Raw genomic sequence first — 57,671 nt, forward strand, 5'->3', positions numbered from 1 at the left:
TATACATCCACTCTAGTTTGTTTGTACAATTGTGTCTATACTTTTAATAATATTAATGTATGTAGTATAATGATATGTATTATATACAAAATTTAAGGGGGTAAGTAAATGAAGGATCTATGGGAACTATTCACTATGTTTTTCCGTATAGGAGCATTTACCTTTGGAGGTGGTTATGCTATGCTTCCGATTATACAAAATGAAGTAGTGGAAAAAAGAAAATGGGCTACCGATGATGAAATTATAGATTATTATGCCATTGGTCAATGTACACCTGGAGTTATTGCTGTAAATACAGCAACCTTTATAGGCTATAAGAAAAAAGGTATTATAGGTGGAATTACTGCGACTCTAGGAGTGGTACTTCCATCTCTAATTCTTATTACTATAATAGCAACGTTTTTTAAACACTTTCAAGACTATAAAGTTGTACAGTATGCTTTTGGAGGCATTAGAGTAGGTGTTGTTGCATTGATTGCAAATACAGTAATTAAAATGTTGAAACAAACAGCAAAAGACAGAATAGGTATAGCAATATTTATAAGTGCATTTTTAATCATTGCCTTTATAGACATTTCTCCAATAGTTGTAATAGTTATGGCAGCATTAATAGGTATTTTTAAAGGTAAAAATGTTGAAGTTAAGGAGGATGATATAGGATGATTTATTTAAAGCTATTTTTAGAGTTTTTTAAAATAGGATTATTCGCTGTAGGCGGAGGTCTTGCCACCCTACCTTTTCTTCAGCAGTTAATAGATAAATATGGATGGATTACCCACGAGCAATTGTTAGATATGATAGCAATTTCTGAGTCTACACCAGGTCCTATAGGGGTAAATACAGCCACATTTGTAGGTAATACAACAGCTGGAGTATTAGGTGGTATAGTAGCAACAATAGGAATTGTAACTCCATCTGTTATAATAATATTATTAATTGCTCATTACTTCGCGAAATTTAGTGAAAAGCCTATTGTAAAATCTAGTTTTTATGGAATAAGACCAGCAGTAACAGGGCTAATTGCAGCGGTAGCCTTTGAAGTGGCGAAAATTGCCTTGTTTGATATTGAAAAATATAAGACTACAAATAAAATTTTATCAATATTAGATTTAAAGGCAATTGTGTTATTTTCAATCATGCTATATTTAATAAACAAATATAAAAAACATCCAATATTATATTTAGTAGGTGCTGCTTTTATAGGCATTATATTTAAATACTAGTTATAATTTTGATATATTTTAAATAATATATAATAATTAGCATAAATTACATAAAAACTATTGACATAGTAATTAATATTTATTAGAATAGCATTAATTTAATATAATACTTATCAAGAGAGGTGGAGGGAAAGGCCCTATGAAGCCCAGCAACCAATATGTTTATATACATATCCGGTGCTAAATCCTACAGCATAAGCTGAAAGATAAGAAGACGATTATTACAACCTCTTTCAGCTAAAGAGGTTTTTTTATTATCTAAGAAAGTCCAATTTTCTTTTATAATGAACTAATTAAAGAAAGCAGGAGGTTAGAAGTATTTTAAGCACTTGAAGTTTTTAGCCATGCTAAAAATTGAGTGCGCCATGGAGCATTGCGGTAGCAATAGCGGAATTTTTTATTTGTAGGAAAGTATAATATTAAAAAACTTAATAACAAAACTCTTATCAAGAGAGGTGGAGGGAAAGGCCCTATGAAACCTCGGCAACCTTCAGACTCATTTGTCTGAAAAGGTGCCAATTCCTACCCTAGGTTAATTAAATCCTAGTGAAAGATGAGAGGGAGCTGTGGAATAGTTACCGCTGCATGTAAAGCCCTCTTTCATCTAGATTATTCAAATTTAGAGAAAGGGGTTTTTTATGTTATTTAATAAAAATATTTTTAAGGAGAGATCAAAATGGAGGAAAAAAAATTAAAATTTGACACATTACAAGTTCATGGAGGACAGGAAGTAGATAGTGCAACAGGTTCTAGGGCAGTTCCAATATACCAGACTACATCCTATGTTTTTAATAGTGTTGAGCATGGAGCAAATTTATTTGCTTTAAAAGAAGAAGGAAATATTTACACTAGAATTATGAATCCAACAACTGATGTTTTTGAAAAAAGAATAGCAGCTTTAGAAGGAGGAGTAGGTGCTCTTGCTGTTGCATCTGGTTCTGCTGCAATTACCTACGCCATAATCAATATAGCAGGAGCAGGAGACGAAATAGTTTCAGCTAGTACCTTGTATGGTGGCACATACAACCTTTTATCTACAACCCTTCCTAAGTTAGGTATTAAAACTATATTCGTAAATCCTGATGATCCACAAAACTTTAGAAATGCTATAAATGATAAAACCAAGGCAATTTTTGTAGAAACCATAGGAAATCCTGGCATAAATCTTATTGATATTGAGGCAGTTGCCAACATTGCCCATAATCACAACATACCATTAATTATAGACAATACATTTGCAACACCATACCTTATAAAACCAATAGAATATGGTGCTGATATTGTAGTTCATTCTGCAACAAAGTTTATAGGTGGTCATGGGACTTCTATAGGAGGAGTAATAGTAGACTCTGGCAATTTTAATTGGTTAGGCAATAGTAAATTTCCAGAGTTTAATAAGCCAGACCCAAGCTATAACGGTATAGCATATGCTAAAGATACAGGAGCAGCGGCTTATATTATAAAAGCAAGAGTACAGCTTTTAAGAGATACAGGAGCAGCCCTAAGTCCATTTAACTCATTTTTATTTTTACAAGGGCTGGAGACCCTTTCATTAAGAGTAGACAGACATGTTTCAAATGCAAAAAAAATTGCAGAATTTTTACAAGTGCACCCACTTGTTTCTTGGGTAAATTATCCTAGCCTAGAAGGTAACAAATATTATGATCTTGCAAAAAAATATTTTCCAAAAGGAGTTGGCTCCATATTTACTTTTGGTATAAAAGGTGGAGTAGAAGAAGGAACAAGATTTATTGAAGCATTAGAAATATTTTCACATCTTGCTAATGTTGCAGATGCTAAGTCCCTTGTAATACACCCAGCAAGCACTACCCATGCTCAATTAAGTGAAGAAGAACAATTAAATGCTGGAGTTACACCAGATATGATAAGACTATCCATAGGAATCGAAGATGTAGAAGATCTTATAGAAGACATAGATCAAGCTCTTAAAACAGCAGTTCTGTCCCATAGCTAAAAGTTATAAGACTCCTTCTCTCAGAGAGGGAGTGATAACTCTACATCTCTTAGAAACACATACTACAAGGAAGGGTATGTCTTAATCTTTAGATGTTGGAAGCCTTTAATTATGAGAGGATGGGGATTAAATGTCTTTAATAATAAACAAGAACCTTTTATCAGTTAATAAACTAATTAGCGAAGGTATAGAAATAAAAGGCAATTTTAACAGTTGTAATTCTGAAGCAATTCGTATTTTAATTGTAAATTTAATGCCTAAAAAAAGTGAAGCAGAATTTCAGTTTCTAAATATACTTGGCCATATGCCTATAGATATAAAGGTAGATTTCTTGCAGATGGAAACCTACACACCTCAAAATACAGACAAAACTTATTTAGAAGAATATTATAAAACCCTTAGGGACATAGAAAATAACAGTTATGAAGGAATGATTATTACTGGAACTCCATTAGAATTTTTAGATTTTGATGATATTGAGTACTGGAATGAACTTAAGGAAGTAATAGATTATTCCAACAAAAAAGTAAAGTCCACCTTATATATATGTTGGGCGGCTATAGCAGGTTTATATTACAATTATGGAACAAATAAATGTGTAACGAAAGAAAAAATATTCGGAGTTTTTCCCCATATAGTAGTAAATAAAAGGTCTGTCCTATTAAAAGGATTTAATGATGGATTTATAGTTCCTCATTCAAGATATGTGAAATTGAGAAAAGAAGATATAGAAGAAATAAAAGAATTAGAAATTTTATCTGAATCAGATGAGGCAGGAATTTATATAGTAAGCTCAAAAGATGGCAAACAAATTTATATTACAGGTCACCCTGAGTATGATAAATATACTTTAAAAGAAGAGTATGAAAGAGATATAAAACGTGGCGTAAATATAAATTTACCTAAAAATTATTTTCCTAATGACGATCATAATAAAAAACCTAATTTAGATTGGAGTAGTTATTCTAAACTTTTATTTACAAATTGGATAAATGAATATCTATTTAATAGTTAAAAAATGAAAGTATAGTATACAACTAAATATATTAAATGAGGAGTGACATTTTTTATGAATATAGGACTATTAGGATTTGGCACTGTAGGTACAGGGGTTTATGAGATTATCAACAAAAGAAAAGATTTTTTTAGGTCATTAATAGGTAAAGATTTAAACATAAATAAAGTCCTCGTTAAAGATACAACTAAAGATAGAAATATAAACATTTCTAAAGATAAATTAATTGATAATCCTTATTTTATATTAGATGATCCTAATATAGATATAGTTATAGAGGCTATAGGAGGCACTGCAGAAGCCTATGCATATATAAAACATGCTTTAACTACAGGTAAACATGTAATAACTGCGAATAAGGCAGTAGTTGCAAAACATATGAAGGAGCTTATGGATTTAGCAAATAAAAATAAAAAGGCATTTTTATATGAAGCTAGTGTAGGTGGAGGAGTTCCGATTATTAAACCCTTAAAGCAGCAAGTGACTTTAAATGATATTGAAGAAATAAAGAGTATATTAAACGGTACCTCTAACTTTATATTAAGCAAAATGATTAGAGAAGATTTAGAGTTTACCGATGCATTACATATTGCCCAAGAGTTAGGTTACGCTGAAGCAGACCCTACAGATGATATTGAAGGATATGATGTTAGAAGAAAATTAGCAATTCTCTCTACTATAGCATTTAAAAGAGAAGTAAAAGAAGAATATATCCACTGTAGAGGTATTAGAACTATTAAGTCGGTAGATACGAAAGTAATAAAGGAGTTAGGATATACTGTAAAGCTATTAGCAAAAGCTTCTTTTAAGAGTAATAAATATTATTTATCTGTGGAACCAAGCCTTTTACCCGATGATTCATTTTATGCAAAGGTAGAAAATGCTAATAATTTAATATCTATTATTGGTAATGACATAGGAGAGCTGAAGTTTTACGGTCAAGGTGCTGGCAAATTTCCTACAGCAAATGCTGTTGTAAGTGATGTACTTGATATACTATATAACAATTATCAAAACTATGGAATAGATGAGGGAACATATAAATTGTGCAACAATACAGATTTAGTTAAAGATAGATATTATGTGAGACTAAGCCCAAAGCATACATTGAGTGATTATGTGCTAAAGGTGGTCAAAGAAGAAAAAATAGCTGATAAAATAATTAAGACTGGAGATCATATTATATTTACTACTGGGAATATAGAACTTAAAAAAATAAATAGTTTTATCAATAATGTTAAAGAGTCCATAAAGGATGAATTTTATGCTGCTATTCAATAAGAATAATTGTAAGAAAAGCAAATCTATTTATCGTTGTACTAAGGGGGATAATGTGGATAATCTATATAATTTTAAAAAAGAGATTTCAAATAAAATTAATAATAATATAGTGGTTCAAAAATATGGTGGTACATCTTTAGCAACAACTGAGAATATTTTACATGTTGCAAACCAGATTATAAAGAAAAAAGATGAAGTAGAACATATAGTAGTTGTAGTTTCTGCTATGGGTAAAACCACAGATAATTTAATTCAGCTAGCTGAAAAAGTGTCATCTAGTCCTTGTACTAGAGAAATGGATGTCTTGCTATCTACAGGAGAGCAACAATCTATAGCTCTGTTATCTATGGCTCTTAAAAATTTAAACTGTAATACTATTTCATTAACTGGTATGCAGGTTGGGATCACCACCAAAGGAGAGCATACTAAGAGTAGTATTTTAAATATAGACGACGATATATTAATTAATCATTTGCTTGATGAAAAAGTAGTAATTATTGCAGGATTTCAAGGAGTAAATGAAGATGGAGAAATTACAACTCTAGGTAGAGGTGGCTCTGATACTACAGCTGTAGCATTGGCAGCAAAGCTTAACTGTTCCTGCGAAATATATACAGACGTAGATGGTATATTTACTGTAGACCCTCGTATATATGCTAAGGCTAAGAAATTAGATGAAATAAGCTATGATACAGCTTTAGAAATGTCTAGCTTAGGCAGTAAGGTAATTGACAAAAGGGCAGTAGCTCTAGCAAAGAAGTTTAACATTCCTATTTATATAGCTAATAGTAATAAAAAAACCTTAGGCACTTTTATTAGGAGGAAGAAAAATATGGAGGAATGGCAAGTAACATCTTTAGTTTTAAATGATAATCTACTAAGTGTTAGTATTGAAAATATCCCAAACAAAATAGAACTTTTATCAAAAGTTTTTAAAATATTAAATAAATACAACCTTGAAATATCTATGGTTGAGAATAGTATCAATGGAAATAAAACAAAAGGCGAAATATCATTTATTTGTTCAAAAGATAATTATTTAAAAATTAATAATATAAGGGATGAACTACTATGTACAATCGGCACTAGAACCGCTATAACTGTAGCGGATGTTACTAGAGTGTCTATAGTAGGTAATGGTAGAATTAATCAAGCTCGGTTAGCCGAACAAGTTTTTAATGCTCTGCAAGGTGCTGAGTTTAACTATAAGAAATTAACCACTTCCGAACTCAGTCTATCTTATATTTTTAATAGTGAAGCCAATATAGAGTTAATTAACAAATTAGCCCAAGAGTTTAGCCTATAGGGGATTAAAAACTATAGCATATGCTGATAGACAAGAATGGGACTAAAAAATCTCTTTAGCTTAAAAGTGTTTTTGTATTATTTAAAAAGGGGGCATGCAAAGTGTATATAAAACAGTTATTTAAGGAAAAAGAAGTAGTTTTTTCATTTGAAATATTTCCGCCTAAACCTACATCGCCGATAGAAGTCATATACGATACCTTAGAAGGTTTAGAGGATTTAAATCCTGACTATATTAGTGTTACCTACGGAGCAGGTGGAAGTGTTAACGACAACAGAACTTGCCAATTATCATCTTTAGTTAAAAATAAATATGGTATAGAAGCTTTAGCCCATTTAACTTGTATAGGCTCTACAAAGAAGGAAACAACTCGAATTTTAGAAAATCTAAAAGCAAATGGTATTAAAAATGTATTAGCTTTAAGGGGAGATATTCCAGAGGAAAATTCTTCAGTAGGTGAGTTTAGCAATTCTCAAGAACTTATAAAACATATAAAGCAAACAAAAGATTTTGGTATAGCAGTAGCCTGTTATCCTGAAGGACATATTGAAAGCAGGAATATAGATAAGGACATTGAAATATTAAAGTTAAAAGAAGATGCAGGAGCAGATTATTTAATTTCTCAGCTTTTCTTTGATAACAATTATTTCTATAATTTTTTAAATAAAGTAGAACAAAAGAGTATAAATCTACCTATACAAGCAGGTATAATGCCTATAACAAACAGGAAGCAAATTGAAAGGATAGTTTCACTTTGTGGTGTAACCCTTCCATCTAAGTTTATAAAAATAATAGATAAATATGAGCATGACAAAGATGCACTAAGAGATGCGGGAATAGCCTATGCATTAGAACAAATAGTAGATTTGGTTTCTACAGGAGTTAAAGGAATACATCTTTATACAATGAATAGTCCTTATATAGCTAAAAGCATAACTAACTGTATTGGCTCAATACTAAATTCTATAAATAAAAAACAAATAGTTTAATTTATAATACGGCCAAGAAGTAGAAGGAAGGTTGTGTTTATCCATGGATAAAAGTCCTAAAAACAAAGATGAGGTTTTAAGATATTTGGGTTATAAAAATCAAAATTTAGATAAAATTACTAATGATTTGATTGAAGAATCAATGGATGAAATGAGAAATTTAATTAAGCCCAGATATATATATAAGTTCTTTAATATTATGAGAAAAGAAGAGAAAATATATTTAAATAGTAGCAATTTTAATTTGGTAGGAAAGGATATTGAAAACCATTTGGATAAATCTGAAATCTGTACTTTAATAGCAGTAACATTAGGAAATGATGTAGATGCAAAAATAAGATACTATGAAAAGATAAATATGACTAAGGCATTAATACTAGATGCCTGTGCTACTGCAGCAATAGAAGAAATTTGTGATAAAATCTGTGAAGAATTAGAGAATATCCTTAATGTAGAGAATAAAACATTAACATCAAGATATAGCCCAGGCTATGGAGACTTACCTATAAACATACAAAAAAGATTTCTATCCATGTTGGATGCAGAAAAAGCTATAGGACTTACTGCATCTTCCCATAGCATTTTAATACCAAGAAAATCCGTTACGGCAATAGTAGGGGTTGTAGATAGAAAGGATAAGATAAAAAAAATCAGCTGTTTAAATTGCAGCAAATATTATACCTGTATGTTTAGGAAAGGAGATGAGAAATTTGGGCATTAAAAATAGATTTAAAAATGGCATTTTAATATTTGATGGGGCAATGGGTACTATGCTACAAAATAAGGGATTAAAGCTAGGTGAGTTACCAGAAACCTTAAGTATTAATTCTCCTGAAACAGTGGTTGAAATCCATAAAAGCTATATTAAGGCTGGTGCAAACATCATTACCACAAACACCTTTGGAGCCAATGAAATTAAGCTTGAAGACAGCAATTTTACTGTAGAACAAATAATATATGCAGCAGTAGAAAATGCAAAGAAAGCTGTTGATGGCAAAGAAGTATATATAGCTTTAGATATAGGACCCATTGGGGAGTTACTAGAGCCTATGGGGACCTTAAGCTTTGAAGAAGCTTATAATGTTTTTAAAAGGCAGGTTGTCCAAGGGGTAAAGAGTGGTGTGGATTTGATATTAATAGAAACAATGACAGATCTATATGAAGCAAAGGCCGCTATATTAGCAGCTAAGGAAAATTCGGATTTGCCAATATTTTGCACCATGAGTTTTGAAGCCGATAAGAAAACCTTTACAGGCTGTAATGCCACATCTATGGTGATGGTTATAGAGGGTTTAGGGGTAGATGCCCTTGGAGTTAACTGCTCCCTAGGGCCTAAAGAGATAGAGCCTATAATAGATGAAATATTAAGTATTTCTAAGATACCTGTTATGGTTCAGGCAAATGCGGGTCTACCTAGTATTGTTGATGGTCAGACTGTTTTTAATATTTCTCCAGAAGAGTTTGCAAGCTATGGATCTAGTTTTGTAGGAAAAGGAGTAAAGGTAATAGGGGGATGTTGTGGTACAACGGATAAACATATAGAAAATCTAGCAAAAGCTTTAAGTGATATAAAATTAGAAGATAGACATTACAGTTATATGAGTGGTATATGCACCTCTACTAAGGCGGTAATCATAGATGAAGTAAAGGTAATAGGTGAAAGGATAAATCCCACAGGTAAAAAACTATTTAAAGAAGCATTAAGAAAGGGAGATTTAGACTATGTTTTAAGGGAGGCTATAGCTCAAGTTGAGGCAGGAGCTCAGATTTTAGATGTTAATGTAGGATTGCCAGAAATAGATGAAGAGGAAATGATGGTAAAGGTTATTAAAGAAATACAATCCATATTAGATGTACCTCTACAAATAGATTCTACAAATCCTAGGGTTATAGAGAAAGGCTTAAGAGCTTATAACGGAAAGGCTATAGTTAACTCGGTAAATGGAGAGGATAAGGTTTTAGAAAGTATACTACCTATAGTAAAAAAATACGGAGCTTCCGTAGTAGGCCTTACTTTAGATGATAAAGGAATACCTTCAAGTGCCAAAGAAAGATTTAAAATAGCTGAAAAAATAGTAAAAACAGCAGAAAAGTATGGTATAGATAAAGAAGACATATATATAGATTGCTTAACATTAACAGCTGCCGCTCAGCAGGAAGAAGTTAAAGAGACCCTAAGGGCCCTTTCCTTAGTGAAGGAGAAGCTTAAGGTAAAAACAGTACTAGGGGTATCTAATGTGTCCTTTGGATTACCTAATAGGGACCTTTTAAACAGAACCTTTTTAGCTGCAAGCTTGTTAGTAGGCTTGGATTTACCTATAATAAACCCAATGGATAAAGCTATGATGGATACAATAATGGCCTCTAAGGTATTATGGAATGAGGATAAAGGAGCAAAAAAATATTTAAAATACAACGAAAATGTATTTAAAGATCAAGCTTCTATAACAAACAATATTGAAGATGATTTATTTAAAATAATATTAAAGGGAATGAAAGAGCAGGCTAAGGATGCCACTATAAAGTTATTGGTCCACAAGGAACCCTTAGAAGTTGTTAATAGATATATAGTTCCTGCCTTAGATGTGGTAGGAGAAAAATATGAAAATGGAGATATATTTCTTCCTCAGCTAATACAGTCAGCAGAAACGGTAAGAAACTCCTTCCAGGTTATAAAGGAAAAATTAAAAGAAGGGGCTAATGCTGAAATTTCAAAAGGCAAGATAATATTAGCCACTGTAAAAGGGGATATCCACGATATAGGTAAAAACATAGTGAAGGTCCTTCTGGAAAATTATAATTATGAAATTATAGATTTAGGCAAAGATGTTCCCAAGGAAAAAATAATAGAAGAAGCTATTAAAAATGATGTTAAACTTGTAGGTCTTAGTGCTTTAATGACTACTACGGTAAAAAACATGGAAGAAACCATAGGAGCTTTAAAAAAGGTTAGTTCCGACTGTACAGTTATGGTAGGCGGGGCAGTATTAAATGAAGATTATGCTAATATGATAAAGGCTGATTATTATGCTAAGGATGCAAAGGAAGCTGTAACAATAGCAAGGAAGGTACTGGGATAAAGCCAAGGTGATGCTCTCCTTGGCTTTAAATTTTATATAAATACTAGTTAAAATTTTAATATTAATTACCGGACACTACTAGATCCTTGACCTTATTATAAGCATACTCTAAGCAGGACTCTAAATTATTGTTATTTCTTCCCCCACCTTGGGCTGAAAAGTCGCTACCACCACCCTTACCATCTATTAAGGTTATGGCATCCTTTAGAAGGGTGCCCATATTCACCACTTTTAAATCCTTAGAACGCATAAATACAAGGTGAGCCTTATCTCCTGAAATAGCCCCAAATAAAGCTACTACATTAGGGTAAGCTGCTAACTTAGAAGCTAAAGTGTTAACATATTTTAAGTCCACATCATTATATACTTCTTTAATTATCTTTACATCCTTTATAGACTCTGTATTTAAAAACATTTTCTCTACTACATATCCAGCTACTTCATCTCTTAAGGATTTTATTTCAGCATTAGTCTCCCTAAGTTCCTTGGATATACGTCCTATATCTTCTAATATATCATTTTCACTTACAGCTAATAACCTACCTATTTCTTTTACTCTTTCATACTTTGCAGTGTAATCCTCTACAGCTCTTTTTCCACATAAAAACTCTATTCTCATACCGTTCTTATATTTTTCCCATCTAGTAAATTTAACTAGCTGAACCTCAATAGTAGAGTATGGGTGTGTTCCACAGCATGCATTAATATCGACATCCCCAATTTTAACTAATCTAATTTGATTATCTGTCTTAGGAGGTAGTTTTCTAAGGGAGAGTTTTTTTAGTTCTTTATCAGTTGGATATAAAACTTCTACAGAGATATTGTTAAGTATTATCTCATTAGCCATGTTTTCTGCATTTTTAAAGTTCTCATCACTAATTACCTTATCTATATCTATAGTAGAATACTCTTTTCCAAGATGGAAACCAACAGTGTTAGCATTGAAAAGCTCAATTAAAGAGGCAGATAGAATATGCTGTCCTAGGTGCTGCTGCATATGATCATATCTTCTTTCCCAGTCTATTTTGCATTTAACTTTTTTAATTTTAGAAGGTTTTCTTTCTACTACATGATATATACTTCCTTCTTTATCGTAAACATAAACTACAGGAGTAGACTCTATATAACCAGTATCACTTGGCTGTCCACCACCTTCAGGATAAAAATAGGTTTTATTAAGTAAAATATGAAACTTATTATCTTCCTCTATTATATCTATTATGTCAGCGATAAAGTCTTTTTCATAAGGATTTTCATAATAAAGCTTTTCCAATATCAACAGCTCCTTTTCCCATATGTACTATTTATATTTTACCATAAGAAAAAATCCAATTCACTAAAAGTTATTTATGAATAGGTAGCGTGTATCAAATGAAACATATACGCGATATATGATTAAATTTCCAAAGGATGTTAATAATGTAGATAAAGTATTTTAAAGCAATAAAACTTATTATAGTTAAGAATTATAGGTCACAATACTTGTATATTAAATATTTAAGAGGTGGTTAAAGTGAGAATACCTGAACATATAGGAATAATTCCTGATGGGAATAGAAGATGGGCGGAGAATAAGGGCCTGTCTAGAGCAGATGGATATAAATCTGGAATTGATCCAGGTCTTTTGCTTTTCAAAATGTGTGAAATGGCAGGAGTTAAAGAAATTACATATTATGGATTTACAGTAGATAATACAAAAAGACCAACGGATCAAATAAAAGCTTTTACAGATGCGTGTATTAATGCAGTAAAAATACTTTCGAATGAAAATGCATCTCTTCTTGTAGTAGGAAATACTAATTCTCCAATGTTTCCAAAGGAACTACTGCCATATACAACTAGACAGACCTTTGGTAGTGGCGGAATAAAGGTTAACTTTCTGGTAAATTATAGCTGGAAGTGGGATCTAAACTACTTGAAGAGGTCCAAATGTAGAAGTAACAATATAAATAATCAAATAGAAACCTATGATGTTTCAAGGGTAGATCTTATTATACGCTGGGGAGGACGAAGAAGGCTAAGTGGATTTCTTCCAGTGCAGTCCATATATGCAGACTTTTATGTAGTAGACGATTATTGGCCAGATTTTAAGCCTAATCATTTTTATGAGGCATTAAACTGGTACAATGATCAAGATATTACCCTTGGAGGATAAAACGAAGTTAGCAGAATATTTTATAAAATGAAATTATTTATTCATAACCCCTTATATTTTACAATGAAAAATAGTATAATTAATTTTCAAGATGTATTTATTAAGCTTAGTAAAGAAGGGGTGGACTTCATGGGAGAGCAGAAGGTTTCTATAGTTGATACTATAATTCTTGCTATTGTATCATTTACACTGATTACTATAAGTATTATTTTAAATATTTCGCTTGTGTTCGCTTTTATAGGAGCAGTTATTTTTACATCAATAATACTTTTGAGAAAGGGTTATGGAATTGGAACTCTTATAAATATAATGTTTGAAGGAATTAAGGGATGTAGGTCTGTATTCATAATAATAATACTTATGGGAGCTACTATATCTACTTGGTTGTCCTCTGGTGTAGTACCAAGTATTATCTACTATGGATTTAATTATGTTAAAGGCTATAATTTTGTAGTTGTAGCTTTTATATTTACTTTAATGATGTCCTATGTAATGGGTACAGCCGTTGGAACTATAAGTACTGTTGGAATAGCTATGTTAGCCATAGGTAAGGGGCTTATGATTCCCACCCCTGTACTTTTAGGAGCTGTAATTTCTGGAGCATTTATTGCAGATAAGATTGCACCTATATCTTCTCTTAATAATTTAACATTGGAGATAACAGGCACAGATTATATCGATTACGTAAAGTCTGCTTCAAAGACTTTAATACCCACAATAGCTTTATCAGCAATAATATATTATATTTTCGGAAATGTTTATAAAGGTGGAGGGGATATGGGTAAAGTATATGAATACCAGAAGCTAATAAATAGCTCTATGGTGGTTTCGCCGTATCTTCTGTTGTTTCCTTTGCTAGTTATTGTATTAGCTTTTTTAGGTATTAAGGCATCATATAATATGACAATTGGTGTAATCTGCACATCTGTTGTAACAGTTTTAGTACAGAAGGTTAATATATTAACTTTAGTAAAATCTATACTATGGGGATACAAATCCGGAACTGGAATGGTAGAATTAGATAGTCTAGTATCTGGCGGTGGTATAGTACAAATGCTTGAAGTCGTACTAATAATAATGGGAAGTGTTGCTCTTAGTAGTCTTTTCGAAAACGGCAATTTATTAAAACCTTTAATTGATGGTTTATTTAAAGAAAAGGATAGCAGATTTTCTCTTATTGCAAAGACCAGCTTATTAAGCTGTTTACTTACGGCCGCTACATGTGATCAAACCGTTGGTATTATTATTCCTGTGAAGGTTGCACTAGAAAAGTTTGAAAAAAGAAATATAGATAAATCTATATTAGCTAGAACCGTGGCAGATACAGGTACTATAGTAGCCCCACTTATGCCTTGGAATGTAAATGCTGTTATTATATATTCTATAATTGGAGTTTCTGCTATCCAGTATGCGCCCTTTGCTGTTCTATGCTTTTTAAACCCTATAGTAATGCTAACAGGAGAGTTTATCAGTTTTAGTAGGTTAAAAACTACAAGTGAAAGTGTAGCTTAAATTAAACAAACCATATCATAAGCAGATTTGGTTTGTTTTTTAATTAGACTTAATTTTATAGTATAACTTTGTGATGATATCCAGCATATGGTAATATATAATTATATTATATGGGGAAGATGGGGGACAAAGCTTTGACTGAGAAGATTAATGAGGGTATTCAAAATTGTTATAATACTGGAGACCTTGTAGAATATTTAAAACATAAGTATCTATCATTATGGTGGGAAACAAAGAATGATTTTCCTAGGTTTGAAAATGAAACCACCTATTTTAATAAGTTGAAAAATGAGAGACAAATAGATAAATTTAGAAAGAAGCTTTTCATAGAGCTCGAAAACTTACCACAGGATAAAGATGATGAAAAGGAATGGTATAATAACATATTATCCTTAGTAAAAAATATAGAACTTAATATTCTTGGACATGAAAATAGCTCTATAGATTTCTTTGTTAATAAGGGATATTCTTTAATTACAGAAGCATTTCTAGATGAAGCTAGAAATTTTGATTCTAATATAGAGGTTTATGATATTTTCCAAGCTATTAGAAATGTGTGGATTATGAATAGCATTCAAATATTACTGGATATAGAAGTGGAGTTAACTCCATCTATTTTTGCTTACAGTATGTTATATCCTTATACAGATAACTATTTGGACAATACAAGGGTTTCTTTAGAAGATAAAATTAACTTTAACCAAAGATTTAAAGAATGGCTTTTAGGTAAAGAAGTTATGCCTATAAATAGCTATGAAGAGTCCATTTATAGGCTAGTTAAAAATATAGAGAAACAATATTCAAGAGATCAAAATAGTGAAGTCTTTAAGAGCTTATTATATATCCATAGGGCTCAAGAACAGAGTTTAGTTCAACAAAAAGGATACGCCTTGCCCTTTGAAAAGGATATTATAGGTATTAGCTTTGAAAAAGGAGGCACATCTGTATTAGCAGATGGTTATCTTGTAAAGGGTCAGCTTTCTGAAGAAGAATTAGGATTTATGTTTGCATATGGTGTGTTTTTACAATTAATTGATGATTTGCAGGATGTGAAAGATGATTTAGCCAATAATCATATGACTATATTTTCTAGCTTGGCTAAAAAATTGCCTTTAGATAAATTAACTAATAAACTTTTTTGGTTTATAGAAGAAGTATTAAATGATACAAATATTTTTTCATCAGAGGAATCTATAAAGGTAAAGGAAGTCATTGGGGAGAGCTGTAAAGTTATGATATTAGAAGCAATATCTAAAAATAAAAATATGTTTAGTAAAGAATATGTGAAAAAAATAGAAAGATATTCAATGGTTAGGTTTTCATATTACAGAAAACTAAAAAATAAATTTCAAAAAAATTTTTCGCCAGATGACTTTTTAAATATTTGCATTGCACTGAGTAAAAATTGATAATATAGGTTTTAATTACCAATGTACTTTGAAAAGTGGCAATATAACATCTGATTATGATATAGTTAAGAGTATCAAATATTAGATGTACATAGGAAACAATAATAAATTCCTGCTCTAATTTTGAGTGGGAGTTTTTTAATATTGAAATATAAGTAATTAAAATAGAGACTGAAAAATTTACAAAGTCCCGTAATGTATAAAGAGGAGGTGCCCGGGTGACCAAACTTCTCAATATTTTTAAGAAAAAAAAGACATTAGAGGAAAGAGTCAAGGATATACAGAATGGCAACGAAGATGATAGGAATAATCTAATTGAGGAGTATATTCCTTTTATTAAAAAAATACTTAGTAATCAACTAGGAAAATATATAGAAGTAGAAAATAATGATGCATTTAGTATTGGATTAATAGCTTTTAACGAAGCCATTGAAAAGTACGATGAAAAAAGAGGTAACTTTTTAACCTTTGCTTCTATGGTAATAAAAAGTCGATTGATAGACCAACTTCGCAGTGAGTCGAGAAGATCCAAGGAAGTTTATATTAGTCAGTTAAAATCTGATGATGAGGATGATAATTATACTGAAAATATTATGGCTATAGAAGGATTTGAGGCAGGAATCGAAACTAGATTAGATATGGCCACTCTAGTTGAAAATATGAAAGACTTTGATGTTTCCTTAGAAGACTTAATTAATCACGCTCCAAAACATCGAGATACTAGAATTGCAGCTATTAGTATTGGAAAATATGTATTTGAAAATATCCATTTAAGAGAAAAATTTTTAAAGACAAAAAATCTTCCAACTAGTGATTTAATGCGAGATCTAAAGGTATCCAAAAAAGTTGTACAAAGAAGTAGAAAATTTATTATAGCAATTATATTGATTCTTAACAGTGATCTAGATACATTAAAGGAGTATATCTCCCATAATGAGAGGGGGAAAATTGAATGATTCACCGTGGTAGCATAATAGAAGTTTGCCATGATAGTATAGTTGTAATTACAGAAGATTGTACCTTCGAGAGAATTAAGAAAAGTGAAGGCTTAGAAGAAGGTATGGAAGTATATTTTGAAACTGAAGATATTATTAGAAGGAGAAACCTAACTGTCAAAAACATTTCAACGGTTGCAGCCGCAATATTTTTGTTAGTCATTACTTCTATATACGGTGTAAGTTTTTGGAATACAAACTACAGAGCAGTCGCTTTACTATCTGTCGATATAAATCCAAGTATTGAAATAAAAATTAATAGAAACCACCAAGTAATAAAGGCATCAGCACTTAATGAAGATGCTTTAGGACTTCCTCTTAGTAATCTAAGAAGACGACCATTGGTGGATGCATTACAAGAGTTGGTGAAAATGGCAGAATATAAAGGATATATTAAAGAAACTGAGCCTAATTACATATTAGTAACAGCAGTAGGATTAAAGGCCTATAAAGAGGATACTAAAGACCTAACACAATTGTTGATAGAGGGAAAGGAAAAGATAGAAAACATATCTACTGAGCGTGGGCAGCATATTGAAGTTGTTACAATGGAATCCAATAAAGAAACACTAAAAAGATCGAAAGAAGAACATATTTCAGTAGGAAAGATGGAGGTTTATAAAAATATTCAAAATAAAGGTTTGAACGGGAATAAAATAAAGGAGCTAAAAAATAAAACAGTAAAGGAACTTATAGAAGAAATTGCTAAAATTAAAGCTTCCAAAGTTGATGAGCCTAAAATAGATAAAAAAGAAAACTCCGTGAAAGAGAGTAAAGAGAATAATAAAGACCAAAAAGAGAAAAAAGAAGATAAGGATAATAAAGAAAAGGACAACAAAGAAAAGGTAGAGAGTACCCCAAATGCTCAGAAGAATAACAATGTTAAGGAACAAAATCAGAAAGAGCATCCAGTATTTAAAGAACATCCAAGAAACAATAAAGCAAAGGATTATCCTAAGGACAATAAAGAAAACAATAAAGATGAAGATGACGATGAAGAGGATGAAGACGATGATAAAGAAGATGACGACAAGGATAGTGATGACGATGATGAAGAATGTAACAAAGAAAAAAAAGATGATAAGTGGATAAAAAATAATAATCCTGCTAATGGAAATAAAAATAATAAATATAAAAATAATAAAGATAAAGAAGATAAAGATAAAGAGAATAAGGATACAGAGAATAAAGAGAATAAAGATAAAGAGAATAAAGATAAAGAGAATAAAGATAAAGATAATAATAAGAATAATAAGTCAAAGAAACCCTAAAAAGGTTTCTTTTTTTGGAAAAAATAATAAATATTTCTTAATTTTACATATAGAGGTACTTAAAAATTTAAAATAGTCGTAATGATATAATATAAATTAACAGGAGGTATGATAAAATGAAAAAACGTTTAGTCAGTTTAATTACTATGTGCTTAGTGTTTGGGTTAGGATTTTCTTCAGTAAGTGCACATACACCGCCAGGTTTAGCCAAAAAGGGAGGGTTACCCCCTGGAATACAGAAACGATTTATTCAGCAAGAAAAAGATACAAAGGAATATCAAACAACTATAAAAGATATAGATACGAAAGAAAGAAGAATAGTTATTGAGGATGGAACGGCGATTCTTAGCCTGTTTGTGTCTAACAAAGCTAAAATAGAGTTAAATAAGAAAACTGCAAAGTTTGAAGATATTAGGAAAAACGATGAAGTTTTTATTAAACTAGACAAAGATAATACTATTACAGAACTTAAGGCTACAAGAGAAAAAGAAACTACATATACTGTAGAAGGAAAGCTCTTACTAATTAGCAAAGATCAAAATCAAGTATATATTTATAAAGATAACAAACTCCTTAATTATCAACTAAAGTCTGACCTTGTTGTCCGTATTAATGGAGAAAAAAGAAAGATTGACGACCTAATTCAAGGGATGGAGTTAAAGCTTACTGTAGAAGGAGATAAGGTAAAATTAATTGAAGGAAGTAAAGATGAGGAAACAAGAAAGCTAGAAGGAAAAATTATTGCCAAGGATGATGGTAGAAAACCTTTAATTGTAATTCAAATAGATAATGATATTAAGGTGTTTTATGTTGAAGAAGATGTGAACATGGCTGAAGTTAAAGTAGGTAAAGAAGCCGTTATTTATATACAGGATAACAAGGTTATAAATATTAAAATGAAATAGTATTCAAAACAGGTAGAGTATAAGCACTTTACCTGTTTTGCGTTTAGAGTATTAAACTAGTAAAAGAAAGAATTATATAATAGACAATAAACAAAAGTGATATAATAGATGGGATAGGATGGAGCCTTAAAGTTGTTAGATATAGGATCACTAAAAGACAAGGGGAGTCAAAATGGAAAATCTAGTATATGAATACGAAAGAGTAGATGATTTACAAATAAATAATTTGAAAGTTATTCAAAATCCAAAAGGATTCTGCTTTGGAATAGATGCTGTTTTATTAGCTAATTTTGTAGGATTAAAGAAAAATGCTAAGGTGATTGATCTTGGCACAGGGACTGGAATAATTCCTATCCTACTAGCAGGTAAAAGTGAAACTAGCCACATTACTGCATTAGAAATTCAAGAGGAAGTAGCAAATATGGCTCAGCGAAGTGTCAAGTTAAATGGGCTAGAGGATAGAATTAAAATATTAAATATGGACTTAAAGGATGCAGAAAAAAATTTAGAGGTTAATGGATACGATGTAATAACATCAAACCCACCATATATGCATCCAGAGGGACTCATTAATATAGATGATAAAAAAGCTATATCACGTCATGAAGTAAAATGTACATTAGAGGACGTTATTAGGACAGCTTCTAGACTTTTAAAGCATAACGGAAGATTTTTTATGGTTCATAGACCTATACGTTTAGTTGATATAATGGTTTGCTGTAGACAATATAAGTTAGAACCAAAGAGATTACAATTTATTCATTCTACATATAATAAAAAACCGAATTTACTCTTATTAGAATGCATTAAGGCAGCTAAACCAGAGTTGAAAATATTAGATCCTTTATATGTATATAATGAAGAAGGCAAATACACTGCTCAAATTTTTCATACATATGGAAAAACACAGATAGAGGAAGGAGATGAGTTTTTTGAGTAAAGGAATCCTCTATATTTGTCCTACGCCAATAGGTAATTTAGGAGATATAACAATAAGAGCATTGAATATATTAAAAAGTGTAGATTTAATTGCAGCAGAAGATACTAGACATACCTTAAAGCTTTTAAACCATTTCGAAATTCAAAAGCCTTTAATTAGCTATCATGAACATAATAAAAGGACAAAGGGAGAAGTATTAGTTAATAAGCTATTAGAAGGAGAAAATATTGCCCTAGTATCCGATGCAGGAATGCCAGGAATATCAGACCCAGGCGCAGATATGATAAAGCTATGTATAGAAGAGGGAGTAGCTTTTGAGGTTTTACCGGGAGCCACAGCTTCTATTTTAGCTTTAGTAGCTTCTGGACTAGATACAACTAAATTTACCTTTGAAGGATTTTTAGATAGAGATAAAAAGAAGCGAAAAGAAAGACTACAAAGGATTAAAAGAGAAGATCGTACATTGGTTTTTTATGAGGCTCCACATAGAATCACATCTACCCTGGAAGATATACTTAATATATTTGGTAATCGTAAAGCGGTAATAGGTAGGGAGCTTACTAAAAGGTATGAGGAATTTATTCGTGGCAATATAACGGAGCTTATAGATTATTTAAATATAAATCCACCTAGGGGAGAAATGGTGCTGCTTTGTGAAGGAGCTAGTTTGGAGGAAGAAGCTTTAGAGGAGCAAAATAAGCTAGAACAAATGACCATAAAGGAACATATTATTTTATTAATGGAAAATGGAGCAGATAAGAAATCCGCAATAAGGGAAGTTGCAAAGCTTAGAAATATTTCAAAGAGAGATGTATACAAAGAGGCGATTGATTTATAGAAAGTCGTCTAATGCTATCTCCTTGATTCCTGTCGAATTTAATTTTTTAATTATATTAAAAATTTCAAGTGTATAAGTAAAAATAAAGAGCCCTAGGGGCTCTTTTAAATGTAATCTACACAAAGAGTATATTACATAATGAAGACTATTTTTTAAGGTCAGTTAGACATTCGGAGCAAATGTTTTTATTCTTGTGGATTATAACATCCTTTGCATTACCACAGAATATACACGCAGGCTCATATTTTTTTAAAATAATATTTTGTCCATCTACATAAATTTCTAAAGCGTCCTTTTCTGCAATGTTTAATGTACGTCTAAGCTCGATAGGTAAAACCACACGACCAAGCTCGTCCACTTTTCTTACAATACCTGTTGATTTCAATTGAAATCCCCCTTCTTTATTAATAAGATAATTAAAATATGTAATGTCTCATTAAATAATTATAGTACTATACGCTAATATTACAAAATTCGACAATCTCTCTTTAAATAGTACCAAATATTCCATTATTAGTCAACACTAAATACATATGTTTTTTAAAATTTCCATAGTGCTATATAGATGCCCATAATAAGAACCCCACCCATCAACGCAATCAAAGATTGCTGATGGGTCCCGGGAACCTTGTTGTATTCACAATAAAAGACCTATATCTTTAAGTTAAGATATAGATCTTAGATATTTCAGAATAGTTCATTCTTCACGAAATTGGCCCATCATTTCATTCTTTAAATCCCAAAGTTTTTTAGAAAGATCTACCTTATAAAGCTGTGGACGGTTTAAACGTCTATATTCTGGCCAAAGTGTGTCTAGTTCAGCCTTAGTATATTCACATATTTCTTTCATGCTCTTTCTTTTGTAAACTAGGGTCCCATCCTCGTATAGAGGAACTAACATCTCTCTAATACGATAATTTCTAAAGGTCTTCTTTTTCCAAGTATATAATGGATGGAATATAGTCAAAGGCTCATTAATGTTAATCTCTTCGTCATCAAGCATTATTAAGTCTGCTTGGGCTTTACCATTTTCTATATCATAAATACGTACAACTTTTTTATATCCAGGATTTGTAATTTTTTCGGGATTTTCAGAAATCTTTATTTTAGGAACAAGTTCACCATTTTCTTCAGCTGCAGATAGCTTATATACTCCACCTAATGCAGGACAGCCTTTAGATGTTATAAGGTTAGTACCTACACCCCAAGCATTAACAGCAGCATCCTGTAGCTTTAAATTATTAATAACTTCCTCGTCTAAATCACTGGAGGCCACTATAGTTGTATCTTCAAATCCAGCTGCATCTAGCATTTTGCGAGCTTCCTTTGATAAATAAGCTATATCTCCAGAATCAATACGAATACCTTGAGGCTTGTATCCCTGTTCTCTTAATTCCTTAAATACAGTAATAGCATTTGGAACACCACTGTTTAATACATTATAAGTATCAACCAAAAGAAGTGTATTGTTTGGATATACTTTAGCGTAGGCACGAAATGCCTCAAGCTCTGTTTCAAATGTTTGAATCCAACTGTGTGCGTGGGTTCCTATAACTGGTATATCAAATTTCTTTCCTGCAAGAACATTGGAAGTTCCCACACAGCCACCTATAACGGCTGCCCTAGCACCATATATGCCTGCATCAGGTCCTTGAGCACGTCTTAAACCAAACTCAAAAACAGAATCTCCTTTTGCCGCAGTACAAATACGAGAAGCCTTAGTAGCGATTAGAGATTGGAAGTTTATTATATTTAATAGAGCTGTCTCAATTAGTTGAGCTTGAATGGCTGGAGCTTTTACTCTTAAAATAGGTTCGTATGGAAACATAATAGAACCTTCTTCAACACTATAAATAGTTCCAGTAAACTTAAAATTTCTTAAGTAGTTTATAAACTCATCATTAAATAAGTTTAAACTCTTTAAATATGTTAAGTCCTCTTCATCAAAATTAATATTCTCGATATAATCGATTACCTGCTCTATTCCTGCTATTATAGTATAACTATTTTGGCAAGGATTTTTTCTAAAGAACAGATCAAAGACGACAGTGTTTTTATCAACTCCATTTTTAAAATAACCATTCATCATAGTTAGCTGATAAAGATCTGTCAGCAAGGTCAAGTTTCTCATTTTTCTACCTTCCTTTGGTTAATATTTTTAATTAAAGTATATTATATCAAAGTTGAATAATAAGAGGCAACAAGCCGATCTATGTCATAAACTGAAGAAAATTGACGAAAACCTATATAAACACTCGAATTTTAGAATATTCCATAGTTTGTACATATTATTATTTAGTATTAGTTTGTTTTTTATTTCATATCCATCAGAAAAATTTCAAGCGGGCCATGAGTCGGTGAAATAGCATTAGACGAATTTTCACATATAGGAAAAGCCTCCTTTCATATATTAGAATGAAGAAAACTTTTTTATATATGTGAAAAGGAGATTTTTATATGAATATTATTTGGATAGTTATGATATTTATAGGAATTGTAGTTGCCATTCTTACAGGAAAACCTGAAATAATTAATGATGTAATTATTCATGATACTGGAGAAGCTGTAGTCTTTGCAATAGGTCTTACAGGAATTATGTCATTTTGGCTTGGACTTATGAATATTGCCAAAAAGTCTGGCCTTATTAATAGCTTTGCCAAATCTATGACACCAATAACAAGGTTTTTATTTCCTGATATACCACCTAACCATCCTGCTATTGGGGCAATGATGATGAATATGGTTGCAAATATGTTTGGAGCTGGTAATTCTGCAACAGCCCTAGGCCTTAAGGCTATGGAAGAACTTCAAAGATTAAATCCAGATAAAAAAACTGTTACTAATGCAATGGCTATGTTTCTTGTAATTAACATGTCTTCTATACAGCTAATCCCCCTTACCATATTGAAGCTAAGAGCAGATGCGGGATCTGTTAATCCATCCGAAATAATTGTTACATCAATTTTAGCTACAATCGTATCAACTGTTGTTGGGGTTGCTGCATGTAAAATAATGGAGGGAAAGAGATGATAAAAGTACTTAGTTATACATCAGTAATCGCTATTCCTATAATGATGAGCATTATACTGCTACATGGGTGGATTAAAGGAGTAAGTATGTATGAAACCTTTGTAGAAGGGGCAGCAGATGGGTTTAAAAGTTCAATAACAATTATGCCTTATTTAGTTGCCATATTTATTGCTATAGGTTTTATGAGAAAATCAGGGGCTATTGACTATTTAATAGATTTTTCAAGTCCTATAATGTCATTTATTGGGATACCCCCAGAAATATTGCCATTAGCAATAATGAGGCCCATATCAGGTAGTGGAGCCTTGGCAGTTTTGCAAGATGTTCTAAATACCTATGGTCCAGATAGTTTTGTCGGTAGGCTAGGGTCCACTATGATGGGATCTGCGGAAACTATCTTTTATACTATGGGAGTATACTTTGGTTCTGTAGGAATTAAAAAGGGTAGACATACAATAGGAGCCGCATTAATTTCTCATTTAGCATCTATGATAGCGGCTGTTGTTATTTGTACCTATTTTTTTCTATAAATACTAACCTAATTAGGAAATTGGAGATTAGAAGTGTTTTGGGCAGTGCCTGTGCCCTATAGGCACTGCGATAGGATCGGAGTACTTTTTTATTTAAACATATCAATTGAAATTTTATCTACCCATACTGTGCTGTCTATATTATTGAAAATAATATTAATAGAGTCTTCAATATCTTTATTCAAAGTAAGCTGTATTAGCTCCCAGCTATTTACGTATAAAGGTTTGTGGGATATAGATTGTTGAAATGATAATTTACTATTAGAATAGCCTTCGATGGCTATTTTAATTTCATCAGGTGTATCTAATTTTACCCACATTAAGAGCTGAGAATTCGCTTTGATAGGACCTTGGTTAATAGCTATTTTATGCGAATTATGGTTTTCACCAGAGAATTTAAATGAGTAATCACCATATTTTGAAGTTGCAAAATCCTTTTCTATATATTCACTTAAATAATCAATATTTTTATTAGGTCCTATAACTTCTTCATCATTATTTTCTGTTACAATATTTCCTGTTTCTTTATTTTTCTCTGGATTGTTTGCATTTATATCTGTTGCATCCTTAGGAGAGTTGACTACATCTGAAGTTGTGGCTTTATCTATTGGAAAGATGGATTTTAAAACAAAGACCCCTGCTAATGCTATTGCAATTAATCCAGCAGTACTTATAACAATAGTAAAGAGACGTTTTTTGTGGGTATCATTTTTTCCAATATCATCTTCGTTTATAGAACCTACTTTTCTGCCAACTAGATTAGTAGAATTATATGTTATTATATCTTCTTGAGTATTTGATATAGGCAAGCTAACAATATTAAGAGTTTCTAAATCATTAAATATTTCATTAATGTTATTATAAATCTCATTGTTTCTTTGGAGCTTATCTAAAAATCCCATAGTTTTTATGTATAAGGGTAATTCTTCATAATTGATGTCCTGTAGACTTGTTAATTTTTTTAATACTAAGACAATATTATTTATAACTGCTTCAAAGTTTTTGCTTTTAAAAGAATTTTCATTAAAAATAATTAGTTCATCAAATGACACTTTTCCTTTATTTATAATGATTTGTGATTCATCTACTAATATTGATTTTACATTATTAGGAACAAGATCATACTGTCTAATACCATCTAAATATTGATAAATTAGGTTGACCCTTTCGGTGAAGGTTGGAGAAAAGTCATTTAAATATGTATTCAATGATAATCCTTCTTCTACTTTTGTAACTAAAACTATTTGATCTTCCATTTTTTCGAAGTGAAGAACATGGTTAAATGTATCTTTATAGCTTTGCTCCACTAAATCCCAAATAGAATCATTTTCCTCTGTGTATATAGTATTAATTACTACAGCTTGGTTATCCCTACTATCCGTACCAATAAAAACTTTTTGGAAATCATTTTCTTTAAATGTTTGAACAATTGTATAACGATCTAAATATGAGGAATTCATCTGTTTTTCACCCTTACCATATTGTCTTTTTCAAATAATAATAATTCGCCATAGTAATATTTCACAGGAGAAAACGTTTTATGTCAATAGGTATTTAGACACAAAAAATATTTTTGTTGATTATAAAGGTTAAGTTAGTTGACATTGTGGGTATAATTTAATATATTATTGTATAATACTATATGTAAAAGTAATGACGGGAAGAGTAGGTTTACAGAATTAGTAGCAGAGAGCCGGATAAGGTGAAAGCCGGTACTAATAAAGTGACTGAAGATGGCCCCTGAACTTCATAGTTGAGAAGCTTTTGTAGTTTTTAGACTATGCCGGATTTGCACCCGTTAGCCTTGCAAGGTGATAATCATCACTTACTAAGTTTATTGTCGTAAGATAATAATAAACTAGGGTGGTAGCGCGAGTATATCCTCGTCCCTATATTTTTAGGGACGAGGTTTTTTTATGACCTAACCCAATTTGCAAAGCAAATTGCTGGTAGGTCAAACGCAATGAGCACCAAATTTATGCGACCGAAGGAAGCAAATAAATTTGAGTTGCGAAACTGCGTAAAACACTACAACTAAATAACAGGAGGAATTAAAATGAGTAAAGGAAAATTTTATTTAACAACACCAATATATTATCCTAGCGGAAGACTCCATATAGGACATACCTATACAACAGTAGCTGCAGATGTGTTAGCTAGATTTAAAAGATTTACAGGCTACGATGTAAAATTTTTAACAGGTACAGATGAGCACGGAGAAAAAATACAAGAAGCTGCTCAAAAGGCAGGAGTAACTCCAAAGGAGTACTTAGACAAAATAGTAGGCGAGATTAAAGATTTATGGAGCAGAATGGATATTTCTTACGATACCTTTATACGTACTACTGACGAAGAACACAAGCAAAGAGTACAAAATATTTTTCAAAGACTATATGATAAAGGAGATATTTACAAAAGTGAATATGAAGGCTGGTACTGTACACCTTGCGAGTCTTTTTGGACAGAAACACAATTAAACGAAGGCCATGTATGTCCAGACTGTAATCGTCCAGCACATCTAGCAAAGGAAGAAGCATACTTTTTTAAACTATCAAAGTATCAAGATAGATTAATTAAATACTTTGAAGAACATCCAGAAATTTGCTATCCAGAGTCTAGAAAAAATGAAATGGTAAATAACTTTTTAAAGCCAGGACTTGAAGACCTTTGTGTATCTCGTACTAGTTTTGATTGGGGTATACCAGTACCATTCGACCAAAAACATATAATATATGTATGGTTTGATGCAGTATGTAATTATATTACAGCACTAGGCTATGGATCGGACAATGAAGAAACATTTAATAAATATTGGCCTGCTGATGTCCATCTAGTAGGTAAAGAAATAATTAGATTCCATACAATCATTTGGCCAGCTATATTAATGGCCTTAGAAGTTCCACTACCTAAAATGGTGTATGGACATGGCTGGATATTGTTTGGTGCAGATAAAATGTCAAAATCAAAAGGCAATATAGTCTATCCAGAGCCATTAATAGATCGTTACGGATTAGATGCTATTAAATACTTCCTTTTAAGAGAGTTTACCTTTGGACAAGATGGGAATTACACTAATAGAAACTTTATTAGTCGTTTAAACTCCGATCTTGCAAATGATCTAGGAAACCTTGTAAGCAGAACTGTATCTATGATTGAAAAATATAATGGTGGAATTATTCCAGAGGCTAAAGAAGCAGGAGAATTCGACCAAGATTTAAAATCTATGGCAACAGGTGCTGCTAGCAAGGTAGAAGAAGCAATTAATAAGCTACAGTTTCATGATGGGTTAGAGGAAATCTGGAAGGTAGTTCGTAGAACAAATAAATATATAGATGAAACCTCACCTTGGGTACTTGCAAAGGACGATGCTAATAAAGAAAGATTAAATACAGTACTTTATAACCTAGCAGACTCTATTAGAATTATTTCTGTATTAATAAAGCCATTTATGGAGTCTACTACTATTAAAATTTGGACACAGCTAGGAATTGATGAAGGACAAGGAACTCAGTGGGAGGATACATTTAACTTTGGTAAAACGCCAACTGGTATAAATGTAAGAAAAGGAGATGCTTTATTCCCGAGACTAGATATAGACAAGGAAATAGAGGACCTAGAAAATATTAATGCTGCTTACTTTGAAAAAATAAGTGGCGTTCAAGAAGAAAAAGAAGAAGTTATTATAGAGCCAAAAGAACAAATAACTATAGATGACTTCGATAAGGTAGAGCTTAGAGTAGCGAAGGTACTAGAAGCAGAAAAACACCCTAAGGCAGATAGACTTTTAGTATTGCAGTTACAAGTAGGCAATGAAAGAAGACAGGTAGTATCAGGTATAGCTGCCTATTATAAGCCAGAGGAGTTAGCTGGAAAAACAGTTATGCTAGTGGCTAACTTAAAACCTGTAAAGCTCCGTGGTATAGAATCCCACGGCATGATACTTGCTGCATCTAACGATGAAAAGCTAGTATTGGGTACAGTAGATAAGGACATTGCCAGTGGTACTGCTATTAGCTAAGGAGGAAAAAACATGGTTTTTGATAGTCATGCCCATTTGGACGATGAACGCTTCGATAAGGACAGAGATAGCATTATAACTAGGGCTAAGGAAAGTGGAATACAATATATACTTAACCCTGGAGCAGACTTAAATACTTCAATAAGGGCAGTTAATTTAGCTCAAAAACATAGTATGATATACGCAGCTGTAGGAGTACATCCTCATGACGTAAAGGATATGGATGAAGATACTATAGAGATACTTAAAGCCCTGAGTAATAAAGAAAAGGTGGTTGCTATAGGAGAAATCGGTTTAGATTTCTATTATGATCATTCCCCAAGAGATGAGCAAAGAAAGTGGTTTAGAAGGCAAATAGAACTTGCTAAGGAAGTTAATCTTCCTATAATTATTCACGATAGAGATGCTCACGAAGAAACCTTTAACATTTTAAAGGAATATGATGTAGGTAGTCTTGGTTGTGTAATGCATTGCTATGCTAGCAGTGTAGAAATGGCAAGAGAATATATAAAAATGGGGGTTTATATTTCATTAGCAGGACCAGTTACATTTAATAATGCTAGAAAAACATATGATGTAGCTAGAGAAATTCCACTAGAATGGCTTCTAGTAGAAACTGATAGTCCATATTTAACACCTACACCACATCGTGGGAAAAGAAACGAACCAGCCTATGTAAAGCTTGTTGCAGAAAAAATAGCAGAGGCAAAGGGAATATCTTTTGAGGAAGTAGCACACCAAACTACATTAAATGCTAAAAAATTGTTCCGTATTGATTAATAATAGTATTATAAAGAGTCACAGACTATCCCCTACAAAAACTATAATTGTAGGTCGATAGTCGCGACTCTTTAATTTTCAAAATACTATTTACCAATTTTTCTAAATTTTGTGGTATAATTCTAAAAAGACTTTTAATTGTTAGTTTTAAAACTACATTAAAGATATTCGGGGGTATCAGGATGAGTAAAAAAAGTGGATACAGTCAAATCTTTGTTAAGGATATTGAAAATGGAATGGTTATAGCTAAAGATATCTTAGGTTCAAATGGGGAAATTTTATTGGCAGAAGGATTTAAAATTAACGAGGCATTTAAAATTAAAAGATCACTTAATCAACATAACGTTTTATTTGTAAGTATTATAAAGGAAGAAACTGAACAGGTTAAAAAAGAGAGTCTCCAGACAAAAGAGGAAGTTCAAATTTTGACAAGTGATATTAATAGTCAAATGCTTACTAAATCTATTAATGAGTTTAATGAAAATAAAATGGTATTGAAGGAATCCTTCAATAAATTTGTTAAAGGGCAAAAGATAGAACAGCAGGAAATTGAAAAGGGAATCAGTGGTACACTAAAGCTTTTTAAAGGGAATATAAATGTTTTCCAACTAATGCAAAGTGTAAAGCATTTAGACGATATTACCTATTCTCACTGTCACAATGTTGCACTTGTAAGCTACTCCATAGGGCAATGGTTAGATTTAAAAGAAAATGATTTACAGGAATTAGCTTTAAGCGGCATGCTAATTGATATTGGTAAAATTCAAATTGATGATAAATTGTTGAATAAAGAAGGAAAACTTACTAATGATGAATTCTTAGAGTTAAAAAAGCATTCTATTTTTAGTCATGAAATAATTAAAGGATATGAATTTATTAGTGATAGGGTTAAAAAGGCTGTATTACTTCATCACGAAAGAATGGATGGTAGTGGATATCCTTTAGGACTTAAGGGTAGTAAGATTCCATTATTCGCCAGAATAATTGCTATAGCTGATGTGTACAATGCATTAATTTCTGACAGACCTTATCGTGATAAGAAGACTCCATTCGAAGCTATTAGAATATTAGAAACAGAATATATGGATAAATTAGATGCTAATATTTTATATTTATTTTTGCGTCGAGTGGCTTCAAATTATATAGGGCAAGGAGTAATACTTAACAATGGTGATAAGGGAGAAATAGTTTTTATTCCAAAACATAACTTATTTCGTCCTATTATTAAATTGAAAAATGAAGAACAGATTTTAGATTTAGGTCATAATCAATATGAATATCTTGATGTAGTAGAGTTTTGTTAAATAAAAAATATATTTTTAAAAAGATCAGAAATTTAACTGATCTTTTTTTATTCTCTAAGAAAGTACAAGTAAATATGTTGACAAAAATTATAAAATAAGCATATAATAATAGTGTACTAGAATGCTAGTGCACTACTTCGATATTGTGAGGTGAAATAAATGGAATTTGATAATTCTAAGCCAATTTATTTACAGATTATAGATTATATTAAAAAACAGCTAATTAGAGGAGAACTTAATATAGGTGATAAGATTCTTTCTCAAAGGGAGTTTGCACAACAGTTAAAGGTTAATCCTAATACAATACAAAGAGCATATAGGGAGATGGAGGGTATGAATTTAGTAGAAACCATAAGGGGCCAAGGAACTTTTATTTGTAATAGACCAGAGATGTTAGAGGAAATTAAGGAAGAAATGGCAGAAAATATTATGCGAAGTTTTTTTCATGAAATAGAGTCCTTAGGATATAAGGATGAAAAGGTGCTAGATTTAGTTAGCAAATGGCAAAAAAGATTAAAGGAGGAGAAATAATGATTGAGTTTAAAGGAGTATCTAAACAGTTTGGTAGTACTAAAGCCTTGGATAATATATCGGTAAATTATTCTAGAGGGAAAATTATTGGACTTTTTGGACCTAATGGTTCCGGGAAGTCTACAACTTTAAAAATGATTGCATCTTTAAATAAGCCTGATAGTGGAGAGATACTTATATTTGGAAGAAAACCATCTAAGGAAACCAGGGAGATAGTATCTTATTTACCAGAGATTGATTATATATACCCTTGGATGACTATTAAAGAGGCAGCAAATTTTATGAGGGGATTTTATGGAGATTGGGATGAAGGAAAATACAAAGAACTAATTGAATTTTTAAAGTTAGAGCCTGATATGGTTATAAAGAAAATATCTAAAGGAATGCGAGCAAAGGTTAAACTATTGCTTTGCTTCTCAAGAAATGCAGAGATTGTACTATTAGATGAACCCCTATCAGGGATTGATATATTAACCCGTGATAAGATTATCGAAACTATTATTAGGGACTATAGAGTTGGCGAGCAGACAATTATTATTTCTACCCATGAAATTCAAGAAATTGAAAGCTTGGTAGACGATGCAGTGTTTATTGGAAGGGGACAAGTGATTCTTCAAGGTGAAGCAGAAAAGCTGAGAAATGAAAATGGTTTGTCCCTAGTAGAATTAATGAAGGAGGTCTATCGCAATGAAAATTTCTAATGGTAAAAAGCTAGCTACACTTTATAAAAAGGATTTAGCAGCTGCTAAGTTTGAAACTTTGTTAATTATGGGCTTTATTTTAGTAGGTAATCTATTTTTATATTATAAAGCTAAAACATCCTGGCCTATAGAGATTTCCTTAGTTTTTAGTACGTTGATATTAGGCTTTGTACCCCTATCCACATTTTTTAGAGCATTTAGTTTTATTAGAAGTGAATGGAAAGAAAATACGGTCTATTTTATGATGTCTCTACCTACTACAGGTAATGTTATATTCCTTGCCAAACTATTAGCCCTATTAACACAATTTTTCCTACTTGGAGCTATTGCCCTAATATTTACTGGCACCTTTGTATTTATGCATCCACAGTTTCAACATATTTGGGTAGTCATAAAAGATATTAGTACCACTCCTGAAATAATATGGGAGATGAGTAAAATAGGTATTCTTCTTTTCTTAGGCTTTGGATTATCAATTATTATAGCATTTTTAAGTGCAGTTATAGGAAAATTATTTAAGAAGTTTTCAGGCTTAATTACCTTTGTTGCATTTATAGCTATAAATTATGGAACGAGTACGATAATAGTTAAATTACTTGAATTAGTAAACACACCTAGATTTAATTCATATATGCAAAAAAGCATGATGATTGATGGCGCCAATGTTACTTGGCAGCTTACACCAGGCGTTGGCTTATCAGGCGTTGATTTTTCGATTATTTCAATTTTACTCATAGGAGCATCTGTACTATTATTTTTAGGAACTACAGCTATATATGATCGAAAAGTTGAGCTTTAAAGACTTAGAGCAGCTTCTTTTAAAGAGGCTGCTTTTTAAATTCAAGAAGTTTTGTTAAAACCCATTCTACAGAAAGTGCATATATAAATATAAATGGAAATATACTTTCCTAGGCATTAAAAAAAGGAGGGTATTTATGAAGAAAATAAAAAAAATTATTCTAGTAGCATTAATTTTAACACTAATGCTATCAAGTTTTGTTAATGCACAGCAACCACAGAAAATGACCAGAGTTAGTTTTGTAAAAGAGATTATTAAAGTAATAGATGTAAAAATAGAGCAGGGGTCAAAGTCACCTTTTAAGGACATAACAAAAAAAGAAGATATACCCTATTTATCAGCTGCCTTCAATAAAAATATTATATCCGGGGATAGAGGGAAATTTAATCCGGAAGGATTTGTTACTAAGGAGCAAGCAGTAGTTATGCTGGTTAGAGCACTAGGGGTACTTAATATTAATCAGGATGAAGCTAGTAAAGCAGAAATTAACTTTTCAGATGCTAATAAAATTTCAGGCTGGGCAAGACCATATGTTACTTATGCTGTTAAATATGGACTAATTGATGATAGTCAAGGAAAATTCGAGCCACAAAAAGGAGTTACTAAGTCAGAGAGCGAGGAAATGCTAAATAAGTTTAAAGAAACTTTTGTAAGAGAAGGGCTAACAGCGGCACAAATTCTTGAGTTGGCTGATAATAAGTTAAAAGACTATGATACATACAAGTTTAAAGGTTCAATAGGTATGAAAGAAAATGTTAAATTGCCTACTGGAAAAGAAGAATTGACTGTTATGAAAATAGAACAAGACGGAATCTTTGAAGCACCAGGGACGGTATATACAATCTCTAAAAATACCACAAATATAGAAGGGAAATTAATAGAAGAAGTATCTGAAGTATATATAAAGGATAGAGTCATGTATATTCGCATAGGGCAAGATCAAGGGTGGATAAAAATGGACTTAAGTACTATGATGATGCAGGTAGGTTCTATAACAGGAATTCGAAACACCCAGGAAGGTTTACCACAATTTTCTAAGGAACAATTAGAAGCAGTTGGAATGTACGCAAGATATGGTGATGATATAGAAATTGATGGAGAAAAATATTATGTTATTAAGGTTGATTTAGACTCGAGAGCTTTTATGGAAATGTACAATAAGGTAATGGATGAAACATTTAAATATATGTTTGAAGGTGAAATATGGGAGGAAACTAGGAAAACACAAGGATTTCCGGAGGGCATGGAGGAAGAAACCTTCAAAGCTATAGTAAGATCTGCAGCAGAACAAGTATTGAAAAACACAGATATCAAAATGATGCAAGAATATTACATCCATAGAGAGAATAAACATTATAGTAAGCTTATAATTAAGCAGCATATTAATATGGACTTTATGGAAGTTGAAACGAAAGTTGATATAGATGGGCAATATGAATATTACGGATTTGGAGAAGATGTTGTTTTTCCAGAAATAAGTTAAAATTTCATAATTGAAAACAAAAAGCAGGTTAGTCTGCTTTTTTATTTTTAATATGTAATTTTTTATTTTTAATATGTAATTTTTTATTTTTATTCATATAATGAAGAACAAGACAATAAGAATAATAAATTATTATTGTGGAAATAATCTAAGTGTCCATTGATTGTTGATGTTACCAACATATGGCAAATAATGTTGACAAAAACAAAAACATAGAATAAAATGAGTAAATGTTTCATCCTTAATTTAAAAATGAACAGGAGGAAGTTTTATGCAAAGTCACCTGAGCAGCAATAAGATTTTTAGTAAAAAAACTCTTATTGTAGCTGTCGTAGTATCACTATTGCTATTGGGGGTAGCCTTTTTCGGGCTTCAAAATACAATTGTGATTGCACATGATGGACAGGAAATTCAGGTTTCAACTCTAGCGAGTACAGTGGAAGATGTTCTGCGTAAACAAAACATTGTAATTGAAAAAGGGGATAAAGTTATTCCAAATTTAAATGAAAAAATAAAGGATGGAACAAGGATAGTTATTCATAGAGCTTTTGAAATAAAGCTTATTGATGGAACAGTTGAAAAAAATGTACTTACCGCAGAAAATAATGTAGAAGACTTAATTGACTCACTTAATATACAGCTTCAGGAAGAAGATAGAATCGAACCAATGCTAGAGGAACCTATTCGGGAGGGAGATGTGGTTACAATAACCAGAGTTACCCGAGAGGTAGTAGTTGAAACTCAAGAGTTACCTTTTCAAACAGTCTTTAAAAACAATAAGGACCTAGAGAAAGGAAAGACTCAGAAAGTTCAAGAAGGTAAAAAAGGATTGAGAGAAGTAAAGCTTGAAGTTCTTTATGAAAATGGAGTAGAAGTTGCTAAGAAAATTGTTGAGGAAAATGTAGTTGAAGGTGCTGTTAATGAAATTATTGAAAAAGGAACAGCAACCCTATTAGCAACCTCCAGGGGAGATACAAGAAAGTATAGTGAAGTGTTAACTATGACAGCCACTGCTTATCATGCTGGATACAGTAGTACAGGAAAAAATCCTGGTGATAAATATTATGGTTTAACCGCAAGTGGTACTAAGGTGAGACCAGGAGTAGTAGCTGTAGACCCTAAAGTTATCCCTTTAGGTACAAAGCTGTATATAGAATCCACTGATGGAACCTCTCATTATGGCCTTGCTAGTGCAGAAGATACTGGTGGTGCTATAAAAGGAAACAAAGTTGATCTTTTCTTCGAAACCCCCCAAGAAGTAAAAAAATTTGGTAGAAGAAAAGTAAAAGTATATGTACTAGAATAGGTCAGAGGATTCTCTGACCTGTTTTATTATGCAAATTTCATGTATAATAATATATATATTTTTTTAAATAAAGGAGAATGTCATGATAAGAGAAATAATTGTTGTAGAAGGAAAAGATGACGTAGCAGCTATTAAAAGAGCTACAGATGCAGAAATTATTACAACAGGAGGATTTGCACTACAAAGCCATGTTATAGATCGGATAAAGACAGCGGCTAAAAGAAGAGGAGTAATTATTTTTACAGATCCTGATTTTGCAGGTGAAAAAATAAGGGGTATTATATCTTCTAAAGTACCTGGATGTAAACATGCTTTCTTGCCTAAGGAGCAAGCATTAAAAAATGGAGATATTGGAATTGAAAATGCCACACCAGAAAATATTATGTTAGCTTTAAAAAAAGCTAGAAGTGAATCTATAGAGAGGACTAATGAATTTACTCAAAATGACTTATTGTTTAATGGCTTAATTGGTTTTGATGGTGCTGCATATCGTAGAGACGAATTAGGAAAAATACTAGGAATTGGATATGGAAACGCTAAGCAATTTTTAAGCAGACTTAATAACTATGGTGTTACCCGTGAAGAGTTTACAGAAGCAATGAAAAAATTAGAAGAGTAGGGGTAAAATATGGATAGAATATCATCACCAAAGAAAACCAAGGATATAGTGCAGAAATATGGATTTAAATTTTCTAAAAGCCTAGGACAAAACTTTTTAATAGATCAAAACATATTGGATAATATTGTAGATGGTGCTAATATTTCAAAAGATGATTATGTTATTGAAGTTGGGCCAGGAATAGGCAGTCTTACTCAAAATATAGCAGAAAAATCTAAGTCAGTAGTTGCTATCGAAATTGATAAAACTCTAATTCCTATTTTAAATGATACATTAAAAGATTATTCTAATGTGGAAGTAATAAATGAAGATGTTTTAAAGCTTGATTTACATAAATTGATTAATGAAAAATTTAAAGGGAACAGGGCTAAAGTAATTGCTAATCTGCCATACTATGTAACTACATCTATTATTATGAAGTTTTTAGAGGAAAGGGTTCCTGTTCAGTCTCTAACCATAATGATCCAGAAAGAAGTTGCAGATCGTATGCAGGCAAAACCAGGTACAAAGGATTATGGAGCTTTATCTATTGCGGTGCAATATTACTGTAATCCTAAAATATTGTTAAAGGTACCTCCATCAGTATTTATTCCTCAACCCAAGGTAGAGTCCACCGTTATCAAACTAGATATACTAGAAAGGCCTAAGGTCTATGTTGAAAGTGAAGACTTGTTTTTTGCATTAGTAAAGGATGCTTTTGGAAAAAGAAGAAAAACTTTATTAAATGCTTTAAGTACAGGGGATCTCAAACTAAATAAAGATTTACTAAAAGACGTATTGTTATCAAGCGGAATAGATGAAAATCGAAGAGGAGAAACCTTGACTATTGAAGAATACGGTCTGTTAGCTAACAACTTGGCAAAAATATTATAATAATTGTAAATTATTTACCCTTCTATACATATATTAATTATAGAGACCTAAAAGTATTCTATAGAAGAGGGAGGGAAATAAGGTGAAAAGACGATATAGACGATATTTCGTTATGCTAGAGGTAGAAGATAAGAGCTTTGGTACTGTTAAAAATGAAGGACCAAAGGGTTATGGGAAGATAGAAGTTAAAAATGATCAAGGTACTTTAGCTATTTATTGTCAAAACTTAAAGACCGGTAATAACGGCGACAGATATCGATGGTATTTAATTAATACAAAGAAAGAAGGAGAACCTGCTATAGTAGAAGTGGGTCCTATGGAAGTAGATGAGAAAGGAAAGGGAGAAGTAGTTTGGGAGTTTAATGCAGAAAATGTAAGGGGATCTATGGAAGAGATAGACAACTTTAACGTTTTAGTATTAGCAGTACAAAATAAGGATGATAAAAGGAATTTATTTATACCCTTAGTAGGTTATATAGATAAGGAAAAACCAACAGCTTGGAGATATGCATTAGAAAAACACTTATATATCCCATCAATAAAAGAAAAAGAAATAGACCCAAAAGTAGCATCTCCTAAACCTCAAGAAAAACCATCTATTCCTGAAAAACTCCATGAACATATTGAAACTGATAAAGAATATATACCTATTAAAGATGACATAAAAGAAATAATAGACGAAAATATAGAAGATCAAATCGAAGAAACCCAATCGATTAAAGAAGAGATTGAAAATAAAAGTCAGCCTATTAAAGAAGAGATTGAAAGAGAAAACTCAAAAGAAATTGAAGAAAAAGTAGTAGAGCAGAACAATATGCTTGTTGAAGAAGAGATTGAAAGAGAAAGCTCAAAAGAAATTGAAGAAAAAATGGTAGAAGAAAACAATATATTTGTTGAAGAAGAGATTGAAAGAGAAAGTTCAAAAGAAATTGAAGAAAAAATGGTAGAACAAAACAATATGTTTGCTGAAGAACAGATTGAAAGGGAAATTTTAAAAGAAATTGAAGAAGAAGTGGTAGAACAAAACAATATATTTGTTGAACAAGAGGGTAATACTCTACTGGAAGATGAAATAAATAGCGAGGAATCTTACGGAGTTCAAATGCAAGGCTATATTGAAAATGCACTAAAGGATTTCCCAAAGGTTAATCCATTTGTTAACAATTTGGAAGACTACATTTGGTGGCAAATTCCTTATAACCATCAAACAATATATAGATCATATATGCCATTTATTTTATATGTAGATAGTGTGAGGGGACCTATTAATTATTATGCTTCTAAAATGTTGCAAACCATCTATTTTCATCAACATCATATATTTGGTATCCTATATGAAGAAAACGGTCTAGCTAAATATTATGCTTATGGTATACCTGGTAGAAGACTATCTTCAGAACAACCCTATGAAGGAGTTACTGGTTTTACTTATTGGCACCCCTGTGATCCTGGGCCACAGGATATTAATTCTCACGGCTATTGGATATTACTCATCGATCCTAAAAATGGAAAGGTAATTGAAAATTAAAAATTATAAAACCCCATCTCGGGGTTTTATTTTTGTCTATTTTATCCATAATACAATTCCACTAATAATTAATAGAGCGATTACTGCCGCACAAATATAAACATGTCTTTTTTTGAATACTAAAAAACGCATTGTTTCACCCCTTATAAACATAGTCCTTCCCTAATAATAATATATTTGTCTTTAAAAGGCTTTATGCCATGTGATTATATAATACTTAATATCAAAATATTGCTTAATAGATTTAAAATAATATGAAAACACCGGTATTTTAAATATTACAAATAAAACAAGTTATTCCAACTTGCAAACAATTATAGATTTTGTTCTAATAATATGGTATACTCAATTATGCATTTTTTTACCCTTGACTTCAGGGTGTATATTTTGGACTTATAGTGTAGCAATTATAATTTAAGAAAAGGAGGAGTTAAAATGGTTAAACAAGAAAAAAAGAAAAAAGGACTATTTAATAAGTTTTTAGATGGTGTCGAAATTGTAGGTAATAAACTACCTCATCCAGTTACTCTGTTTGCTATTTTTGCTGTAGTTGTTGTTATTGTTTCAGCACTAGCTGCAAAGGCAGGAGTTCATGTAAACTTTGAAAAGTTTGTAGATGGAGAGCTTACTAAGGAAACCGTACATGCAGTAAGCTTACTAACACCTGACGGAATAAGAAAAATCTTTTCAAATGCTGTAACTAACTTTACAAGCTTTGCCCCGCTGGGAACAGTACTAGTTGCAATGCTTGGGGTAGGAGTTGCAGAGGGTAGTGGACTTATAGGTGCAACTCTTAGAAAATTAGTTTTAAGTACTCCAGCAAGATTAATTACAGCTGTAGTTGTATTTGCAGGTATTATGTCTAACGTTGCATCAGATGCTGGATACGTTGTACTAGTACCATTAGGTGCAGTAATATTTGCAAGCTTTGGACGTCATCCATTAGCAGGTCTTGCAGCAGCATTTGCAGGGGTATCTGGTGGATTTAGCGCTAACTTAATTTTTGGTTCAACTGATGCTTTATTATCAGGATTAACTCAACCGGCAGCACAAATGATAAACCCTAGCTACGTGGTTGATATTACTGCTAACTGGTACTTCTTAGCTGCATCAACTGTTCTTATTACTATAGTAGGTACATTAGTTACAGAAAAAATTGTTGAGCCAAGACTTGGCGAATATAAAGGAAAATCATCAAAGGCTATTGATGTTGATAAAGTAAGTGCAGAAGAATCTAGAGGATTAAAATTTGCATTAATTGGATTAATTGCTTTTATAGCAGTTATTGCAGCTTTAGTAGCACCGGCAAATGGTGTTTTAAGAAACCCAGAAACAGGATCAATTCTTTCTGGTTCAGCATTTATGGGTGGAATCGTTCCAATTATTGCTTTAATGTTCTTAATTCCAGGGGTAGCATATGGTATTGGAGCTGGAACTATTAAAGGAGATAAAGATATTGCAAACTTTGCAGCTAAATCAATGGCTTCTATGGGATCATATATCGTTCTTGCTTTTGTATCTGCACAATTCGTAACATATTTCACATGGTCAAACCTAGGTACTATCCTAGCTGTTAAAGGAGCAACATTCCTAGAAGCAGTAGGACTTACAGGTATACCACTAATGCTTGGATTTATTTTAGTAACAGCATTTATTAACTTATTTATTGGAAGCGCTTCAGCAAAATGGGCTATTATGGCACCAATATTTGTTCCAATGTTTATGCAATTAGGATATTCACCAGAACTTACCCAAGTTGCATATAGAATTGGTGATTCTACAACAAATATTATTTCACCACTTATGTCCTACTTTGCTATAGTTATTGCATTTGCTCAAAGCTATGATGAAGATACAGGAATTGGTACACTTATTTCTACAATGCTACCATTCTCAATGATGTTCTTATTAAGCTGGGCACTATTCTTTGCAGTATGGTTCCTATTAAAATTGCCATTAGGACCAGGAGCAGGTCTATTCTATTAATATTTAAAACTAAATCCCTTTCTTCTTTAGCTGAAGAAAGGGATTTTTATTTAGATAAGAGGAAACTTTAAATATAACATGCATTTAACTTGAAATGATAGTATGATAAAATAAAGGATATAATATAATGTAAAGTGGAAATATTGTGTAAAACAACATTAAGGAGGATACATATTATGATTAATCAAGATCGTGTAGTAAATGAATTTTTAGAGCTAGTTCAAATCGATAGCCATTCTGGCAAAGAAGGAGCAGTTGCTAAGGTACTTGTTAAAAAACTAGAAGAACTTGGATTGGATGTTACTGTAGATGATGCAGGCGAAAAAGTAGGAGGAGAAACAGGTAACGTAATTGCAAAAATGAAGGGAACTAAAAGTGGCCCTACTATTTTATTTAGCTGCCATATGGATACAGTTACACCAGGAGAAGGTATAAAGCCAATTATAAAAGATGGAGTAATATATAGCGATGGTACTACAATTTTAGGTGGAGATGATAAAGCTGGAATTGCAGCTATACTAGAAGGAATTAAATTTGTAAAGGAAAACAATATAGAGCATTCAGATGTTGAAGTTGTTTTTAGTATTTGGGAAGAGGGAGGACTATTTGGTGCTAAAAACCTTAATACTAGCAAAATTAATGCTGAGTATGGTTTCGTATTAGATAGTGGCGGATCACCAGGAGAAATTATAGTAACAGGTCCTGCTCAAGACAAAGTAAATGCTAAAATTATTGGTAAGCCTGCCCATGCAGGGGTTGCTCCAGAAGAAGGGGTTAGTGCTATTATGATTGCTGCAAGAGCAATTGATAATATGAAGCTACTAAGAATAGATGAAGAAACAACAGCTAATATTGGAATTATTTCAGGCGGACAAGCGACAAATATTGTTGCACCAGAAGTTACTATTAAAGCAGAATCAAGAAGTATAAATGAAGCAAAGCTTAATGCACAAACTGCACATATGGTAGAAGTATTTGAAAAGGCAGCTAAAGATCTTGGTGGTAAAGTAGAAATGGATGTAGAAAGAATGTACCCAGCCTTTAACATAGATCCAGAAGATGAAATAGTTAAAAAAGCACAAGAAGTGTTTGGCAGAATGGGAATAGACAGCTATACAGCAGCTACAGGTGGTGGAAGTGATACAAATATTTTAAATGGTTATGGAATTAAGGCTATTAACCTAGGAATTGGAGAGAAAAAACCCCACACATTAGAAGAACATCTACACATTAAAGATTTAGTAGATGCTTCAAGAATGGTAGCAGAGCTTATTAAAATATTCGGTGAGTAATTTTAAGTATCGGATAATACAGATAAAATAGGGTACCCTAATATATATTAGGGTACCCATATTTTTTGTAAAAAAACTATTGCAAATTTACTTAAAATAATATTAAATATATCTATTGTGTTTAAATATACAATTAAAAAATTATAAGCAAGTCTTGAAAGGGGTGCAAATATGTCTTATTTAAATCAGAACAAAACACCACTATTTACAGCATTAAAAGAACATCATAAAAACAATGTAATTCCCTTTGATGTACCTGGACATAAACATGGAAGGGGTTTAAAGGAGTTTACTGATTATGTAGGAAGTACAGTAATGGAGTTAGATGTCAACTCTATGAAATGTTTAGACAACATTTGTAACCCCATTGGAGTAATTAAAGAGGCTGAGGAGCTAGCTGCCTATGCCTATGGATCGGATAAAGCCTTTTTTTTAGTAAATGGGACAACTTCGGGGGTACAAGCAATGATTATGAGTGCCTGCCAACCAGGAGATAAAATAATTTTACCTAGAAATGCGCACAAATCCGCAGTTTCAGGATTAATATTAAGTGGCGCCATACCAATATATATACAACCTGAAATCAACAGTGATCTTGGCATTGCCATGGGTGTTACAGTAGAGAGTGTAGAAGAAACCATTGGAAGACATCCAGATGCTAAAGCAGTATTTTTAATTAACCCAACATATTACGGGGCTACATCAAATATAAAAGATATTGTAAGAGTAGCTCATAGAAATGCTATGGCAGTATTAGTAGACGAGGCACATGGAGCCCATATGAGTTTCCACGAGGATTTTCCTATGAGCGCTATGGAAGCCGGTGCAGATATGAGTGCTGTTAGTACCCATAAAACAGGAGGATCATTAACCCAAAGTTCCCTTCTTTTATTAAGGGAAGGAATTATAGATCCCTTTATTGTTAAGAAAAATCTATCTCTTATGCAAACAACTAGTGCTTCTTACTTACTTATGGCTAGTATAGATGTAGCAAGAAAACAGTTGGCAGTAGAAGGACCTGAGCTTCTTCAAAAGGTTTTAGATTTGACTAGGGATGCTAGAAGTAGAATAAATAAAATTGAAGGACTATATGCCTTTGGTACAGAACTTATAGGGACCCAAGGAGTACATTCTTTTGACGAAAGTAAACTAGGAGTAAATGTACGAAAGATAGGGTTAACTGGCTTTGAAGTTTACGACATATTAATAGACGAATACAACATACAAGTAGAACTCGCAGATTATTATAATATATTGGCTATAGTTAGCTTAGGGGACCATAAGGAGCAATTAGACGCACTAGTAGAAGCCTTAGTAGATATAGCAGAAAAATATAAAAGAGATGAAGAAATTAAAGTAGTTAATAGTTTCCTAAAAAATCCAGATGTAATAGTTTCTCCAAGGGATGCCTTTTATAGCAATAAAAAGGCAATAAAGTTTGAAGATGCAGAAGGGGAAATTAGTGGGGAGTCTATTATGGCCTATCCTCCTGGAATACCTATAGTATCTCCAGGTGAGAGGATATCAAAGGATATTATAGAGCATATTATGCTTTTAAAGGAAGAAGAAAGTCTACTTCAAGGAACAGAAGATCCTTATGCTGAATATATAAGAGTTTTAGGATTAGGAAGTAAAAGATAGAAAAATATACCCCATTGTTCTTCTTTGGAACATGGGGTATATTATTGTGTAATAAATTGTGCATTCAACTAGGATTTGGAAATGCTTTGAGAAATTGAAATTCTAGAGCATAAGCTTTAAAGTTAAGTGTAGAATGAGTCGCTGTGATAACTTCAAGGGACTTTTATTACAATGTAACAAAAAAGTTAAGGTTTTCGCTTTCGAAGGAAACTCATAGTTTACTTGTGGATTATTTTATCGAAATTTGCTATAATATAAAAATATTGAATTTATAATTATGAAATACAGTTATTATACGATATAAGACTAGGATAAGGAAGTGAATGATGTGAAGACATTTTGGAAGGTATTTATAGTTGCATTTCTTTCCTTTGTTATGGTGTTTAGCGGAGTTGTTTGGTCATTTAATAAATTTATGAAGGAAGACGAGTCAGACGATTTGCCTGTAGTTGTTACTGACGATGGAAATGATGAATTAGATGGAGAAAATGGAGAGATGGATGAGCTTTTAAAATTAGCTAAAAACAGTAAAAGGGTAAACTTCATTGTTTTAGGACTAGAAGGTCCAAGAAGTGATATGATGATGTTTATGTCCTTTGATCCTGATAAGAAAACTCTGGATGGAATTTCCATACCTAGAGATACTTATTTAGTAAGAGAAGGGTATCCTAGGTCAGATCAGAAAAAAATAAACGCTGCCTATGGTGCCCATGGTGCTAAAGGAGTAAAAACCGTAATAAGTAGTTTGCTTCATGACGTGCCGGTAGATTACTATGTAACACTTACCTATAAAGGAGTAGGAGCTATAGTTGACTCCATAGGTGGTGTACCAGTATATATACCTAAGGTAATGAAATATGACGACCCTTACGATGACCCACCTCTTCACATTTATTTTGAGCCAGGAAACCAGGTATTAAACGGTAAAAAGAGTATAGAATTTTTGCGTTACCGTAAGCCTAACCAAGGTAGCGGAGCCTTAGATAGAAATGGAGATGTAGGAAGAATACAGGCACAGCAAGAATTTATGAAATCGGCAATGAAAAAGGTATTAGGACCTAAGCTACCTAATGCAGTAACTACTGCTTTTAAGCATGTAAAAACAGATATACCTCTACAAGACGCTATGAAATATGCAACAAGTGCTGTAGGGCTTAAAATGGACAATATAAATATAAATGTACTTCCAGGAGAGGCCGAATATAAAGGAGGAGTATCCTACTTCTTCCATGATTCAAAGGCATTAAAAGATCTTTTAATTCAAATTTATTCTGGAGAAAGTACAACAGAAACCAGTAATTAAGTAATTAATAGATGGAATGCAAATAAACCTTTCTCATGGCTTAAATAATATGAAAAAAAGAGTAGAAAATATTTTCTACTCTTTTTCTATCCATTTAGGGTGGATGGATAGGGGGAGTGGGGTTATGTATTTATAAATTACCCGCACATATTATGTCTAAACATAAATATTAATGATTCTCAAAATTAATTATAATTTCTCCTATACGATATACATCCCCGGCACCCATAGTTAATACTAAATCATCAGATTCAATATTTTCATAAATATATTTAGATATTTCTTCAAAATTCTTCATATAACGAATATCCCCACTAGGGTTAAATTCCTTAATCATATTTACTAAAACTTCACTGTTTATTTCACCATTATCAATTTCCCTTGCAGCATAAATATCAGTTATTATTACATGATCAGCATCTTTAAATGAACAAGCAAAATCATTTAATAAAGCCTTTGTGCGGCTAAAGGTATGGGGTTGAAAAACACACCATATCTTCCGGTGTGGATAGTTTTGTGCCGCTTCTAAGGTAGCTCTAATTTCAGCAGGATGATGAGCATAGTCATCTACAATTTTGCATCCTTTAACTTCTCCTAAAATATCAAAACGTCTATGTATTCCCTTAAACTTTTTAATATGGGCTTCTATATTAGAAGGCTCTACCCCAAGTATATAGGCTGTAGCAATTGAAGCCAAAGCATTATATACGTTATGCTTTCCTGGAATATTTAGCTCAAAAGTACCAATGTTTTTTCCATCAAACTCTACTTTAAATATTGGATAGCCTTCCCTAGTAAATAGAATATCCTTAGCTACAAAATTACTATTGTTGTTAATGCCATATGTAATTACGTTGCATTCAACATGAGGGAGTATTTCTTTTACATTTTCATCGTCTTCATTAGCGACTAAAAAGCCTTCTTTAGGAATTAAGTTGGTAAATTTTCTAAAGGCCTCTTTAATATGGTCGATATCTTTAAAATAATCTAAATGATCTTCATCAATATTCAAAATGATACCAATAAAGGGAAAGAATTTCAAAAAACTTTCAACATATTCACAGGCCTCCGTAATAAAATGCTGACTATCACCAATTTTAATATTACCACCAATTTCATCTAGTTCTCCACCCACAAGTATAGTTGGGTCCAAGTTAGAATATTCTAGAATTAGAGAAATTAGAGATGTAGTTGTAGTTTTACCATGACTTCCAGCCACAGCAATAGCCTTATTGTAGTTTTTCATTATATGGCCTAACATTTCCGCTCTATCAATCTGAGGAATATCTAATTCCTTTGCTTTTATACGCTCTGGATTATCTTCCTTTACCGCAGCTGTATATACTATTAAATCTGGGTTTTGTATATTGTCCTTATTATGCCCAATGAAAATCTGAGCTCCATGCTTTCTTAACTTAGTTAATATTTTAGAATCATTCATATCAGAGCCAGAAACTCTATATCCGTGATTTAGCAGGACTTCAGCTATAGCACTCATGCTAATGCCACCAATTCCAATTAAATGTATATGCTGATCTAGTTTTTGGTTTATATCAAATGCAATCACAATTGTCACTCCCTTTATATGAGGTTATTTGTTATTCTTTCCAAATAAGTGGTTTTCTATTAGTTCATATTAGTAAGTATATGTATGTAGATACGTATTTCTTCCTATAATGCAATAGGAAAGTAAAAAAACTCATTAATATATATTTTCCTTAAAATATGTTTTCGTAAATAAGGACTTAGTTCAAATGGAGTTTTAATCCCATCTGAACGTTAAATTCTATCATTCTAAGAGCCATAAAATTCTTATCTTCTTCTTTCAAAAGATGGAGATAAGAATTGTTAGCTATGGACCAAAGTCAGCATTTAGAATTTTTATTAAAGACTTTGTTATAATAAATATGAAACTCTATTAAGTATAATAACATAAAAAATAGGATGAATGTACTAAATTTAGCAATATACTATATACTATTTTTTAACTTAAATAAGAAAATATAAACTCTGTAATTATTGAAGGAATTTTTTTCTTGAATTTACCATATGAAAATAATAAAATGAATAATAGTATATAACATTCGGACTAGGAGGAAATATAATGGGAAAATTGAAAAGAAACGAACGAATCGCAGCTATAGTAAAAATTTTAAGTGATAATCCCAATAGAATATTTACATTAAGTTATTTTAGTGATCTTTTTCAATCAGCAAAATCAACTATTAGTGAAGATATAGTAGTAACGAAACAGGCAATGGAAAAAGCAAATTTAGCAAAGATTGAAACTATGACAGGTGCTGCTGGTGGAGTTAAACTTATTCCTATAACTACAGCTCATCAGAATAAAGAGATTTTAGGAGAGATATGTAGTAGGTTAAAAGATAAGGATAGAATTTTACCTGGGGGATTTTTATATATGATAGATGTACTTTATTCTCCACATATAATCCATAGTGTAGGAGAGGTTTTTGCTAGTCAATTTGATTATAAGGATGTAGATTATATAGTTACTGTAGAAACAAAAGGAATACCTATAGCCCTTATGGTAGCTAAAGCAATGAACTTACCACTGATTATTTTGCGACGTGAAAATAAGGTAACAGAAGGATCTACTGTTAGTATAAACTATGTTTCTGGTTCCTCTGGAAAAATTCAGAGGATGTCTCTTTCAAGACGAGCTATTAAACCGGGTTCTAAGGTTATTATTATTGATGATTTTATGAAAGCAGGCGGAACAGCAAAAGGAATGATTGATATGATGAAGGAATTTGATGCTGAGGTTGTGGGTACTGGAGTACTAATAGCAACTAAAGAACCAGAGAAAAAGATTGTTAACGATTACATACCTTTGCTTATTTTAGAAGAAGTAAAGGAAGAAGATGAACAAATAAATATTTATCCGAATGAAAATCTTCTTAATTTAATATAATAATTCTAGAAAAACAGATTAAGTCAAAAAAAATTCTGAAAATTTCCGATATAAAGAAGGAAAATGAAAAAATATGGAGAATAGATTTAGGAAGTTAGATAAGTCAAGTTTTTAACCCGTATATTAAAAGTGGGAAAATGTACGATTGTTGAAGTTGACAAAAACATAAAGGGGTGAAGGATATATGCAAGTTACAGATGTGAGAATACGTAAAGTAACAGCAGAAGGGAAAATGAAGGCTATAGTATCAGTAACCTTTGATGATGAATTTGTTGTTCATGATATTAAAATCATTGAAGGGCAAAACGGATTATTTATTGCAATGCCTAGTCGAAAAATGGGAGAGGGAGATTTTAGAGATATAGCCCACCCAATAAATTCAATTACTAGAAATAGAATTCAAGACGCTATTTTTTCCGAATATGAAAAAATGAGTGATTCAGAAGAAACAGACAACCAATAATACTATAAGTGCAGGGAGGCAAATAAGCCTCCTTTTTTGTTATATAAAAATCCTATATACAACAAAAAACAGGAAAAGACAAAAAAGGGGTTCATTATTTATTGAAAATGTAATAAACTATTAAAGGGTATAGAAGGATATAATATATATAAATTGTTTTTATTCAATAGATATCGAGGTGAAAATAAATATGAAGCTAAAAGCGATTATTTTAGCAGCAGGAGCAGGTACAAGGATGAAGTCCAAATTACCAAAGGTACTTCACAAAGTTTGCGGACAGACTATGCTTGGACATGTAATAGATGTGGCAGGTAACTCTAATGCAGAAGAATGTATCGCCGTTATAGGTCATGGAGCCGATAAAGTAAAAGAAAGTCTTTCACCAGAAGTAAAAACTGTTCTTCAAGAAGAACAACTAGGAACAGGTCATGCTGTTATGATGGCATACAATCATATCGAAGAAGGAACCATTTTAGTGTTGTACGGAGATGGGCCTTTAATTACAGAGGATACTCTAAATTCTCTTATGGACTACCATAGAGAGGGTGACTACAAAGCTACAGTACTTACAACAGATTTACCAAACCCTAAAGGCTATGGAAGAATCATTCGTGATGTAGAGGGACAATTAGAGAAGATAGTGGAGGAAAAAGATACTACAGAAGAAGAAAAGTCCATAATGGAGATTAACTCAGGTATTTATTGCTTCGATGGGAAGTTATTAAAAGAAGCTCTTCCACAGCTTAAAAATGATAATGCTCAAAAAGAGTACTATTTAACAGATGTATTATCAATTATTCGTGATATGGGCTTTAAGGTGGGAGTCTATAAGACTGATAAATGCGAGGACATTATGGCAATTAACTCTCGAGAGCAATTGGCAGAAGTAGAAGCTATAATGAGAAAGAGAATAGCTAAAAAGCATATGATTAATGGTGTAACTATCATTAACCCAGAGCACACCTATATAGAAAAAACAGTTATTATAGGAGCGGATACCATTATATATCCTGGGGTAGCAATAACAGGGAACACTGTAATAGGAGAAGATTGTATTATTGGACAAAATAGTCGTATAGAAAATACAACTATTGGTAGTGGGGTAGAAGTACAAAGTTCCACAATTATTGAGAGCAAGATAGATGATTATACAACTATAGGTCCCTATGCTTATTTAAGACCAAACAGTAATATAGGCAAACATGTAAAAATTGGAGACTTTGTAGAAGTGAAAAATGCAACTATTGGGGATGATTCTAAGGCATCTCATTTAGCGTATATTGGAGATGCAGATGTAGGTAAAAATGTTAATATTGGATGTGGTGTTGTTTTTGTTAATTATGATGGCAAAAATAAGCATAGATCCATAGTAGAAGACAATGCCTTTGTAGGTAGCAATGCAAATCTAGTTGCGCCAGTAATTGTGAGAGAAAATGGCTATGTGGCATGTGGCTCTACTATTACTAAAGAAGTGCCAAAAGGATCCTTAGCAGTAGCAAGAGGACGTCAAGAAAACAAAGAAGGCTGGGTTGAGAGAAAAGGATTACTTAAAAAATAAGCTAAGCCTGTATATAACTAAGGAGGAAAGTTTGAGATGAATATGAGTGGAAGTGAAGTTAAAATCTTTACTGGTAATGCTAATCCAGAATTAGCACAGAAAATTGCAGATTCAATAGGTTTACCTCTAGGAAAGGCAACAGTATCAACCTTTAGTGACGGAGAAATTTCTGTAAACATAGAGGAGACAGTAAGAGGTACAGATGTTTTTGTAGTTCAACCAACAAATCCACCAGTAAATGATAACTTAATGGAGTTATTAATTTTAATAGATGCGTTTAAAAGAGCGTCTGCAGGAAGAGTAACGGCTGTGCTTCCTTATTATGGTTATGCAAGACAAGACCGTAAGGCGAAGGCTAGAGATCCAATTACTGCAAAGCTAGTAGCGGATATACTAACATCAGCAGGAGCAGATAGGATTTTAACTATGGATTTACATGCTGCTCAAATCCAAGGATACTTCGACATTCCTGTAGACCATCTTTTAGGTGTACCAATATTAGCGAAGTACTTCCAAGAAAAAGAAATTAAAGATCTTGTTGTTGTTTCACCAGATTTAGGTAGTGTAACAAGAGCTAGAAACTTTGCAAACCTCTTAGATGCACCGATAGCTATTATCGATAAAAGGAGACCACAGGCAAACGTAGCAGAAGTAATGAACATTATTGGAGATATAGAAGGTAAAAATGTAATTTTAATTGATGATATGATTGATACTGCTGGTACAATCACACAGGGAGCAAATGCTCTAAAGGAGTTTGGAGCTAAGGAAGTATACGCTTGCTGTACTCATCCTGTATTATCAGGACCAGCCATAGAAAGAATTCAAAACTCTGTAATTAAAGAGCTTATTATTACAGATACTATTCCTCTACCAGATGAAAAGAAAATCGACAAAATTAAAATTAAATCTGTTGCACCAGTATTTGGAGAAGCAATTCAAAGAATTTACAAAAACATTTCTGTAAGCAAATTATTTGATTAATTTTAGTTATAGACAGCCCTAGGCTGTCTATAATTTTAATATTAATATTCAAAATATAGGAACCTGTATTTTATAATGTAAGAGGTGAAAAAATGCATATAATAGTTGGACTAGGAAACCCGGGCAAAAAATACGATGCCACAAGACATAATGTAGGCTTCGAAGCCATAGATTTGTTGGCAAAAAGAAATAATATAGAGGTAAAAAGATTAAAACACAAAGCCCTATGTGGGGAAGGAAACATCGGTGGCAAAAAAGTAATGCTAGTAAAGCCACAAACATTTATGAATTTAAGTGGACAAAGCCTTTTAGATATAGTACAGTTTTATAAAATCGATCCAAAAAACCTTATAGTAATTTACGATGATATAGATGTGGCAGTAGGCTCACTTAGAATTCGAGAAAAAGGAAGCTCAGGAAGTCATAATGGAATGAAATCTATTATTTATCAATTGCAGACAGACCAGTTTCCTAGGGTGAGAATAGGTGTTGGAAAACCACAATTTGGAGATTTAGCAGATTATGTTTTAGGCAGATTTCCAAAGGAAGAAATCCCAACAATGATTGAAACTATAGAAAGAGCTGCACTAGCATCTGAAATGATAGTTACAGATGGAATTTCACTAGCAATGAACAGATACAATGGATAGAGTAGGTATAAGCAAAGACTAAAGGACAAAAGCTATATTTAAAAATATTTAAAAGGAGTTTGTCCATGGTTATATTTGCAGGAATGATTGCAGCACTTTTTTCTTATATATGTAATAAATGGGTATTGAGAGGGTTAGGAGACATAGCCATTGTAGTGGTAGTACCATTTATAGAGGAAGCTTTAAAAACAGCTAGTTCTATTATTATAGGTACTAGTACAATAGGTACACATTTTATATTTGGACTTATTGAAGGAATATACGACATAGTAAATTCATCTAAGAGTATAGGCAAGTGGGCGGCATTGGCTAGCATAATAAGCCATAGCATCTTTGGATTGGTTACTTACCTAACCATAAAAGTAGGCTACTCTATTTACTGGGGAATATTTCTCTCTTGGCTAATCCATAGTACTTGGAACTGGTATATAACAAAATATGTATAAATATTAAGTATTAAGCCTAGGGTTAGTGACCTAGGCTATAGGTGTTTTATAACATGAAGTATACAGGTGGTGATGGGCATGAATAAAGGACTATTACTTGCACCGATGAAGAATTCCATGGATTACATGCAGCTTTTAAAAAATATTAAAGATGCAAAAAAGCCTATTGCACTATATGGCCTTAATGAAACACAAAAAGCACACATTGCATATGGAATCCTTGATGAATTAAGGGGACAAGTTTGTATAGTAACATATAACGAAATAGAAGCTAGACAAATCTACGAAGATTTAAAATTTTATGTAGGGGACAGGGCCTTATTTTTCCCTGCAAGAGATGTAATGTTCTATAATATGGAGGCTACAAGCGAGGGAATACAAGAAGAGAGAATGAGGGCAATAGAAAGGATTATAGAGGGTGAAGACTGTATTGTAGTTACCTCTATAGATACATTTCTTTTAAGACTACCGCCTCCCAATTCCTATACTAAAAATCAAATAATCTTTAATGTAGGAGAAACTGTTGACTTAGCAAAGGTAATAGAAATATTTGTTCTTCAGGGTTATGAAAGAATGGATATAGTAGAAGAAAGAGGACAGTTTAGTATTAGAGGAGATATTATAGATATTTTCCCAGGTTCTGCGGAAGCACCTTTAAGAATCGAGTTATTTGGTGATGAAATAGATTCTATTCGCAAATTTCAAGTAGATACCCAAAGATCTATGGATAAGGTGGATTCCGTAAAAGTCTATGCGGCAAAGGAAACAACTATAGAAGCTTTTAACTCGGAAGAAGTAATTGCTAAATTGCATGAAGATTATAAAATAATTAACAAAAAGCTAGATAAAGAAGCTAAGAAAATACTAAAAGAAAAGATTGACGAAACAATAGAAAAATTAAAAGAACTAGGTAATTTCAAAGGGATAGAGAAGTTTTTACCCTATATATATGAAAAATCAACTTCTCTTTTAAACTATTTTCCAGAAGAAGCAGTTTTTCTACTAGATGAACCAAGTCGTTTAAGAGAAAAAGCTGAGGGGCATATAGAAGAATTTCGTGAAAGTTTCAAAGTCCTTATGGAAAGAGGAGAAGTGCTTCCAAGCCAAGGTAAGCTTCTACTTTCCTATAATGAGATAATAGGTGAGTTGCAGAAATACAAATTGGTTGCATTAAGTTTATTACCTAAGGCCATTATAGATTTTCCACCTAAGGAAATTATTAATTTCGATACAAGGCCTATGCAATCCTTCCATGGTAAAATTGACTTCCTAGTAAATGAGATACAACGACTACAGTATAAAGGCTATAAAATAGCATTGGTCCCTGGTACAAAAGAGAGGGCACTTAGACTACTAGAACTTTTAAAAGATAGGGGAATAAATGCAGAGTTTGTTGTAACCCCTAGAGAAGATCTAGTTACAGGCCAGGTGATCATTTTACAGGGTAATTTGCGTAGGGGCTTCGAGTATGTAAAAAATAAGTATGTACTTATAACAGATTATGAAATTTATGGAGTCCATAAACAGCAGAGAAAAACAACCAAGAGAAAAGATGCTTCTCCAATTAAATCATTTATAGACTTAAATGTAGGAGACTATGTAGTGCATGAAGGTCATGGTATTGGAAAGTATATTGGAATAGAAGAGCTTAAAGTAGAGGGAGTAAAAAAGGACTATTTAAAAATTCGTTATTCAGGTGAAGGATTTCTATATGTACCTACAGATCAAATGGATCTTATTCAAAAATATATTGGAAGCGATGATGCACCACCAAAACTAAATAAGCTAGGTGGTACAGAATGGGCTAAAACAAAGACAAAAGTTAAAAAGGCTATAGAAGATATGGCAGGGGATTTGTTGAAGCTCTATGCAGAGAGAGAAAAGACAAAGGGGTATGCATTTAGCAAGGATACAGAATGGCAAAAACAATTTGAAGACCTCTTTCCCTACGAAGAAACTCCAGATCAGCTAAGATGTATCGATGAAGTAAAATTAGATATGGAACGAGAGAGAGCTATGGATCGTCTACTATGTGGAGATGTGGGTTACGGTAAGACGGAAGTAGCTATTCGTGCTGCCTTTAAGGCCGTAGCAGATAGTAAGCAGGTAGCATTTTTAGTACCTACAACTATTTTGGCACAGCAGCATTATAATACATTTAAACAAAGATTTTCAGGCTTCCCTGTAAATGTGGAAATGCTTAGTCGATTTAAGGCTCCTTCAGCACAAAAACAAATTTTAGAGGATGTGAGAACTGGAAACGTAGATATTCTTATTGGAACCCATAGACTATTATCTAGGGATGTACAATTTAAGGATTTAGGACTTCTTATAGTGGACGAAGAGCAGCGTTTTGGTGTAAAGCATAAGGAAGCTTTAAAACAGTTAAAAAAATCTATAGACGTGTTAACATTAACTGCTACACCAATACCTAGAACCTTGCATATGTCTATGATTGGTATACGAGATATGAGTGTTATTGAAGAGCCACCAGAGGAGCGATTTCCTGTCCAAACTTATGTACTTTCATATAGTGAGGCTATGGTTGTAGATGCAATTACAAGAGAGCTATCTAGAGGTGGCCAGGTATATTACGTATATAATAGAGTACAAAATATCCACCAAGTAGCCAATAGACTGGCACAGTTAGTACCTCAAAGTAGAATTGCTGTAGGACATGGGCAAATGTCAGAGAGGGAATTAGAAAAAATAATGCTAGATTATATGAATGGAGAATACGATATATTGGTAAGTACAACCATTATAGAAACGGGACTCGATATTTCCAATGTTAATACAATAATAATTCACGATGCAGACAAGTTAGGGCTTTCTCAGCTATATCAGCTACGGGGAAGGGTAGGTAGATCCTATAGACAGGGGTATGCTTATTTGATGTATGAAAAAGACAAAGTACTTTCTGAAGTAGCAGAAAAACGACTTAAAGCTATTAAAGAATTTACTGAATTTGGATCAGGATTTAAAATAGCTATGCGAGATCTTGAAATACGTGGTGCAGGTAATCTTCTTGGTGGAGAACAGCATGGGCATATGGCTGCAATAGGATATGACTTGTATGTTAAGCTTCTAGAGGAAACGGTGGGAGAATTAAGGGGAGAATATTCCGAAAAGTTCGAAGACACTACTATAGAGCTTAACGTAAACGCATATATTTCAGAAAAATATATTAATAACCAAAGTCACAAAATAGAAATATACAAAAAAATTGCATCCATACGAAATATAGAAGATATGTATAAAATAGAAGAGGAAATTGAAGATCGTTTTGGAGATATACCTTTAAGCATACGTAATCTTCTCCTAATTTCATATATTAAAGCTATGGCGAAATCCTTAAAAGTTTTAGCTATTACCCAAAAAGATAAGGATATTCGTATTCAATTTAAGGACGGTAGTATGCTAAAACCAGAGGGTATCGGAAATGTACTCCACAAATATAATAGGAAAGTAACTTTTAATGCCACAGCTCAGCCATATTTTATTTATAAAGTACTTACAATGGACCAATACAAGATGTTAACAGAGCTAAAGGATATTATAGAAAAAATTAGTGGTTTTCAAGCTGGTACAAATTAGTTATAATATAAGTTAGTATAGTTAAAATGATAGGAGATGATAAGGTTGACATTTAATATGAAGAATAAGCTTACAGTATTGGTCGCCGCACTACTTATAATGGCTATAGTAGTTACTGGATGTTCTAAAACCCCAGCCCTAGGTGATGGAGAAGTGGCTATTGTTGGTAGTACAAGAGTTTCTGAAGAAGAGTATAATAGATTATTAGACTATTATTTATCAATAGCTCGTGCACAATATAATTTAACAGATGACATGTTAAACACAGATGAAGGTACAGGTATGACCCTATTAGATACATTAAAAACTAATGTGCTAGATATTATTGTTTTAACAGAAGTAATAGCTACAAAGGCAGAAGAAAATAATATTACAGTAGACGAAGCAGAACTTAAAGAACTATATGAACAAAATCACTTAAAAATGATGGAAGAAGATGAGGATTATAAAAAGCTTATTGAGGAGAACAATCTTGATGAGACATTTATAAAAGATCAAATGAGAAAAGATCTACTAGGCTATAAGTATAAACAATTTTATTTAGATAAAACAGAAATTGCTGATGAAGCTGCAAAAACATTCTACGATGAAAATAGTGATATTTTCCATTCGGAGCAAGTAAAAGCAAAGCATATTTTATTAGATGATGAAAATACAGCTAAAGATATTATTAAAAAGCTTGAGGCTGGAGAAGACTTTGCAGAGCTTGCAAAAGAACATTCTACAGATCCTACTGCAAAGGAAAATGGTGGAGAATTAGGATACTTCCAAAAGGGAGAAATGGTACCAGAATTTGAAGAAGCAGCTTTCTCATTAGAAATCGGAAAGATAAGTGAGCCAGTTAAATCAAGCTTTGGATACCATATTATTATAGTAGAAGATAAGAGAGAAGAAAATACAGAATTTGAAGAAGCAAAAGATCAAATTAAAACTTATCTTAAAGAATTAGACTATGAAAAACATATGGATGAAGCAATAAAGAAAGCAAATGTAGTTAAAAAAGAAAAATTATAGTAAATAGTAATCCCTTTATTACAAAAAAAGTAATAAGGGGATATTTTTTTAAAAACTTTCATCTTATGAATAAAAAACCACTATTGGTAAAATAATAGTATTACTACAGGATATATTTTACTTAAACTTAGGAGGGAGTTATATTGAAAGCAACTGGTATAGTAAGAAGAATAGATGATCTGGGAAGAGTGGTTATTCCTAAGGAAATTAGAAGAACACTTAGAATTCGAGAAGGTGACCCTCTAGAAATTTTTACTGGGAGGGATGGGGAAGTAATTTTAAAGAAATATTCCCCAATTGGAGAGTTAAGCGAATTTGCCACAGAATATGCCGAATCCCTTCATGAAGCATTACAACATAATGCCATAATAACTGATAGAGATACAATTATAGCTGTATCTGGTGTATCAAAAAAAGATTACTTAGAAAAAAGAGTTAGTAAGTCTTTGGAAAAAATTATGGAAGAAAGAGAAACATTTGTTGCTAATCAAGGTGATAGAATGATAACCTTTGCAATAGATGAGAGCGACGAAGGAAAATATACTGCACAAGTTATAGCACCAATTGTTACCCATGGCGATCCTATAGGCACTGTTATATTATGCTCTAAGGATAAAGGGGTAACTATGGGAGAAGTTGAAAAGAAAATAGCTACAACAGCCGCTGCTTTTCTATCCAAACAAATGGAATAATAAACAAACACAAGTCCCCTGGTTCTTCCCAGGGGATGATTTTTTTGCTATAATATAATAATAATTTTATTAAACTGTAACAATACTTTTGTTGTAGTATAGAAATACTGTAGTATAATAAATAGTGTACCTCGTCAATATTAAAGACGAGGTTTTCTATAGCTGATAATTTTTTATTGTTAGTGAAATATATAGTTAACTGGAATTAGGAGGAAAAAGGATGAAAAAAGATACCTTTCTAAAAGGTGCATTTATTTTGGGGATGGCTGGAATTTTAGTTAAAATAGTAGGAGCATTTTTTAGAATACCACTTGTAAATATTATAGGTTCAGAAGGTGTAGGGTATTACCAGGTGGCATATCCTATATATACATTTTTATTATCATTTTCAGCAGCAGGATTTCCAACGGCAATTTCAAAGCTAGTTTCAGAAAAAAGAGCTAGAGGGAATATAAGAGGAGGCCATAGAGTTTTTCAAGTTTCCTTCGGTATTTTAGCTGTGTTAGGTCTAGTAAGCTTCTTGGTTTTAGGCCTAGGTGCACGCTTTTTAGTTGATCACTTTATTAAAAGTCCAAGCTCATATTATTCTGTACTTGCACTAGCCCCAGCCCTATTATTTATACCATTGATGGCAGCCTATAGAGGCTATTTTCAAGGGCTAAAAGATATGACTCCTACTGCTGTTTCACAAGTAATAGAGCAGATAGGAAGGGTAGT

Annotated in this window: 49 protein-coding genes, 2 riboswitches and 1 other annotated feature (1 of these 52 cut by a window edge); of the genes, 44 read left to right on the forward strand and 5 right to left on the reverse strand. The window is 32.2% G+C overall.

What is annotated here, in order from left to right; translation table 11 throughout:
- Positions 1-108 precede the first annotated feature (108 nt).
- From KQI88_RS08480 to KQI88_RS08520, 9 genes are all read left to right on the forward strand, one after another.
- Positions 109-663, forward strand: a complete 555-nt coding sequence (locus KQI88_RS08480; protein ID WP_216416221.1) for a chromate transporter — start codon at positions 109-111, stop codon at positions 661-663.
- A complete protein-coding gene (locus KQI88_RS08485; protein ID WP_216416222.1) occupies positions 660-1,223 on the forward strand; it encodes a chromate transporter in 564 nt (187 codons plus the stop codon). The genes KQI88_RS08480 and KQI88_RS08485 overlap by 4 nt, the downstream gene beginning before the upstream one ends.
- 107 nt (positions 1,224-1,330) lie before the next feature.
- A riboswitch (SAM riboswitch) is annotated at positions 1,331-1,436 on the forward strand.
- Positions 1,437-1,663: 227 nt separating this feature from the next.
- Positions 1,664-1,783: riboswitch (SAM riboswitch) on the forward strand.
- A 116-nt stretch (positions 1,784-1,899) separates the two neighbouring features.
- Positions 1,900-3,198, forward strand: coding sequence for a homocysteine synthase (locus tag KQI88_RS08490; protein WP_216416224.1), 1,299 nt, complete (start codon positions 1,900-1,902; stop codon positions 3,196-3,198).
- Between the two features lie 130 nt (positions 3,199-3,328).
- Positions 3,329-4,213, forward strand: coding sequence for a homoserine O-succinyltransferase (locus KQI88_RS08495; protein ID WP_216416226.1), 885 nt, complete (start codon positions 3,329-3,331; stop codon positions 4,211-4,213).
- A gap of 54 nt (positions 4,214-4,267) precedes the next feature.
- Entirely contained in the window at positions 4,268-5,494 is a 1,227-nt protein-coding gene (locus KQI88_RS08500; protein ID WP_216416229.1) for a homoserine dehydrogenase, read from the forward strand.
- 52 nt (positions 5,495-5,546) lie between these two features.
- Positions 5,547-6,800 (forward strand): aspartate kinase, encoded by a 1,254-nt coding sequence (locus tag KQI88_RS08505; RefSeq protein ID WP_216416231.1) that lies wholly within the window; start codon positions 5,547-5,549, stop codon positions 6,798-6,800.
- Positions 6,801-6,901: 101 nt separating this feature from the next.
- Positions 6,902-7,789 carry a methylenetetrahydrofolate reductase [NAD(P)H] gene (gene metF / locus KQI88_RS08510; protein WP_216416233.1) on the forward strand — a complete coding sequence of 296 codons (888 nt, stop codon included), beginning with the start codon at positions 6,902-6,904 and terminating at the stop codon, positions 7,787-7,789.
- A 43-nt stretch (positions 7,790-7,832) separates the two neighbouring features.
- Positions 7,833-8,510, forward strand: a complete 678-nt coding sequence (locus tag KQI88_RS08515; RefSeq protein WP_216416235.1) for a vitamin B12 dependent-methionine synthase activation domain-containing protein — start codon at positions 7,833-7,835, stop codon at positions 8,508-8,510.
- Entirely contained in the window at positions 8,500-10,869 is a 2,370-nt protein-coding gene (locus KQI88_RS08520) for a homocysteine S-methyltransferase family protein (RefSeq protein ID WP_216416237.1), read from the forward strand. The genes KQI88_RS08515 and KQI88_RS08520 overlap by 11 nt, the downstream gene beginning before the upstream one ends.
- A 61-nt stretch (positions 10,870-10,930) precedes the next feature.
- On the opposite strand, the gene KQI88_RS08525 is transcribed toward KQI88_RS08520, so the two are convergent.
- Positions 10,931-12,142 carry an alanyl-tRNA editing protein gene (locus KQI88_RS08525; RefSeq protein WP_216416239.1) on the reverse strand — a complete coding sequence of 404 codons (1,212 nt, stop codon included), beginning with the start codon at positions 12,140-12,142 and terminating at the stop codon, positions 10,931-10,933.
- A gap of 240 nt (positions 12,143-12,382) precedes the next feature.
- On the opposite strand from KQI88_RS08525, the gene uppS reads away from it, so the two are divergent.
- From uppS to rsmI, 8 genes are all read left to right on the forward strand, one after another.
- Positions 12,383-13,024 carry a polyprenyl diphosphate synthase gene (gene uppS, locus KQI88_RS08530; RefSeq protein WP_216416241.1) on the forward strand — a complete coding sequence of 214 codons (642 nt, stop codon included), beginning with the start codon at positions 12,383-12,385 and terminating at the stop codon, positions 13,022-13,024.
- Positions 13,025-13,153: 129 nt separating this feature from the next.
- A complete protein-coding gene (locus KQI88_RS08535) occupies positions 13,154-14,536 on the forward strand; it encodes a Na+/H+ antiporter NhaC family protein (RefSeq protein ID WP_216416243.1) in 1,383 nt (460 codons plus the stop codon).
- A 134-nt stretch (positions 14,537-14,670) separates the two neighbouring features.
- Positions 14,671-15,945, forward strand: a complete 1,275-nt coding sequence (locus KQI88_RS08540; protein WP_216416245.1) for a hypothetical protein — start codon at positions 14,671-14,673, stop codon at positions 15,943-15,945.
- 218 nt (positions 15,946-16,163) lie between these two features.
- Entirely contained in the window at positions 16,164-16,901 is a 738-nt protein-coding gene (gene sigI / locus KQI88_RS08545) for an RNA polymerase sigma factor SigI (RefSeq protein ID WP_216416247.1), read from the forward strand.
- Positions 16,898-18,211: an anti-sigma factor domain-containing protein gene (locus tag KQI88_RS08550; RefSeq protein ID WP_216416249.1), complete on the forward strand. Its 1,314-nt coding sequence runs from the start codon at positions 16,898-16,900 to the stop codon at positions 18,209-18,211. The genes sigI and KQI88_RS08550 overlap by 4 nt, the downstream gene beginning before the upstream one ends.
- 116 nt (positions 18,212-18,327) lie before the next feature.
- On the forward strand, positions 18,328-19,116 hold the full coding sequence (locus KQI88_RS08555; protein ID WP_216416251.1) for a hypothetical protein: 789 nt from the start codon (positions 18,328-18,330) through the stop codon (positions 19,114-19,116).
- A gap of 172 nt (positions 19,117-19,288) precedes the next feature.
- The gene (locus tag KQI88_RS08560) at positions 19,289-20,056 is read left to right on the forward strand and encodes a tRNA1(Val) (adenine(37)-N6)-methyltransferase (RefSeq protein WP_216416253.1); all 768 of its coding nucleotides are present in this window, start codon (positions 19,289-19,291) and stop codon (positions 20,054-20,056) included.
- Complete coding sequence (gene rsmI, locus KQI88_RS08565; RefSeq protein ID WP_216416256.1) at positions 20,040-20,894, forward strand: 16S rRNA (cytidine(1402)-2'-O)-methyltransferase; 855 nt, start codon at positions 20,040-20,042, stop codon at positions 20,892-20,894. Before KQI88_RS08560 ends, rsmI begins: the two co-directional genes overlap by 17 nt.
- A 145-nt stretch (positions 20,895-21,039) precedes the next feature.
- On the opposite strand, the gene KQI88_RS08570 is transcribed toward rsmI, so the two are convergent.
- Entirely contained in the window at positions 21,040-21,279 is a 240-nt protein-coding gene (locus KQI88_RS08570) for an AbrB/MazE/SpoVT family DNA-binding domain-containing protein (RefSeq protein ID WP_212380917.1), read from the reverse strand.
- Positions 21,280-21,591: 312 nt separating this feature from the next.
- On the reverse strand, positions 21,592-23,025 hold the full coding sequence (locus KQI88_RS08575; RefSeq protein ID WP_216416257.1) for a nicotinate phosphoribosyltransferase: 1,434 nt from the start codon (positions 23,023-23,025) through the stop codon (positions 21,592-21,594).
- A 326-nt stretch (positions 23,026-23,351) separates the two neighbouring features.
- On the opposite strand from KQI88_RS08575, the gene KQI88_RS08580 reads away from it, so the two are divergent.
- Together KQI88_RS08580 and KQI88_RS08585 are read left to right on the forward strand one after the other, a co-directional pair.
- A complete protein-coding gene (locus tag KQI88_RS08580; protein ID WP_216416258.1) occupies positions 23,352-23,924 on the forward strand; it encodes a nucleoside recognition domain-containing protein in 573 nt (190 codons plus the stop codon).
- The gene (locus KQI88_RS08585; RefSeq protein ID WP_216416259.1) at positions 23,921-24,454 is read left to right on the forward strand and encodes a spore maturation protein; all 534 of its coding nucleotides are present in this window, start codon (positions 23,921-23,923) and stop codon (positions 24,452-24,454) included. Before KQI88_RS08580 ends, KQI88_RS08585 begins: the two co-directional genes overlap by 4 nt.
- Before the next feature lie 89 nt (positions 24,455-24,543).
- Here the strand turns inward: KQI88_RS08585 and KQI88_RS08590 are convergent, their stop codons facing one another.
- A complete protein-coding gene (locus tag KQI88_RS08590) occupies positions 24,544-25,914 on the reverse strand; it encodes a hypothetical protein (RefSeq protein WP_216416260.1) in 1,371 nt (456 codons plus the stop codon).
- 184 nt (positions 25,915-26,098) lie between these two features.
- Positions 26,099-26,348 (forward strand) — a binding site (T-box leader).
- Between the two features lie 162 nt (positions 26,349-26,510).
- Here KQI88_RS08590 and metG point away from each other — a divergent pair.
- The 15 genes from metG to KQI88_RS08665 all read left to right on the forward strand — a co-directional run bounded on the left by metG (position 26,511) and on the right by KQI88_RS08665 (position 44,618).
- Positions 26,511-28,472: a methionine--tRNA ligase gene (metG, locus tag KQI88_RS08595; protein ID WP_216416261.1), complete on the forward strand. Its 1,962-nt coding sequence runs from the start codon at positions 26,511-26,513 to the stop codon at positions 28,470-28,472.
- 12 nt (positions 28,473-28,484) lie between these two features.
- Complete coding sequence (locus tag KQI88_RS08600) at positions 28,485-29,252, forward strand: TatD family hydrolase (protein WP_216416262.1); 768 nt, start codon at positions 28,485-28,487, stop codon at positions 29,250-29,252.
- Between the two features lie 182 nt (positions 29,253-29,434).
- A complete protein-coding gene (locus KQI88_RS08605; RefSeq protein ID WP_216416264.1) occupies positions 29,435-30,556 on the forward strand; it encodes an HD-GYP domain-containing protein in 1,122 nt (373 codons plus the stop codon).
- 159 nt (positions 30,557-30,715) lie between these two features.
- Complete coding sequence (locus KQI88_RS08610) at positions 30,716-31,087, forward strand: GntR family transcriptional regulator (protein WP_216416266.1); 372 nt, start codon at positions 30,716-30,718, stop codon at positions 31,085-31,087.
- Complete coding sequence (locus KQI88_RS08615; RefSeq protein WP_216416267.1) at positions 31,087-31,788, forward strand: ABC transporter ATP-binding protein; 702 nt, start codon at positions 31,087-31,089, stop codon at positions 31,786-31,788. The genes KQI88_RS08610 and KQI88_RS08615 overlap by 1 nt, the downstream gene beginning before the upstream one ends.
- Positions 31,775-32,587 (forward strand): hypothetical protein, encoded by an 813-nt coding sequence (locus KQI88_RS08620; protein ID WP_216416268.1) that lies wholly within the window; start codon positions 31,775-31,777, stop codon positions 32,585-32,587. Before KQI88_RS08615 ends, KQI88_RS08620 begins: the two co-directional genes overlap by 14 nt.
- 136 nt (positions 32,588-32,723) lie before the next feature.
- Positions 32,724-34,070, forward strand: coding sequence for an S-layer homology domain-containing protein (locus KQI88_RS08625; protein WP_216416269.1), 1,347 nt, complete (start codon positions 32,724-32,726; stop codon positions 34,068-34,070).
- Positions 34,071-34,341: 271 nt separating this feature from the next.
- Positions 34,342-35,376, forward strand: a complete 1,035-nt coding sequence (locus KQI88_RS08630) for a 3D domain-containing protein (protein ID WP_216416270.1) — start codon at positions 34,342-34,344, stop codon at positions 35,374-35,376.
- Positions 35,377-35,458: 82 nt separating this feature from the next.
- Positions 35,459-35,995, forward strand: coding sequence for a ribonuclease M5 (gene rnmV, locus KQI88_RS08635; protein ID WP_216416271.1), 537 nt, complete (start codon positions 35,459-35,461; stop codon positions 35,993-35,995).
- Positions 35,996-36,004: 9 nt separating this feature from the next.
- Entirely contained in the window at positions 36,005-36,868 is an 864-nt protein-coding gene (gene rsmA, locus KQI88_RS08640) for a 16S rRNA (adenine(1518)-N(6)/adenine(1519)-N(6))-dimethyltransferase RsmA (protein WP_216416272.1), read from the forward strand.
- Between the two features lie 82 nt (positions 36,869-36,950).
- Positions 36,951-38,396 (forward strand): hypothetical protein, encoded by a 1,446-nt coding sequence (locus KQI88_RS08645; protein ID WP_216416274.1) that lies wholly within the window; start codon positions 36,951-36,953, stop codon positions 38,394-38,396.
- Between the two features lie 435 nt (positions 38,397-38,831).
- Complete coding sequence (locus KQI88_RS08650; protein WP_216416276.1) at positions 38,832-40,382, forward strand: AbgT family transporter; 1,551 nt, start codon at positions 38,832-38,834, stop codon at positions 40,380-40,382.
- Between the two features lie 176 nt (positions 40,383-40,558).
- Complete coding sequence (locus KQI88_RS08655; RefSeq protein ID WP_216416278.1) at positions 40,559-41,674, forward strand: M20/M25/M40 family metallo-hydrolase; 1,116 nt, start codon at positions 40,559-40,561, stop codon at positions 41,672-41,674.
- Positions 41,675-41,845: 171 nt separating this feature from the next.
- Positions 41,846-43,315: an aminotransferase class I/II-fold pyridoxal phosphate-dependent enzyme gene (locus KQI88_RS08660; protein WP_216416280.1), complete on the forward strand. Its 1,470-nt coding sequence runs from the start codon at positions 41,846-41,848 to the stop codon at positions 43,313-43,315.
- A gap of 328 nt (positions 43,316-43,643) precedes the next feature.
- A complete protein-coding gene (locus tag KQI88_RS08665; protein ID WP_216416282.1) occupies positions 43,644-44,618 on the forward strand; it encodes an LCP family protein in 975 nt (324 codons plus the stop codon).
- A gap of 169 nt (positions 44,619-44,787) precedes the next feature.
- Here the strand turns inward: KQI88_RS08665 and murC are convergent, their stop codons facing one another.
- Positions 44,788-46,185 carry a UDP-N-acetylmuramate--L-alanine ligase gene (gene murC / locus KQI88_RS08670; RefSeq protein WP_216416285.1) on the reverse strand — a complete coding sequence of 466 codons (1,398 nt, stop codon included), beginning with the start codon at positions 46,183-46,185 and terminating at the stop codon, positions 44,788-44,790.
- A gap of 537 nt (positions 46,186-46,722) precedes the next feature.
- Between murC and purR the strand changes: the two genes are divergently transcribed.
- The 10 genes from purR to KQI88_RS08720 all read left to right on the forward strand — a co-directional run.
- A complete protein-coding gene (gene purR / locus KQI88_RS08675; protein ID WP_216416287.1) occupies positions 46,723-47,550 on the forward strand; it encodes a pur operon repressor in 828 nt (275 codons plus the stop codon).
- A 184-nt stretch (positions 47,551-47,734) separates the two neighbouring features.
- Entirely contained in the window at positions 47,735-48,013 is a 279-nt protein-coding gene (spoVG, locus tag KQI88_RS08680) for a septation regulator SpoVG (RefSeq protein ID WP_212380895.1), read from the forward strand.
- A gap of 190 nt (positions 48,014-48,203) precedes the next feature.
- Positions 48,204-49,571 (forward strand): bifunctional UDP-N-acetylglucosamine diphosphorylase/glucosamine-1-phosphate N-acetyltransferase GlmU, encoded by a 1,368-nt coding sequence (glmU, locus tag KQI88_RS08685; RefSeq protein ID WP_216416289.1) that lies wholly within the window; start codon positions 48,204-48,206, stop codon positions 49,569-49,571.
- Between the two features lie 36 nt (positions 49,572-49,607).
- Positions 49,608-50,555, forward strand: coding sequence for a ribose-phosphate diphosphokinase (locus tag KQI88_RS08690; RefSeq protein WP_212380893.1), 948 nt, complete (start codon positions 49,608-49,610; stop codon positions 50,553-50,555).
- Between the two features lie 92 nt (positions 50,556-50,647).
- The gene (gene pth / locus KQI88_RS08695) at positions 50,648-51,205 is read left to right on the forward strand and encodes an aminoacyl-tRNA hydrolase (protein WP_216416291.1); all 558 of its coding nucleotides are present in this window, start codon (positions 50,648-50,650) and stop codon (positions 51,203-51,205) included.
- A 65-nt stretch (positions 51,206-51,270) separates the two neighbouring features.
- The gene (locus tag KQI88_RS08700; protein WP_216416292.1) at positions 51,271-51,651 is read left to right on the forward strand and encodes a hypothetical protein; all 381 of its coding nucleotides are present in this window, start codon (positions 51,271-51,273) and stop codon (positions 51,649-51,651) included.
- Positions 51,652-51,729: 78 nt separating this feature from the next.
- On the forward strand, positions 51,730-55,248 hold the full coding sequence (mfd, locus tag KQI88_RS08705) for a transcription-repair coupling factor (protein ID WP_216416294.1): 3,519 nt from the start codon (positions 51,730-51,732) through the stop codon (positions 55,246-55,248).
- A 45-nt stretch (positions 55,249-55,293) separates the two neighbouring features.
- Positions 55,294-56,262 (forward strand): peptidylprolyl isomerase, encoded by a 969-nt coding sequence (locus KQI88_RS18055; RefSeq protein ID WP_246579211.1) that lies wholly within the window; start codon positions 55,294-55,296, stop codon positions 56,260-56,262.
- Positions 56,263-56,405: 143 nt separating this feature from the next.
- On the forward strand, positions 56,406-56,954 hold the full coding sequence (gene spoVT / locus KQI88_RS08715; RefSeq protein WP_216416296.1) for a stage V sporulation protein T: 549 nt from the start codon (positions 56,406-56,408) through the stop codon (positions 56,952-56,954).
- A gap of 220 nt (positions 56,955-57,174) precedes the next feature.
- Positions 57,175-57,671: the start of a putative polysaccharide biosynthesis protein gene (locus KQI88_RS08720; protein ID WP_216416298.1), read on the forward strand. Its footprint extends 1,102 nt past the window's final position; only the first 497 of its 1,599 coding nucleotides appear in the window; its start codon is at positions 57,175-57,177; its stop codon lies beyond the right edge, outside the window.

The sequence above is a fragment of the Alkaliphilus flagellatus genome (assembly GCF_018919215.1).
Lineage (GTDB): Bacteria > Bacillota > Clostridia > Peptostreptococcales > Natronincolaceae > Alkaliphilus_B > Alkaliphilus_B flagellatus.

Bases quoted from the DNA above. Each gene is read 5' to 3' on its own strand.
- KQI88_RS08620 (WP_216416268.1), top strand. From the start codon at position 31,775: ATGAAAATTTCTAATGGTAAAAAGCTAGCTACACTTTATAAAAAGGAT.
- spoVG (WP_212380895.1), top strand. From the start codon at position 47,735: ATGCAAGTTACAGATGTGAGAATACGTAAAGTAACAGCAGAAGGGAAA.
- KQI88_RS08690 (WP_212380893.1), top strand. From the start codon at position 49,608: ATGAATATGAGTGGAAGTGAAGTTAAAATCTTTACTGGTAATGCTAAT.
- KQI88_RS08580 (WP_216416258.1), top strand. From the start codon at position 23,352: ATGAATATTATTTGGATAGTTATGATATTTATAGGAATTGTAGTTGCC.
- KQI88_RS08605 (WP_216416264.1), top strand. From the start codon at position 29,435: ATGAGTAAAAAAAGTGGATACAGTCAAATCTTTGTTAAGGATATTGAA.
- rnmV (WP_216416271.1), top strand. From the start codon at position 35,459: ATGATAAGAGAAATAATTGTTGTAGAAGGAAAAGATGACGTAGCAGCT.
- KQI88_RS08610 (WP_216416266.1), top strand. From the start codon at position 30,716: ATGGAATTTGATAATTCTAAGCCAATTTATTTACAGATTATAGATTAT.
- KQI88_RS08660 (WP_216416280.1), top strand. From the start codon at position 41,846: ATGTCTTATTTAAATCAGAACAAAACACCACTATTTACAGCATTAAAA.
- KQI88_RS08555 (WP_216416251.1), top strand. From the start codon at position 18,328: ATGAAAAAACGTTTAGTCAGTTTAATTACTATGTGCTTAGTGTTTGGG.
- KQI88_RS08515 (WP_216416235.1), top strand. From the start codon at position 7,833: ATGGATAAAAGTCCTAAAAACAAAGATGAGGTTTTAAGATATTTGGGT.
- KQI88_RS08590 (WP_216416260.1), bottom strand. From the start codon at position 25,914: ATGAATTCCTCATATTTAGATCGTTATACAATTGTTCAAACATTTAAA.
- KQI88_RS08625 (WP_216416269.1), top strand. From the start codon at position 32,724: ATGAAGAAAATAAAAAAAATTATTCTAGTAGCATTAATTTTAACACTA.
- mfd (WP_216416294.1), top strand. From the start codon at position 51,730: ATGAATAAAGGACTATTACTTGCACCGATGAAGAATTCCATGGATTAC.
- KQI88_RS08550 (WP_216416249.1), top strand. From the start codon at position 16,898: ATGATTCACCGTGGTAGCATAATAGAAGTTTGCCATGATAGTATAGTT.
- purR (WP_216416287.1), top strand. From the start codon at position 46,723: ATGGGAAAATTGAAAAGAAACGAACGAATCGCAGCTATAGTAAAAATT.
- KQI88_RS08480 (WP_216416221.1), top strand. From the start codon at position 109: ATGAAGGATCTATGGGAACTATTCACTATGTTTTTCCGTATAGGAGCA.
- KQI88_RS08535 (WP_216416243.1), top strand. From the start codon at position 13,154: ATGGGAGAGCAGAAGGTTTCTATAGTTGATACTATAATTCTTGCTATT.
- rsmA (WP_216416272.1), top strand. From the start codon at position 36,005: ATGGATAGAATATCATCACCAAAGAAAACCAAGGATATAGTGCAGAAA.
- pth (WP_216416291.1), top strand. From the start codon at position 50,648: ATGCATATAATAGTTGGACTAGGAAACCCGGGCAAAAAATACGATGCC.
- KQI88_RS08500 (WP_216416229.1), top strand. From the start codon at position 4,268: ATGAATATAGGACTATTAGGATTTGGCACTGTAGGTACAGGGGTTTAT.
- KQI88_RS08630 (WP_216416270.1), top strand. From the start codon at position 34,342: ATGCAAAGTCACCTGAGCAGCAATAAGATTTTTAGTAAAAAAACTCTT.
- glmU (WP_216416289.1), top strand. From the start codon at position 48,204: ATGAAGCTAAAAGCGATTATTTTAGCAGCAGGAGCAGGTACAAGGATG.
- KQI88_RS08650 (WP_216416276.1), top strand. From the start codon at position 38,832: ATGGTTAAACAAGAAAAAAAGAAAAAAGGACTATTTAATAAGTTTTTA.
- KQI88_RS08655 (WP_216416278.1), top strand. From the start codon at position 40,559: ATGATTAATCAAGATCGTGTAGTAAATGAATTTTTAGAGCTAGTTCAA.
- KQI88_RS08700 (WP_216416292.1), top strand. From the start codon at position 51,271: ATGGTTATATTTGCAGGAATGATTGCAGCACTTTTTTCTTATATATGT.
- KQI88_RS08485 (WP_216416222.1), top strand. From the start codon at position 660: ATGATTTATTTAAAGCTATTTTTAGAGTTTTTTAAAATAGGATTATTC.
- KQI88_RS08615 (WP_216416267.1), top strand. From the start codon at position 31,087: ATGATTGAGTTTAAAGGAGTATCTAAACAGTTTGGTAGTACTAAAGCC.
- metG (WP_216416261.1), top strand. From the start codon at position 26,511: ATGAGTAAAGGAAAATTTTATTTAACAACACCAATATATTATCCTAGC.
- rsmI (WP_216416256.1), top strand. From the start codon at position 20,040: ATGAGTTTTTTGAGTAAAGGAATCCTCTATATTTGTCCTACGCCAATA.
- KQI88_RS08585 (WP_216416259.1), top strand. From the start codon at position 23,921: ATGATAAAAGTACTTAGTTATACATCAGTAATCGCTATTCCTATAATG.
- KQI88_RS08560 (WP_216416253.1), top strand. From the start codon at position 19,289: ATGGAAAATCTAGTATATGAATACGAAAGAGTAGATGATTTACAAATA.
- KQI88_RS08490 (WP_216416224.1), top strand. From the start codon at position 1,900: ATGGAGGAAAAAAAATTAAAATTTGACACATTACAAGTTCATGGAGGA.
- KQI88_RS08495 (WP_216416226.1), top strand. From the start codon at position 3,329: ATGTCTTTAATAATAAACAAGAACCTTTTATCAGTTAATAAACTAATT.
- KQI88_RS08575 (WP_216416257.1), bottom strand. From the start codon at position 23,025: ATGAGAAACTTGACCTTGCTGACAGATCTTTATCAGCTAACTATGATG.
- KQI88_RS08600 (WP_216416262.1), top strand. From the start codon at position 28,485: ATGGTTTTTGATAGTCATGCCCATTTGGACGATGAACGCTTCGATAAG.